42 protein-coding genes and 1 tRNA gene are annotated in these 52,356 nt (G+C 65.0%); 30 read left to right on the top strand and 13 right to left on the bottom strand.

Translation table 11 applies throughout. The features are described 5' to 3' along the window. Positions 1-74 precede the first annotated feature (74 nt). Together TVC13_RS08410 and TVC13_RS08405 are read right to left on the bottom strand one after the other, a co-directional pair. The gene (locus TVC13_RS08410) at positions 75-674 is read right to left on the bottom strand and encodes a GDSL-type esterase/lipase family protein (protein WP_152226931.1); all 600 of its coding nucleotides are present in this window, start codon (positions 672-674) and stop codon (positions 75-77) included. Positions 675-775: 101 nt separating this feature from the next. Next, a complete protein-coding gene (locus TVC13_RS08405; RefSeq protein WP_422400765.1) occupies positions 776-4,606 on the bottom strand; it encodes a multifunctional oxoglutarate decarboxylase/oxoglutarate dehydrogenase thiamine pyrophosphate-binding subunit/dihydrolipoyllysine-residue succinyltransferase subunit in 3,831 nt (1,276 codons plus the stop codon). Between the two features lie 490 nt (positions 4,607-5,096). On the opposite strand from TVC13_RS08405, the gene TVC13_RS08400 reads away from it, so the two are divergent. From TVC13_RS08400 to TVC13_RS08380, 5 genes are all read left to right on the top strand, one after another. Continuing rightward, on the top strand, positions 5,097-6,605 hold the full coding sequence (locus TVC13_RS08400; RefSeq protein ID WP_422400764.1) for a hemolysin family protein: 1,509 nt from the start codon (positions 5,097-5,099) through the stop codon (positions 6,603-6,605). Beyond that, positions 6,602-7,672 (top strand): hemolysin family protein, encoded by a 1,071-nt coding sequence (locus TVC13_RS08395; protein WP_422400763.1) that lies wholly within the window; start codon positions 6,602-6,604, stop codon positions 7,670-7,672. Before TVC13_RS08400 ends, TVC13_RS08395 begins: the two co-directional genes overlap by 4 nt. Before the next feature lie 110 nt (positions 7,673-7,782). After that, complete coding sequence (locus TVC13_RS08390) at positions 7,783-8,757, top strand: metal ABC transporter solute-binding protein, Zn/Mn family (protein ID WP_422400762.1); 975 nt, start codon at positions 7,783-7,785, stop codon at positions 8,755-8,757. 32 nt (positions 8,758-8,789) lie between these two features. Further along, a complete protein-coding gene (locus TVC13_RS08385; protein ID WP_422400766.1) occupies positions 8,790-9,569 on the top strand; it encodes a metal ABC transporter ATP-binding protein in 780 nt (259 codons plus the stop codon). Beyond that, positions 9,556-10,422 carry a metal ABC transporter permease gene (locus TVC13_RS08380; protein WP_422400761.1) on the top strand — a complete coding sequence of 289 codons (867 nt, stop codon included), beginning with the start codon at positions 9,556-9,558 and terminating at the stop codon, positions 10,420-10,422. Before TVC13_RS08385 ends, TVC13_RS08380 begins: the two co-directional genes overlap by 14 nt. 757 nt (positions 10,423-11,179) lie before the next feature. Here TVC13_RS08380 and TVC13_RS08375 read toward each other — a convergent pair. Together TVC13_RS08375 and TVC13_RS08370 are read right to left on the bottom strand one after the other, a co-directional pair. Beyond that, a complete protein-coding gene (locus tag TVC13_RS08375) occupies positions 11,180-13,093 on the bottom strand; it encodes a DUF222 domain-containing protein (RefSeq protein WP_422400760.1) in 1,914 nt (637 codons plus the stop codon). Positions 13,094-13,919: 826 nt separating this feature from the next. Then, positions 13,920-14,339: a Fur family transcriptional regulator gene (locus TVC13_RS08370; protein WP_422400759.1), complete on the bottom strand. Its 420-nt coding sequence runs from the start codon at positions 14,337-14,339 to the stop codon at positions 13,920-13,922. A gap of 105 nt (positions 14,340-14,444) precedes the next feature. Between TVC13_RS08370 and TVC13_RS08365 the strand changes: the two genes are divergently transcribed. From TVC13_RS08365 to TVC13_RS08355, 3 genes are all read left to right on the top strand, one after another. Continuing rightward, positions 14,445-15,104: an MBL fold metallo-hydrolase gene (locus TVC13_RS08365; protein ID WP_422400758.1), complete on the top strand. Its 660-nt coding sequence runs from the start codon at positions 14,445-14,447 to the stop codon at positions 15,102-15,104. Further along, on the top strand, positions 15,101-15,940 hold the full coding sequence (locus tag TVC13_RS08360; protein ID WP_422400757.1) for a sulfurtransferase: 840 nt from the start codon (positions 15,101-15,103) through the stop codon (positions 15,938-15,940). Before TVC13_RS08365 ends, TVC13_RS08360 begins: the two co-directional genes overlap by 4 nt. Positions 15,941-16,034: 94 nt before the next feature. Further along, on the top strand, positions 16,035-16,463 hold the full coding sequence (locus tag TVC13_RS08355) for an HIT family protein (protein WP_422400756.1): 429 nt from the start codon (positions 16,035-16,037) through the stop codon (positions 16,461-16,463). A gap of 55 nt (positions 16,464-16,518) precedes the next feature. Here TVC13_RS08355 and hrpA read toward each other — a convergent pair whose 3' ends face one another. Together hrpA and TVC13_RS08345 are read right to left on the bottom strand one after the other, a co-directional pair. After that, entirely contained in the window at positions 16,519-20,412 is a 3,894-nt protein-coding gene (hrpA, locus tag TVC13_RS08350; RefSeq protein WP_422400755.1) for an ATP-dependent RNA helicase HrpA, read from the bottom strand. 13 nt (positions 20,413-20,425) lie between these two features. Then, the gene (locus TVC13_RS08345; RefSeq protein WP_422400754.1) at positions 20,426-21,496 is read right to left on the bottom strand and encodes a helix-turn-helix transcriptional regulator; all 1,071 of its coding nucleotides are present in this window, start codon (positions 21,494-21,496) and stop codon (positions 20,426-20,428) included. 102 nt (positions 21,497-21,598) lie between these two features. Here TVC13_RS08345 and TVC13_RS08340 point away from each other — a divergent pair, with 102 nt between their 5' ends. The 4 genes from TVC13_RS08340 (at position 21,599) to TVC13_RS08325 (ending at position 25,652) form a co-directional block, all read left to right on the top strand. Next, a complete protein-coding gene (locus tag TVC13_RS08340) occupies positions 21,599-22,252 on the top strand; it encodes a DinB family protein (RefSeq protein WP_422400753.1) in 654 nt (217 codons plus the stop codon). 426 nt (positions 22,253-22,678) lie between these two features. Beyond that, positions 22,679-23,704, top strand: coding sequence for an efflux RND transporter periplasmic adaptor subunit (locus TVC13_RS08335; RefSeq protein WP_422400752.1), 1,026 nt, complete (start codon positions 22,679-22,681; stop codon positions 23,702-23,704). Then, positions 23,701-24,447, top strand: coding sequence for an ABC transporter ATP-binding protein (locus TVC13_RS08330; RefSeq protein WP_422400751.1), 747 nt, complete (start codon positions 23,701-23,703; stop codon positions 24,445-24,447). The genes TVC13_RS08335 and TVC13_RS08330 overlap by 4 nt, the downstream gene beginning before the upstream one ends. After that, positions 24,444-25,652 (top strand): ABC transporter permease, encoded by a 1,209-nt coding sequence (locus TVC13_RS08325; RefSeq protein WP_422400750.1) that lies wholly within the window; start codon positions 24,444-24,446, stop codon positions 25,650-25,652. The genes TVC13_RS08330 and TVC13_RS08325 overlap by 4 nt, the downstream gene beginning before the upstream one ends. 62 nt (positions 25,653-25,714) lie before the next feature. Here TVC13_RS08325 and TVC13_RS08320 read toward each other — a convergent pair. The 4 genes from TVC13_RS08320 to TVC13_RS08305 all read right to left on the bottom strand — a co-directional run bounded on the left by TVC13_RS08320 (position 25,715) and on the right by TVC13_RS08305 (position 28,796). Then, positions 25,715-25,790 (bottom strand) — tRNA-Arg (locus tag TVC13_RS08320). Between the two features lie 163 nt (positions 25,791-25,953). After that, complete coding sequence (locus TVC13_RS08315; protein WP_422400749.1) at positions 25,954-27,471, bottom strand: FAD-dependent oxidoreductase; 1,518 nt, start codon at positions 27,469-27,471, stop codon at positions 25,954-25,956. Then, entirely contained in the window at positions 27,468-28,340 is an 873-nt protein-coding gene (locus TVC13_RS08310; RefSeq protein ID WP_422400748.1) for an FAD:protein FMN transferase, read from the bottom strand. The genes TVC13_RS08315 and TVC13_RS08310 overlap by 4 nt, the downstream gene beginning before the upstream one ends. Positions 28,341-28,349: 9 nt before the next feature. Further along, positions 28,350-28,796 (bottom strand): hypothetical protein, encoded by a 447-nt coding sequence (locus tag TVC13_RS08305; protein ID WP_422400747.1) that lies wholly within the window; start codon positions 28,794-28,796, stop codon positions 28,350-28,352. Positions 28,797-28,970: 174 nt separating this feature from the next. On the opposite strand from TVC13_RS08305, the gene argS reads away from it, so the two are divergent. From argS to TVC13_RS08260, 9 genes are all read left to right on the top strand, one after another. Continuing rightward, positions 28,971-30,620 (top strand): arginine--tRNA ligase, encoded by a 1,650-nt coding sequence (gene argS / locus TVC13_RS08300; RefSeq protein WP_422400746.1) that lies wholly within the window; start codon positions 28,971-28,973, stop codon positions 30,618-30,620. A 6-nt stretch (positions 30,621-30,626) separates the two neighbouring features. Then, positions 30,627-32,048 carry a diaminopimelate decarboxylase gene (gene lysA, locus TVC13_RS08295; RefSeq protein ID WP_422400745.1) on the top strand — a complete coding sequence of 474 codons (1,422 nt, stop codon included), beginning with the start codon at positions 30,627-30,629 and terminating at the stop codon, positions 32,046-32,048. A 23-nt stretch (positions 32,049-32,071) separates the two neighbouring features. Next, positions 32,072-33,370 carry a homoserine dehydrogenase gene (locus TVC13_RS08290; RefSeq protein ID WP_422400744.1) on the top strand — a complete coding sequence of 433 codons (1,299 nt, stop codon included), beginning with the start codon at positions 32,072-32,074 and terminating at the stop codon, positions 33,368-33,370. 4 nt (positions 33,371-33,374) lie between these two features. After that, on the top strand, positions 33,375-34,499 hold the full coding sequence (gene thrC / locus TVC13_RS08285; RefSeq protein WP_422400743.1) for a threonine synthase: 1,125 nt from the start codon (positions 33,375-33,377) through the stop codon (positions 34,497-34,499). Positions 34,500-34,511: 12 nt separating this feature from the next. Then, positions 34,512-35,480, top strand: coding sequence for a homoserine kinase (thrB, locus tag TVC13_RS08280; protein ID WP_422400742.1), 969 nt, complete (start codon positions 34,512-34,514; stop codon positions 35,478-35,480). A 442-nt stretch (positions 35,481-35,922) separates the two neighbouring features. Further along, positions 35,923-38,100, top strand: coding sequence for a transcription termination factor Rho (rho, locus tag TVC13_RS08275; RefSeq protein WP_422400741.1), 2,178 nt, complete (start codon positions 35,923-35,925; stop codon positions 38,098-38,100). 209 nt (positions 38,101-38,309) lie between these two features. Beyond that, positions 38,310-39,389 carry a peptide chain release factor 1 gene (prfA, locus tag TVC13_RS08270; protein ID WP_422400740.1) on the top strand — a complete coding sequence of 360 codons (1,080 nt, stop codon included), beginning with the start codon at positions 38,310-38,312 and terminating at the stop codon, positions 39,387-39,389. Positions 39,390-39,396: 7 nt separating this feature from the next. Further along, positions 39,397-40,266 carry a peptide chain release factor N(5)-glutamine methyltransferase gene (prmC, locus tag TVC13_RS08265; RefSeq protein WP_422400739.1) on the top strand — a complete coding sequence of 290 codons (870 nt, stop codon included), beginning with the start codon at positions 39,397-39,399 and terminating at the stop codon, positions 40,264-40,266. 18 nt (positions 40,267-40,284) lie between these two features. Continuing rightward, positions 40,285-41,064: an L-threonylcarbamoyladenylate synthase gene (locus TVC13_RS08260; RefSeq protein WP_422400738.1), complete on the top strand. Its 780-nt coding sequence runs from the start codon at positions 40,285-40,287 to the stop codon at positions 41,062-41,064. Here TVC13_RS08260 and TVC13_RS08255 read toward each other — a convergent pair. Genes TVC13_RS08255 through TVC13_RS08245 form a run of 3 tightly spaced genes read right to left on the bottom strand, consistent with a single transcriptional unit; the run spans position 41,061 to position 43,953 of the window. After that, positions 41,061-42,032: an NAD-dependent epimerase/dehydratase family protein gene (locus TVC13_RS08255; protein WP_422400737.1), complete on the bottom strand. Its 972-nt coding sequence runs from the start codon at positions 42,030-42,032 to the stop codon at positions 41,061-41,063. The genes TVC13_RS08260 and TVC13_RS08255 overlap by 4 nt on opposite strands. Positions 42,033-42,044: 12 nt before the next feature. Next, the gene (locus TVC13_RS08250; protein WP_422400736.1) at positions 42,045-43,052 is read right to left on the bottom strand and encodes a glycosyltransferase; all 1,008 of its coding nucleotides are present in this window, start codon (positions 43,050-43,052) and stop codon (positions 42,045-42,047) included. Between the two features lies 1 nt (position 43,053). Continuing rightward, complete coding sequence (locus TVC13_RS08245; protein WP_422400735.1) at positions 43,054-43,953, bottom strand: glycosyltransferase; 900 nt, start codon at positions 43,951-43,953, stop codon at positions 43,054-43,056. A 179-nt stretch (positions 43,954-44,132) separates the two neighbouring features. Here TVC13_RS08245 and TVC13_RS08240 point away from each other — a divergent pair, with 179 nt between their 5' ends. The 9 genes from TVC13_RS08240 to atpA all read left to right on the top strand — a co-directional run bounded on the left by TVC13_RS08240 (position 44,133) and on the right by atpA (position 52,309). After that, positions 44,133-46,061 carry a polysaccharide biosynthesis protein gene (locus TVC13_RS08240; protein WP_422400734.1) on the top strand — a complete coding sequence of 643 codons (1,929 nt, stop codon included), beginning with the start codon at positions 44,133-44,135 and terminating at the stop codon, positions 46,059-46,061. Beyond that, entirely contained in the window at positions 46,061-47,065 is a 1,005-nt protein-coding gene (locus tag TVC13_RS08235; protein WP_422400733.1) for an MraY family glycosyltransferase, read from the top strand. The genes TVC13_RS08240 and TVC13_RS08235 overlap by 1 nt, the downstream gene beginning before the upstream one ends. A 146-nt stretch (positions 47,066-47,211) precedes the next feature. Next, positions 47,212-47,691, top strand: a complete 480-nt coding sequence (locus tag TVC13_RS08230) for a hypothetical protein (protein ID WP_422400732.1) — start codon at positions 47,212-47,214, stop codon at positions 47,689-47,691. 1 nt (position 47,692) lies between these two features. Beyond that, positions 47,693-47,971, top strand: coding sequence for a hypothetical protein (locus tag TVC13_RS08225; RefSeq protein ID WP_422400731.1), 279 nt, complete (start codon positions 47,693-47,695; stop codon positions 47,969-47,971). Between the two features lie 94 nt (positions 47,972-48,065). After that, positions 48,066-48,872: a F0F1 ATP synthase subunit A gene (gene atpB, locus TVC13_RS08220; RefSeq protein ID WP_422400730.1), complete on the top strand. Its 807-nt coding sequence runs from the start codon at positions 48,066-48,068 to the stop codon at positions 48,870-48,872. 70 nt (positions 48,873-48,942) lie between these two features. Next, positions 48,943-49,158 (top strand): ATP synthase F0 subunit C, encoded by a 216-nt coding sequence (gene atpE / locus TVC13_RS08215; RefSeq protein ID WP_191807777.1) that lies wholly within the window; start codon positions 48,943-48,945, stop codon positions 49,156-49,158. 45 nt (positions 49,159-49,203) lie between these two features. Further along, positions 49,204-49,755, top strand: coding sequence for a F0F1 ATP synthase subunit B (locus TVC13_RS08210; RefSeq protein ID WP_152226996.1), 552 nt, complete (start codon positions 49,204-49,206; stop codon positions 49,753-49,755). After that, the gene (locus tag TVC13_RS08205) at positions 49,755-50,570 is read left to right on the top strand and encodes a F0F1 ATP synthase subunit delta (protein ID WP_422400729.1); all 816 of its coding nucleotides are present in this window, start codon (positions 49,755-49,757) and stop codon (positions 50,568-50,570) included. Before TVC13_RS08210 ends, TVC13_RS08205 begins: the two co-directional genes overlap by 1 nt. 101 nt (positions 50,571-50,671) lie before the next feature. Further along, entirely contained in the window at positions 50,672-52,309 is a 1,638-nt protein-coding gene (gene atpA / locus TVC13_RS08200) for a F0F1 ATP synthase subunit alpha (RefSeq protein ID WP_422400728.1), read from the top strand. The last annotated feature ends 47 nt before the right edge of the window (positions 52,310-52,356 follow it).

Here is a 52,356-nt window from a genome sequence, read left to right as displayed (position 1 = left end):
GGGGGGGGCGCCCCCCCACCCCCCACCGGCCCCCCCCCCGCCGCCCCCCTTTTCTGTATTGGCAGGAGGAAGCTCTAGTTCATATCCGGCAGGTCCAGCCAGCGGAACCAGCCGCGGTGCAGGACCAGCCAGGCAATGAGGCCGTAACCGGCCTGGCCCGGGGTACCGCCGTTCGCCGCGAGGTCGGTGCGCCACTGCTCATGGTTCAGCAGCGGGGTCAGGGTGTCCACGTAGACGTGCTTGCGGCGGGTGGTGACGTCACCGAAGGCAGCGGAGAGGTCCGCGAGCCGGCGGTTGCGTTCGGCGTCGAGCCCGGGCGGGGGACCTACCACCAGGACCTTGATGCTCATCTGGGCAGCGCCGTCCAGGATGTTGGCCAGGTTGAGCCGGCTGCGGGCCGTGGAAAGCTCCAAGTCGAGATCGCGGTCGGAAAGGCCGATCACCAGCCTGTTCTCGCACGTCTCATCGAACCGCCGGCCTGCTTCCATAAGCCAGCGGTTGGCCAGGGCTTCCGTTCCCTCGCCCGGGGCCGCGAGGCTGTACGCCTCGAGAGTGGCGTTGTCCGGCGTGGTGCGGGCCAGCACGCGTCCAAGCCAGCCCAGGGCACGGGGATCGCCATGACCGGCGAGCAGTTCGTCACCGACCGCAGCGAGCCTGATTCTGCGTTGTTCCACGAGTTCCCTTTTCAGTTGCGGGTGTCGAAGGGTGGGTTAAGAGCAGTGGGTTAAAAGCCGGGGGGGGGCCCCCCCCCGGTGCCCCACCCAAACCTAACCTATTAGCGGCGTTCGAACGCCTTCTTGACCAGGATGTCCTGCTCAACGGCGTGGCGCTTGGCCGAGCCGGTGGCGGTGGAAGCCGATGCAGGACGGGAGACCAGCCGCAGCGGGCGGTCCAGTTCCGGCGGCAGGTTCAGGCCGATGAACGGCCACGGACCCTGGTTAGCCGGCTCGTCCTGTGCCCAGATGAGCTCCGCGTTCGGGTACTTGGCGACGGCTTCCTGGATTTCCTTGTACGGCAGCGGGTAAAGCTGCTCCACACGGATGATCGCAGTCTTCTCGTCTCCGGCCTTCTGGCGGTTGGCCAGCAGGTCGTAGTACAGGCGGCCGGAGACCAGCAGCACCTTGTCCACGGCGTTGCCGTCCAGCTCAGCGTGCTCGCCGATGACCGGCTGGAACGAACCCTGTGTGAAGTCATCCACCGAGGTCGCTGCTGCCTTCAGACGCAGCAGCTGCTTCGGGGTGAAGATCACCAGCGGCTTGCGCGGCCGGCTGTACGCCTGGCGGCGCAGCAGGTGGAAGTGCGAGGCACCGGTCGTGGGGTTGGCCACGATCATGTTGTCCTCGGCACACATCTGCAGGAAGCGTTCGATCCGGGCGGAGGAGTGGTCCGGTCCCTGGCCTTCGTAGCCGTGCGGCAGCATCATGACGAGCGAGGAGCGCTGGCCCCACTTCTGCTCAGCAGAGGAGATGAACTCGTCAATGATGGTCTGGGCGCCGTTGACGAAGTCACCGAACTGCGCTTCCCACAGGACCAGTGCATCCGGACGCTCCACCGAGTAGCCGTATTCGAAGCCGAGGGCAGCAAATTCGGACAGCAGGGAGTCGTAGATCCACAGCTTTGCCTGATTCGGATCCAGGTCGCTCAGCGGGGTCCACTCTGTGCCGGTGGCGCGGTCGTGGAACACGGCGTGGCGCTGCGTGAACGTGCCGCGGCGGGAGTCCTGGCCCGCAAGCCGGACGGGGACACCTTCCATAAGCAGCGAACCGAAGGCCGCAATCTCGGCGAAGCCCCAGTCGATGTTGCCCTCGCGGGACATCTGCTCGCGCTTCTCCAGCAGGGACTTCAGCTTCGGGTGGACCGTGAACCCTTCGGGAATGGTCACATGTGCCTTGCCGATCCGCGCCAGGGTGTCCGCGGAGATCGCGGTGCTGGCCGGCGCCACGATGGTGGAGCCTTCCTGCTGCGCGGCGGGGCGCTCCAGGTCGGAGACAGCCTCGGAGTCCTTGGTGATGACCGGGATCGGGGAAGTCTGGGCGGCATGCGTTTCCGCGAAGACCCGCTCAAGGCGGCTCTGGTAGTCGCGAAGTGCCTGCTCAGCTTCTTCCTGGCTGATGTCGCCGCGGCCGATCAGCGATTCGGTGTAGAGCTTGCGCACCGAACGCTTGGCCTCGATCAGGGAGTACATCATCGGCTGCGTCATCGAGGGATCGTCACCCTCATTGTGGCCGCGGCGGCGGTAGCACACCATGTCGATGACGACGTCCTTGTTGAACCGCTGGCGGTAGTCGAACGCCAGCTGGGCCATCCGGACAACCTGCTCGGGATCGTCGCCGTTCACGTGGAAGATCGGCGCCTGAACCATCTTGGCGACGTCGGTGGCGTAAACGGAGGAACGTGAAGACGTCGGTGCGGTGGTGAAGCCAACCTGGTTGTTCACGATCACGTGGATCGTGCCGCCGGTGCGGTAGCCGCGCAGCTGGGAGAGGTTCAGCGTTTCCGCGACCACACCCTGCCCTGCGAAGGCCGCATCACCGTGGATCAGGATCGGCAGGACGGGGAACTCGTCGCCGCGGTCCAGCCGGTCCTGCTTGGCGCGGACAATGCCTTCGAGGACGGAGTCGCCGGCCTCAAGGTGGGACGGGTTAGCGGCAAGGTAGACCTTGGTCTGGTTGCCGTTGTCCGAGGTGAAGGTGCCTTCGGTGCCGAGGTGGTACTTCACATCACCCGAGCCCTGGACCGAGCGCGGATCCTGGGTGCCTTCGAACTCGCGGAAGACCTGGGCATAGGTCTTGCCGGCAATGTTGGTGAGCACGTTCAGGCGGCCGCGGTGGGCCATGCCAATGCCCACTTCTTCCATGCCTTCGTCTGCGGCACCGGAAATGACGGCGTCCAGCAGCGGAATCAGGGACTCCCCGCCTTCCAGCGAGAAGCGCTTCTGGCCGACGAACTTCGTCTGCAGGAAGGTCTCGAAGGCTTCTGCGGCGTTGAGCTTGCTCAGGATACGGAGCTGCTCTTCGCGGGACGGCTTGCTGTACGGAGCCTCGAGGCGGTTCTGGAACCAGGAGCGTTCCTCCGGATCCTGGATGTGCATGTACTCGATGCCTGCGGTACGGCAGTAAGCATCACGCAGCACACCGAGGATCTTGCGCAGCTTGAGCATCGGCTTGCCGCCGAAGCCTCCGGTGGGCCATTCGCGGTCCAGGTCCCAGAGGGTCAGGCCGTGGTTCAGGATATCCAGGTCCGCATGGCGGCGCTGGACGTACTCCAGCGGGTTGGTGTCCGCCATCAGGTGGCCGCGCACGCGGTAAGCGTGGATCAGCTGCTGGATGCGGGCGACCTTGTTGATCTGCTCGTCCGGGTTGACCTGGATGTCCGGGCTCCAGCGAACCGGCTCGTACGGGATGCGCAGCGACTCAAAGATGTCATCGTAGAAGTTCTGCTCACCCAGCAGCAGCTGGTGGATGATGCGCAGGAACTCGCCGCTGCCGGCACCCTGGATGACACGGTGGTCATAGGTGGAGGTCAGGGTGATGATCTTGGAGATCGCGTTGCGGGCGAGGATCTTCTCATTCGCGCCCTGGAACTCTGCCGGGTACTCAAGGGCGCCGGCACCGATGATGCAGGCCTGGCCCTTGGACAGGCGCGGTACGGAGTGAACCGTTCCGATGCCGCCCGGATTGGTCAGGGAGATCGTGGTGCCCTTGTAGTCATCAGCGGTGAGCTTGCCGGCGCGGGTGCGCTTGACCAGGTCTTCGTAGGCGTGCCAGAACTCGGAGAAGTTCAGGGTTTCTGCCTTCTTGATGTTCGGGACCACCAGCAGGCGGGTTCCGTCCGGCTTGGGCATGTCGATGGCCAGGCCGAAGTTGATGTGCGCGGGCTGGACAGCAACGGGCTTGCCGTCAACCTCGTCGTAGTAAACGTTCTGGGACGGGAACTGGGCGGCCGCACGGATGATGGCGTAGCCGAGCAGGTGGGTGAAGGAAACTTTGCCGCCGCGTGCACGTTCCAGGTGGCTGTTGATGACAATGCGGTTGTCAATGAGCAGCTTGGCCGGAACTGCACGCACGGTGGTGGCCGTGGGCACGCTCAGGCTGAGGTCCATGTTGGTGGCGATTGCCTTGGCCGGACCGCGCAGCACCGTGACGGTGTCTTCTTCCGTCTCCGTGCTGGGCTTGGTCTTGGGCAGCTGGGCCGGGATGGGCGCGGGCTTGGTTTCGGGCTTGGTCTCCTGCTTCGCGGCGGCAGCAGCCGACTTCGGCTCGTCCTTGGCCGAATTTGCTTCCTTGGCCACGGGGGGCTTTCCGGACTGCTGGGTCGCTGCAGGGGACTCGGCGGAGGCCTTCGGGGCCTGGGCTTCGGTGTTCACAACGGGCAGCTGGCGGGTGGCCGGGTTGGCGCCGAGTTCGCTCGGGGGAGTCGAACCGTTACCGGAGGCTGAATTACCGGCGTCGGACTTTGCGTCCTCTGCCTTAAAGGAGTCGAAAATGCTCCACCACTTCTTGTCGACGGAATTCTTGTCCTTGAGGTACTGCTCGTACAATTCGTCGACAAGCCATTCGTTCCCGCCGAATTCCTCCGGCAGGCGGTGGTTGGGTTGGTCTGGCACTAGATATACGCCTCTTCCATGAGTTGCCGTTTGCCCTGATGGCACCATGATCTGAGCGCTTCCGCCTCAAGACTTGCTGGTGCGGCCCGGTGCGCAGTGACCGAGACTTGGTTGCAAGTCTAGTTACAGATCGGCGGAAGTGGCCAATCTCAGCGGTGTCCTCTTGTGGGATCCGACACACTTTGCTCAGCTTCCAGCGCGAGATTGCGCACGGTGGTGCCCTGCGGAAATTGTTCTGGTGCGCGGGAGCCAAAGCTGTAAACTGGAAGGTCTATGGACAGCAACTCTAGGCGCCGGCCTGCATCCACTGCGTTTACACCCGCACGGATGCACAGAGCCGGCAACGCCCGCACAAGATCCCCGCACTCTCCGGCAGCGTCATCGGAGCCTTCCAGTCCGGCTTCAGCCGATCCCCCTTCCGGAGGTAATCCGCCATTAGTCTCCCGGGGAACCCCGAGTCCGTGCCTGCGCGCCGAGGCTGGTTCCTGAGATGGAGTGGCTTTTCCTTCTGGCCGGGCTGCTGCTTATCTGCGGCACCGGCTTTTTCGTGGCCGTCGAATTCTCCCTGGTCGCCTTGGACCAGCCCACCGTGCGCCGTGCGGTGGAAGACGGAGATACCCGGGCGGAGCCGCTGCTCCGCTGCCTAACCACTCTTTCCACCCAGCTTTCAAGCTGCCAGCTGGGTATCACCCTGACCACCCTGCTGACCGGTTACGTGATGGAACCGTCCGTTGGCCGGCTGCTGCAGGGACCCCTTGCATCGCTGGGGCTTCCGCCAGCGGCGTCGCTTTCGGTGTCTGTTGTGGCGGCCATGGTGCTCGCCACCCTGCTATCAATGTTGCTTGGGGAACTGATTCCCAAGAACATGTCCATCGCCCTTCCCTTTAAAGTGGGACGCCTGCTGGCGCGCCCGCAGCTGGCTTTCACCTTCCTGTTCAAGCCGGCCATCCTTGTGCTGAACGGATTCTCCAACAAGGTGCTGAACCTCTTTGGCCTCGAAGCCAAGGAAGAGGTGTCCGGGGCCAGGACTCCTGCAGAGCTCTCCTCGATGGTGCGCCGCTCGGCTGAAATGGGGACGCTGGATGCCGGGACCGCCAACTTCCTTGCCCGGACACTCTCCTTCTCCGAACGGACCGCTGCGGATGTCATGACTCCGCGGATCCGGCTTGAAACGATCGACGCCGACCAGCCCGTTTCCGACGTCATCGAAGCAGCCCGCCGTACCGGCTATTCACGCTTTCCCATCCTTGGCGATTCCCCGGATGACATCCGCGGCGTCGTCCATGTGAAGAAGGCTGTTGCCGTTCCGCGGCGGAAGCGGGCCGAGCTGCCTGCAGCTGCGATCATGAGCGACATCCTGCGGGTGCCGGAGACCGTGCATCTGGATTCGCTGCTCTCGGAACTGCGCAGCGCGAACCTGCAGCTCGCCGTCGTGCTCGATGAATACGGCGGCACCGCCGGCGTCGCCACGCTGGAGGACCTTGTGGAAGAAATCGTCGGCGAGGTTTCCGATGAACATGACAAGCTCAAACCCGGCGTGCTGCAGAGCGCCTCGGGGTACTGGTACTTCCCGGGCATCATGCGTCCGGATGAAGTGTCCGATTTAATTCCGTCCCTGCACGTGCCGGACGACTCCGGTTATGAAACCGTGGGCGGCTACATCATGGCTGAACTTGGCCGTATTGCCGAGGTTGGTGACACCGTGCCGGTTCCGGGCGGAATGCTGGAAGTTGAACGCATGGACGGACGCAGGATTGACCGCGTCTGTTTTGTTCCCGGTGAACCGGATCAGGAAGCCGAAACCGAGGCTGAGTCGACGCCGTCGGGCCGGCAGGAGCGCGCTGCAGCGTTGGCTGGATCCGGTGCTTCCGGTGGTTCCGGTGGATCCGGTGCTTCGGGTGGCTTAGGTGGTTCAGACGCTGCGCCGGTTACCGCCCATGGCGCGCGGGCCGTGGACAGTGCAGTGGCCGCGCCTGCCCGCAGGAAGGAAACGCGATGAGCGACCTTGCAGGCATTTTCTGGCTAGTCGTCCTGCTGCTGGGCAACGCCTTCTTTGTGGGTGCGGAGTTCGCAGTCATGTCCGCTCGGCGCAGCCAGATCGAACCTCTGGCCGACGCCGGATCCAAGCGTGCCAAGACCACTCTCTGGGCCATGGAGCACGTCTCGCTGATGCTGGCGTGTGCCCAGTTGGGCATTACGGTGTGTTCGCTGCTCATCCTGTACGTCGCTGAGCCCGCGATCCACCATCTGCTGGCGGCCCCGCTTGAGGCAGTGGGCGTGCCTACCGAGATTGCGGACCTGTCCGGGTTCCTGGCGGCACTGCTGTTCGTGACCTTCCTTCACGTGACCGTCGGCGAAATGGTGCCGAAGAATATTTCGGTCTCCGTGGCTGACCGCGCTGCTCTGGCCCTGGCTCCGCCGCTGGTCATGATCTCGCGCGTGGTCCGACCCATCACTGCCAGCCTGAACTGGATCGCCAACCATGCGCTGCGCGTCGTCGGGATCACGCCCAAGGATGAGGTGACCTCGTCTTTCACCCTGCAGGAAGTGCAGTCGATCGTGCAGGAATCCACCCGGCACGGCCTGGTGGCGGATGATTCGGGGGTCATTTCGGGGGCGCTCGAGTTCTCCGGGCAGACTGCCGGGGAAGTCATGGTGCCCCTTGATGAGCTGGTTACCCTGCGCACGGACTGCACACCGGCAGAGTTCGAGAAGGCGGTTGGCCGTACCGGGTTCTCCCGTTTTGTGCTGATGGATGAAGCCGGCAATTTCACCGGCTACATGCATCTGAAAGACGTCATGGCGATCCCCGAGGAAGCCTACGAACGGCCGATCACGGAGAACAAGGTCCGCACACTGGCCAACCTGCGCCTTAGTGACGGAATCGAGGACGCGCTGGCTGTCATGCAGCGCACGGGCTCCCATGTGGCCCGTGTCCTCGGTGACGATGCCCAGACCCGCGGGGTGCTGTTCCTGGAAGACATCATCGAACAGCTGGTGGGAGAGATCCGGGATGCTACCCAGGCCCAGGGGCTGCGCCGGTCCGGTGAGAGCTTCACCGGCTAACAGCGCAGACAGTGTCTGCTTAGATGCGAATGATTCGCGTTTAGGTTATGCTGATCAAGCCCCGGTGCCGCCGGAGGCTGCACCAGACTCGAAACGGGGAAACTGACACTATGCGCCGCCTGCCCATCCGTGTGGCCGGAATTCTGACCGCCGCTGCACTTGCGCTGTCCGCCTGCTCAGGAAATTCCGGAGATGACAGCGGAGCAGTCGAGGATGGGGACACCATCCGGGTGGTAGCTTCCACGAACGTGTACGGGAACATCCTTGAATCAGTGGGCGGCGAGTTCGTCAGCGTCGAGTCGATCATCAACCGCCCGTCCCAGGATCCGCACTCCTATGAGGCGACTGCCCGGGACAAGCTGGCCGTCTCCGAAGCAGCTGTAGTTGTCCTGAACGGCGGGGGATACGACTCCTTTATGGAGACCCTGGTCCAGGAAGAGTCCGTTGCCTCAGAGAATGTGCTCAACGCCGTCGAAATCTCCGGGCTTGAGGATGAGGGGCACGAGGGGGAGGACCACGAGAGTGAGGAAGCGGGCGATGACCACGCTGGTCACTCGCACGGCGCGTTCAACGAACACGTCTGGTACGACCCGGAGGCCATGGGGCTGCTGGCCGAGGCCGCAGCCCAGCGCCTGGCCGAGCTGGATCCGGAGAATGAGCAGGCCTTCCGGGACAACGCGGCCAGCTTCGCTTCAGGCATCCAGGACCTCGAGGACCGGCTCGCCGAGCTTCGTACGGCAGCTGAAGGCCGCGACGTCGCAATGACCGAGCCGGTCCCTGCCTACCTTTTGGAAGATGCCGGACTGCACAACGTCACCCCGGACGATTTCACCGAGGCTGTGGAGGAAGGCCAGGATGTTCCGCCGGCTGTGCTCAAGGAGATGAATGACCTTGTGGCTTCCGGAGACATTGCCTTCCTGGCCTACAACGAACAGACCTCAACCTCGCAGACTGAAGCTGTCCGCGGCACTGCCGAAAACGCGGGTGTTCCCGTCGTCGACTTCTCTGAGACGCTGCCTGAGGGCGAGGACTTCCTTGCCTGGATGGACCGCAACGTGACGGCTATTCAGGACGTCCTGAAGTGAGCCGCGCCGTCGTACAGCTGCGCGGGGCCTCCATGGCCTTTGGCAGCCGTACGCTCTGGCAGGGACTGGACCTGGATATCCATGCTGGGGAGTTCCTTGCTGTCCTGGGGCCCAACGGCACCGGGAAGACCACGCTTTTGAAGGTGCTTCTCGGGCTGCAGCCGCTCAGTGCCGGTACCGTCACTGTCAACGGGCACAGGGTTGAGCGCGGCAGCAAGGATATCGGCTACATTCCCCAGCAGAAGACCTTTGCACCCGGAACGCCGCTGCGTGCGCGGGATCTTGTGGGTATGGGGGTCGACGGCGACAAGTGGGGTATCCGCCTGCGCCGCGGTCCCGTCCGTGCCCGGGTTGATGAGCTTCTGGCGCAGGTTGGTGCCACGAGCTATGCCGATGCTCCGGTGGGCAAGCTGTCCGGCGGTGAGCTCCAGCGGCTGCGTGCTGCCCAGGCCCTGGCCACGGATCCTGACCTGCTGCTTTGCGATGAACCACTTCTCTCTCTCGACTTGCACCACCAGCAGGCCATCAGTGCTCTCATTGACGCGCGTGCGCATGTGAACGACTCTGCCGTTGTTTTTGTGACTCACGAGATCAATCCGATCATCGACTATGTTGACCGGGTTCTGTACCTGGCCGGTGGCCAGTTCCGAACCGGTACGCCGTCGGAAGTCCTGCGCTCTGATGTCCTTTCGGATATGTACGGCTCACATGTTGAGGTGCTGCGCAGCCACGGCCGGATTGTGGTGCTTGGCGTTCCTGATGCAACTACGCACCACCACGGTGAAAGTGAGGCCGATCTTGGACCTTTCTGAGTTCGTCTCTTCAGTGTTTGACTTCAGCGACTACGGTCAGCTGCTTCCCCTGGTGACCAATTCGCTTTGGGCTGCTGCCATTCTGGGTCTGGTTGGCGGGCTTATTGGCGTTTTTGTGATGATGCGGGATCTGGCGTTTGCTGTTCACGGTATTGCCGAACTGTCCTTTGCCGGTGCTGCTCTTGCTCTGCTTCTGGGAGCCAACGTTGTTCTTGGCTCTCTGGCCGGTTCCATCGCTGCTGCCCTGATTCTTGCGCTGCTGGGTTTGAAGGCCCGTGACCGGAACTCGATTACCGGCGTCATCATGCCGTTTGGCCTTGGCTTGGGGATCTTGTTCCTTGCTCTCTATGAGGGGCGTTCTGCGAACAAGTTTGGTCTGCTTACCGGGCAGATTGTTGCTGTGGACAGTGTGCAGCTGGATCTTCTGGCTATTTGTGCCGCCGTCGTTGTTGTGGGTCTTGTTGTTGTGTGGCGTCCGTTGACGTTTGCCAGTGCTGATCCGGAGCTTGCGCAGGCCCGTGGTGTTCCGGTGGGTGTGCTTTCCATCGTGTTTATGTTCCTTTTGGGGCTTTCGGTTGCCCTCTCCATTCAGGTTGTGGGTGCCCTTCTGGTGCTTTCGCTTCTGATTACTCCTGCGGCTGCTGCTCTGCTTGTGACCTCTTCGCCGCGTCTGGTCGTCGGCCTGAGTGTCATCTTTGCCCTGGTTTCTGCTGTGGGCGGCATTCTTTTGGCTCTGGGCGGGCGTATTCCCATCAGTCCCTACGTCACTACGATTTCGTTTGCCATTTATGTGGTGTGCCGCATCATTATGGCTGTCCGTGGCCGGACCCGCCGGTTGGTTACTGCTGCGTGAGTTGACCGGCCCAGCTTGCCCACGAGGGGTGAGGATTCGCTGGGGCAGCGCGAGGTTTGTCCTGGTGGGGTGGAGTGCTGAAACCTGAGTTCCTTCCACAGGCCAGGCCTGCCGTTCCCGGCGCTGTCCTGGCTCGGTGTGCCACCTGTGACCCGTTGCGCCATCTGCCGTTCGGATCGAATGATTCGGGACCCTACTCGGGACCCCATTCGGGACCCTATTCGGGATGCTAGCTGCCAAGGCGTTCTGCCGGGTTTTTTGCCGGGGCCTTCTGCCGGGGCCAGGTGTCAGGGCCTCGACCGTCCTCCCACCGACCTCCGCCGCGGCAGTCATGGCTGCTGGCCCAGGCCGTGGGGTATCGGGTTCACCGTCCACCGCTGCCAGAGCCTTTGAGCGGGGCCAGCTGGTCAGCGCCTCGACCGTCCACCGCCGGGGCAGCAAAGGCCTCCGGCCCAGGCGTCTGCTATGGGGTTCACCGTCCACCGCTGCCAGAGCCTTTGAGCGGGGCAAGCTGGTCAGCGCCTCGACCGTCCACCGCCGGGGCAGCAAAGGCCTCCGGCCCAGGCGTCTGCTATGGGGTTCACCGTCCTCCGCTGCCAGAGCCTTTGAGCGGGGCCAGCTGGTCAGCGCCTCAATCGTCCATCGCCGCCACAGGCAGGGCCTCCGGCCGGGCCCTCTGGTATCGGGTTCACTGTCCACCGCTGCCAGCAGTCAGAGCCTCCGGCCCATACCCTCGAGTTTGAGACCATTTGAGGGGCTAGAACGGTGGAGGATCGTCATCCGGGCCCGGCGTTTCCTGTCCCAGAGACGAAGACCCGGCTGGTGCCCGTTTCGACTGGTAGTCCAGCGTGGCGCCGGTGGCGTACGAGCGTCCCGTCGGTGACTCCCATTCGATGGTTCCGGGTTCGGGTTGGCGGGCTTTCCAATGGCCGAGGGTTTTGAAGCGGTGGTGTTTGGGGCAGAGGTGTTCCAGGTTCGTATGGTCTGTTGGTCCGCCATGGGAGAAGGGCGTGGTGTGGTCGATCTCGGCATGGGTGACGCTGACTGAGCAGCCGGGGAATCGGCAGGTTCCGTCCCGGGCTTGGAGCCAGCGTTTGAGTCCTGCGGGGATACGCCGTGTTCGACCCACATTGAGGATTTCGCCGGTGGCCGGGTCTTGGATCAGTGGTGTCCAGTGCAGGGCCTCGAGGATCATGGCTCGTGCTGTGTCTGCGCTGATTGGTCCGTAACCGTTGAGTTCAGCGGGGTTCTCGTCGAGTCCTGCCAGTGTGTCAGCGTTGATCAGGACCATGACTTCGGTGCGGACTTTGGACCGGTTCCGGTTCCGGTGCCGTTCGGCCCGACGGGGCCGTTTCGGTCCCGGGTTCGTACGAGGGGTGGAGGCCAGCGGTCCACTGGAATCGGGAACGGGACCGGTCTCGGTCTCGGTCTCGCTTCCGATCTCGGTAGGAGTGCCTAGGGGCTTCACCTGTGCAGTGCCGCCAGCGGTACCAATACCAACACCAGTACCGGGGCCGGGGCCGGAGCCGGGGAAAGTGGCAGTGCCGTTGCCCGTGCTGGGGCCGGCGAAAGTTGCAGTGTCAGTGCCAACACCAACACCAGTGCCTGTGCCTGTGCCAGGGAAAGCGGCAGTGCCGGGGGAGCCGGGGAAAGTGGCAGTGCCGGTGCCGGTGGAAGTGGCTCCGCGGCAGCCGCAGCCATCGCTGGCGGGAGTGCCGGTGCCAGACTCGTCCTGACTGCTCGCTGCAGTACCCGGACCAGAACCAGGGCCCGTGGTTGTGGGTACTGGTTCGCCTTCGAGGAGCAGTTCGGTGAGGGTGTCGGCGCGGAGCTGGTCCATGGTTCGCGGGTCTCCGGCTCGTTTGCCGGCTTTGGCGGCACCGGTGAGGGCTGCGAACATGGCCTGGCCTTTCTCCGCGGCGATGATCGCGCTGAGGCAGGACATCCCGTCGGGCAGGGGCTGGAACATCACCCGGCGTTTGTCCTTCGCCTCACGGTGCCGGACCGGAATCAGATCCGGGAACCGGGACTCCCGGAGCCTTCGGGCCCGCCGGCCGAACCCGGCAGCAGTCCTGCCTTCAGCCGCTGCAAGCAGATCGCGTTCGAACGCAGCACGCACGGTGAGCCCCTCGGTCTTGGCGGGGGCGGTGGCGTCGGCGCTGTCCCCACCTGTCTGCGCGACATTAGGAGATTCAGGGCCAGATCCCTCATCCCCGGACTGCGTGCCCTCGCCATCAAGTCCGAGGTCCAGTTGGCCGGAGTCTTCAGCCGAGGCGTTTTCAGCCTCGTTGGTCGGCGCTGGATCGGCACCGGCACCGTCCACTGTCGGGGCTTCCACGTCCGGGACGTGGGCAGGGAGGTTATGGGTCTCCTCAAGGATGATGCGGGCATGCTGGAGTGCGATCTTCCCCTCGGAAAGACGCGTAAGGGTCTCCGGCGCATCAGCACACAACCTCGAGGATTCACTGATGAGCTGCATCGCGGTCATGTGCGGGATGTTCAGGACCGTGGACGCCTCGGCGGCGGCAAGGCTCATGGCCAGTGCTGGTTCTTCGCGTCCGGAGGCATCAGCAATGTCCCGGGCGAAAAGGACCTCCAAACGGGCGGCAACACGTGCCTGCTGAGCCTGCGCCCAGGAGACCAGCATCCCCAGACGATGGAGTGCGGACACGGTTTCGTCATAGCCCAAGGACTCGGCTCCACGGAACGACAAACTGCCAGCAAATCCCTCGGGAAGCACTTCCACCGGAGTGTCATCGGCCAAGGCAGGATCGGCACAGAACACTGCACTGGAGGGAGCAACAAACCTGGGATGCGAACCCGATGAAGTCTCAGGCCCAGGGCTGGCCGAGGGTCCGGAGCCCGGACGAAACCCGGTACGTGCGCCCGACGAAGTCCCTGGAGCCGGGTGGACCGAGGGTCCGGAGCCCGACGAGGGTGACGACGAGGTCGAGGATCCTTCATCCGGTTCTACACCCGGCGCACCGTTCGGATCCCGGTCAGTTGACCGGGAGAACGCAGTGTCCGAGGAGCGGTTCATACCCCTAACTCTTTCAGCTGCCACTGACATTCCGAGGCCAAAATCGGCCCCTTTGGACACCCCCGATTACCGGTGATTTACCCGCTTTTCACGGGATACGGAGCCGATGGTTACGGGGGACAAGGACGCCGAACTCCTGAGGATCACAAAGCTCGAGAAGACGCTGCTCAGTAGGAGAAACAAGGTGGAGGGCACCTGTAGGTGACGCCGAGGATGGGCGCCGTCCACATGGTGCGGGCGCGCTTAGCCCGGTCGGCCATCATCGAGTCAGGCCGGCAGTAAGTCCGGGCGGATCAGGAGTCTAGAGCGCGGTCAATCGCGGCGGTTGCCACGCGCCGGTTGCCACGGTTCGGTCGCCACGCAACGGACCCCGGAAGCCGCCAACCCCGGAAGCCGCCAACCCCTGAAGCAAACCAGCCCCGGAAGCACACCGGCTCCAGAATCACGAGACCAGCAGCTACCGCGAACACTCCGGACAAAGACCAAAGACCTCAACAGTGTGCGCAACATCAGTGAAACCATGCTCACGGCCCAAACGGGCAGCCCAGCTCTCAACAGCAGGAGCTTCCACCTCAACAGCCTTGCCGCAGTTACGGCAAACCAGATGGTGGTGGTGATGCTCAGCCTCGCACCGGCGGTACAGAACCTCACCATCAGCACCACGGAGAACATCAACCTGCTTCTCATCAGCCATGGACTGCAGAATCCGGTAGGCAGTAGCCAGTGAGACCTTCTCACCACGGTCCTGAAGCAGACGGTGGAGTTCCTGGGTACTCACAAAGTCATCCAGAGAGTCCAAAGTGCGGCCCACAGCGAGCCGCTGGCGGGTAACCCGGGGCTCGGCAGTCCGCCGCGAGGACGATGGCTGCGCTGACATGGAAGCCTCCTGGGCTAACGGGAATCGGACCTGACCCCAGATTATCAGCGTTGGCACACCGTGGCCTGCCCGAAGGCGGCAGCAGTCCCGGAGTATCGTGACCCTATGAAAATGACCAAGTACACGCATTCCTGTGTCCGTTTCGAAAAAGAGGGATCAGTCCTGGTACTGGATCCGGGAAACTTTTCCGAGGTCGAAGAAGCCCTGCGGGACGCAAACGCAATCCTGCTGACACATGAGCACGCAGACCATATCGACACGGAACAGGTACTGCCCATCCTGGCCGAGCGCGCAGACCTGCATCTCTACGCACCCGCAGCACTGGCAGCATCACTGCGCAACGAGGCAGCAGAAAATGCACAGGACCGCATCCATGACGTCGAACCCAACACTGTGCAGGAAATCGCCGGAATCTCGGTACGCTCCTTCGGTGGACAGCACGCACTGATCCATCCGCTGATTCCGATGGTTGAAAACCTCGCCTACCTGATCGAAGAGCGTATCTACCACCCCGGAGACTCGTTCACGGTACCGAACGGCCTCAAAGCAGAGGTGCTGCTGGTACCGATTCACGCGCCCTGGTCCAAGGTGGGTGAGGTCATCGACTTCCTCATCGCAGTGGGAGCCGCAACCGCACACCCGATCCATGACGCACTGCTGAACGGAAAGGGCCGCGGGGTGGTGGAAAAACACCTGGAACGGTTCGGAGCCATGTACGGAACGAGCTACCAGCGGCTGGCACCGGGAGACGTGGTGGATCTGTGACTGAAATCCTCGTCAGCGCAGCTGAACTCCGCGAAGCACTCACCGCCGGAGAGCCGGTACGGGTACTGGACGTGCGCTGGGAACTGGGCCGCAGCGACGGACACCGCAGGTACCTCGAGGGACATCTTCCCGGGGCGGTCTACGTGGACCTGGACACCGAGCTCTCCGCACCCCCGGGGCCGGGAGGGAGGCATCCGCTGCCCTCACCCTCGGTCTTTGCCGCACTGGCACAGGGCTGGGGAATTCACGACGGCGACACGGTAGTCGCCTACGACGCCTCCGGAGGCGCCGCAGCAGCACGCGCCTGGTGGCTGCTGCGCCATGCCGGCTTCGAGACCGTCAGGCTGCTCGACGGCGGCGTGCAGGCCTGGCAGGCCGCTGGAGGAGCGCTGGAGAAGGGGCAGGTCGTCGCTAAGCCCGGTTCGGTAAACCTGTCCTGGGGGCACATGCCCGTCGTTGATATGGACGGCGTACCCGCACTGGCAGCCAACGGCGTGCTCGTCGATGCACGGGCACCCGAACGATTCCGCGGCGAGAGCGAACCCATCGACCCGCAGGCAGGGCACATTCCGGGAGCGATCAACGTTCCCGCGGCCGGGAACCTGGACGCCAAGGGTCACTACCTGCTGGTTCCTGAACTCAAACAGCGCTTTGAGGCAGCCGGAGTGGACAGCTCAAAACCAGTGGGAGCCTACTGCGGCTCAGGGATCTACGCGTCGGCGCAGGTCGCGGCCCTGGCCATGGCCGGCGTCGAGGCTGCACTGTATCCCGGCTCGTGGTCGCAATGGTCCTCCACACCCGGACAGCCGGTGGCAAGCGGCGCCGCAGACGGGTAGCGTCAAAGCTATGTTTACCGGCCGTCCCGTTCCGCCCCCGCTGCGTGTGCAGCTGCCCGGCGGGGACCGCCAGCAGCCCGAGCAAGGAGAACGTATGAGCACGCTTTTCACCAGGATCATTGAGGGTGAAATCCCCGGCCGCTTTGTCTGGAAGGACGACGACGTCGTTGCCTTCCTGAGCATCGGCCCCCTCGCCGACGGGCACACCCTGGTGGTCCCGCGGCAGGAGATCGACAAGTGGACCGACGCTCCGGCAGACCTCCTGGCCAAGATGACCGCCGTTGCCCAGGCTATCGGCCAGGTCCAGGTGGACGTCTTCGGCGCTGAGCGTGCCGGACTGACGATCGCGGGCTTCGAAATCGACCACCTGCACATCCACGTCTGGCCCGCGAACTCGCTGCAGGACTTCGACTTCAGCCGGGCAGAAACCAACCCCGACCAGGACAGGATGGCAGAGAACGCCGAAAAGCTCCGCGAAGGACTGCGCGCAGCCGGCCACGGCGAGTTCGTCCCGGAGGCCTAGACCCGGGCTGGAACAACCTGAGACCCTGGCTCAGCCCCGGCAGCCCCGGCAGCGCCTACGCCGGAGCCAGCGCCTGGTTCAGAGCGGTCCGGATCCGTTTCTCAGAAACGGACCGGGCCGTTCCCAGTTCCTGGGCAAAGAAGCTGATCCGCAGCTCCTCGATCATCCAGCGCACCTCGGCCAGCGCCGGAGGAGTCCCGCGCCCGGGCACCAGGGCCGCCACCGCGTCGTCGTAATCATCTTCCAGCCCCTGCACCACCGCCATGCTCAGGGAATCCCGCTGCACGTTGGTGGGCAGTTTCCCCAGCCGCCGCTCAATGCCGGCCAGGTAGCGCGGCAGCTGCGCCAGCTGCGCGTAGCCGGTGCGCGCCACAAAACCGGGGTAGACCAGCTGCTCCAGCTGGGCACGGATATCATTGAGCGCCGAAATCAGCGCCAGCGACGTGGTGCCTTTCAGCTGCTTCTGGATCCGGCGGGTAGCGGAAAGAACCTTCTCCACAATTGCCGTCACGGTGAACACGGTGTCGATCAGGTCGGCGCGCACCCGCTCGTACAGCGCGTCAAACTCCTCGCGTGTCCAGGGCAGTTCCTCCGGGGTGAGCTTGTCGATCGCAGCAAGCGTGCAGTCCTGGATAAGCGCCGACACAGAACCGTGCGGGTTCTGGCTGAAGGTCAGCTTCTCGGCATTGCTGAGGTGCTCCAGCACGTACTTCGCCGGGCTCGGAACCCGCAGGGCAAGCAGCCGGATCACTCCGCCGCGCATGGCAGCTTCCTGCTCGGCAGCACTCTGGAAGACCCGCAGGCCGGCGGTGGATCCTTCATCAACCAGGGCGGGATAACCGGTGACGGTATGCCCGGCAACGAGCGTGTCAATCCGCCGTTCAACAGCGCCCACACTCCACTGCGTGAGGCCGGTTTCTTCACGGAACGACGGCGATGCCTTCTGGTTGGCGGCAGCGCCGGCACGCGCCGGATTGCCGTTGGCAGCCTTCGGCGCGGGCTTTACCGTTCCGGGTGTGGCGCCGAGCGAATCGGCGATGGCCCGCCGCGTGGCAGGGGCAAGCGACTCCTGCAGGGCGGCCAGGTCCTTGCCTTCATCGAGGACGCGGCCGGAGGAGTCCACCACGGAGAACCGCATGCGCAGGTGTTCCGGGATCGTGTCCCAGTTCCAGGAACCGGGCGGAATGATGTGCCCCTTCAGCCGCCGCAGGGCCAGTTCAAGCGACGGCTCCAGGGGGTCCGACGCCGGATCGAAGTCGGCTGCCAGCGCTGCCGCAGCGGCACGCGCCACGTCCGGTGCCGGAATGAAGTTCTTGCGCACGGCCTTGGGCAGCGACTTGATCAGCGCAGTGATGAGCTCGGCGCGCAGGCCCGGAATCTGCCAGCGGAACGGCTCGGGATCCAGCTGGTTCAGGAACAGGACCGGCACCTCGACCGTCACGCCGTCGTTGGCACCCGGAACACCGGGGGTGAACTCATAGGAGAGCGGCAGGTCGAAGTCCGCATACCGGAAAGTCTTGGGGAACTCGTTCTCGTCCAGTCCCGCGGCGTCATCTGTGCGCAGGGCATCCGGATCGAAGTCCAGCAGCGCGGGGTTTTCGTGCCGCGCGTGCTTCCACCACTTGTCGAAGTGCCGTTCGGAGACCACCTCGGAGCCAACACGTTCGTCATAGAACTCGAAGAGGGTCTCATCGTCCACCCGCAGGCCGCGGCGTCGCACACGGGTCTCGAGTTCTTCGACCTCAGCGAGAAGCGCCTGGTTGCGGTGGAAGAACTTGTGGTGGGTGCGCCAGTCGCCCTCCACCAGGGCATGCCGGATGAACATTTCGCGGGAGAGCGCAGGGTCAATGCGGCCGTAGTTCACGCTGCGGCGCGGAATGACCGGCACACCGTAGAGCGTGACCTTTTCATAGGCCATCACGGACCCGTTGCGCTTGGACCAGTGCGGTTCGCTGTAGGTGCGCTTGATCAGGTGCGGGGCGACTTCCTCCACCCACAGCGGATCAAACCGGGCCGCGATCCGCGCCCAGAGCCGGGAGGTTTCCACCAGCTCGGCTGCCATGACCCAGTCCGGGGACTTCTTGAACAGGGCCGATCCGGGGAAGACGGCAAAGCGGGTGCCGCGTGCACCGGCGTACTCACGCTTGCGCTGGTCATAGAGGCCAATGTGGCTCAGCAGGCCCGCGAGCAGGGAAATGTGGACGTCCTTCTCCTTGCCGACCGGATCCACTTCGCCGGGGGAGAGCGTGATGCCCAGCGGCTTGGCGAGCTGGCGAAGCTGGGCGAAGAGGTCCTGCCATTCGCGGATGCGCAGGAAATTCAGGAACTCGTTCTTGCACAGCTTGCGGAACTGGGAGGAGGAAAGCTCCTTCTGCTTCTCCTGCACGTAACGCCACAGGTTCAGGAAGCCGGTGAAGTCCGAGTTCTCGTCCACGAAACGTTTGTGCAGCTCAGCGGCCTTCTGCGCACGGGCCGGATCGTCCTTGGAGGGCCGCTCACGCGGATCCTGGATGGTCAGCGCCGCGGCCAGGACCATAACCTCACGGACGCAGCCGCGCTGCCCGGCCTCCACGATCATCCGGCCGAGACGGGGATCGACGGGCAGCTGGGCAAGCTTGCGTCCGACGGCGGTGATCCCGCCCTTGGGCGCCAGCGCACCAAGCTCGCGGAGCAGCAGGGCGCCGTCGTTCACTGCCTTGGGATCCGGCGGCTGTACAAAGGGGAAATCCGCTACGTCCTTGGGCCCCTGGGCCACACCCATGGCGGCCATCTGGAGGATCACGGCCGCGAGGTTGGTGCGCAGGATTTCCGGATCGGTGAATTCCGGACGGGCTTCGAAGTCCTCCTCGGAGTAGAGCCGGATGGCGATGCCGTCCGAGACGCGGCCGCAGCGGCCGGAGCGCTGGTTGGCCGATGCCTGGGAGATGCGCTCAATCGGCAGGCGCTGCACCTTGGTGCGGTGCGAGTAGCGCGAGATGCGCGCAGTACCGGTATCGATCACGTACTTGATGCCCGGCACCGTCAGCGAGGTCTCGGCAACGTTGGTCGCCAGCACAATCCGGCGGTGCTTGCCGGGGGAGAAGACCCGGTGCTGTTCAGCCAGGGAAAGCCGGGCGTACAGGGGCAGGATCTCGGTATTGGCCAGGCGCGGGTTGCGGGTGACTGTCCCGCGGAGGGCATCTGCGGCGTCGCGGATCTCCCGTTCGCCGGAGAAGAAGATCAGGATGTCCCCGGGAGCCTCGCGGGAGAGTTCGTCGACGGCGTCGCAGACAGCGTCCAGCGGGTCGCGGTCCTCCTCGAGCTCGTCGTCCTCATCCTCCTGGGCGCCCAGGGCCGGCTGGTTCAGCGGACGGTAGCGGATTTCCACCGGGAAGGTGCGGCCCGAAACCTCAATCACCGGAGCAGGGGTGCCGTCCGGCGCCGCGAAGTGGCGGGCAAACCGCTCCGGATCGATCGTGGCGGAGGTGATGATGATCTTCAGGTCCGGGCGTTCGGGCAGCAGGCGCTTGAGGTAGCCGAGGATGAAGTCGATGTTCAGGCTGCGTTCGTGCGCCTCGTCGATGATGATGGTGCTGTATTTCTTCAGCTTGCGGTCGTGCTGGATTTCCGCGAGCAGGATGCCGTCGGTCATCAGCTTGACCTTGGTGTCCCGGCTGGTCTCCCCGGTAAAGCGGACCTGGAAGCCCACCTCCGCGCCGATCTCGACGTCGAGCTCCTCGGCAATCCGTTCCGCGACCGTACGGGCTGCCAGCCGGCGGGGCTGGGTGTGGCCGATCAGGCCCTTCTCCGCCAGGCCCAGCTCCAGGCACATCTTCGGTATCTGGGTGGTCTTGCCCGAACCGGTGGCACCGGCAATGACGGTGACCTGGTTGGCGGCAATGGCGGCCATGATGTCTTCGCGGCGTTCCGAGACAGGGAGCTGCGGGGGATAGGAGATTGTCAGTGCCATAGTTGGCACCAGTCTAGTGCGTGGGCGGAAGCGCCTGCTTGCGGTGAACAGCGGGGGCAGGCTGCAGTGGAGGTGTGCGCTGGGCTGGGGCTGTAAACAGTGCGCTCTGCGCTGGCGGAACAGCACCGGCGGCGCGGGCCAGCCGTCCCGCCGCGGTGCGGGCACGCTCACGCATTTCTTCCGGCGCGAGGATTTCGAACTCGACTCCCATGCCCGCCATGCGGACCAGCGGCTGGTCCAGGGAGTCCCAGCCGCTGCGCAGCACGGTGTGCCCGGGACCGTCGGCCTCCAGCACGGCAACTTCGGCAGGAACCTGTTCGGCCACCGAGGCCAGCGGGGCCGCAATGCGGATTACGACGTCGTACTGGTAGGGACTGCGGGTAATGGCCGCCTGTACGTAGGCGGCGAGGTCCTTGGCCGGCAGCGGGCGGGGAGTGAAGCGCTCGCGGAGCACCGGTACAGACTGGCAGCGGTCTACCCGGAAGGTACGCCAGTCCTGGCGTTCGGTGCACCACGCCACCAGGTACCAGCGTCTTCCGGTGCTGACCAGTTTGTAAGGCTCGACGATGCGCCGCCCCTCGGCAGCTTCGAGTGCCTGATAGCGGAAGGCGGCGGTGCGCCGCTCTGAGATAGCTGTAGAGAAGGCAGTGAGGATCTCCGGATTGACGGCAGATGCTGCCGCTGACGGACCTGCCAGTACGCTCACGGACTGCCGCAGGGCGGAGAACTTGGGCCTCAGCCTGCCGGGGAGAACCTGCTCCAGCTTGACCAGGGCGCGGATGGACGCTTCGCCGATCCCGGACACGGGACCGGAAGCCACGGCAGTTAGGCCCAGGGCGACGGCGAGCGCTTCCTCGTCGTCCAGGAGAAGGGGAGGCAGCCGGGCCCCGGCGCCCAGCTGGTATCCGCCGGCAATCCCGGGGGATGCGGAGATGGGATAACCCAGGCTGCGGAGCTTGCCGATGTCCCGGCGCACGGTGCGTTCCGTGACGGACATGCGCTCGGCCAGAGCCGCCCCGGTCCATTCCCGGCGCAGCTGCAGCAGTGAGAGCAGGTGCAGCAGCCTTGCTGAGGTCTCGAGCATGTTCCCAAAGCTACTCCGGGATGCGGACAGAAGCTGTCCTGGATGAAAACTATTCTGGGGGCACTTACGTAACGAAGCAGCACTGGCCCCGTAGGAGCAGCCATGACGGAGAACACCGAGTCCCACGTCCATCACGGTCCCCCGCAGCCGGAGCTGAACTGGGGGACAGAACTGTCCGGCCAGCTTCGGTGGCATTGGGAGAACCAGGCCAGGCCGCGGCTGGAGGGTCTCACTGATGAAGAGTACTTCTGGGAACCGGTGCAGGGGTGCTGGAGTGTCCGGCCCCGGGGAGCCGGAGATGCGCCAGTCCAGGCCGGGTCCGGGGAGTACACCTGCGACTGGGCGTACCCAGAGCCGGATCCCCCTCCGGTTACCACCATTGCCTGGCGGCTGTCCCACATCCTGTCCGGCATCCTGGGGCAGCGGAATGCCTCCCACTTTGATGGTCCGCCCGCAGACTATGAGAGCTTTGACTATCCCGGGAGTGCCTCCGCGGCCCTTGCCCTTCTGGATGAGTACTACGAGAGGTGGATCAGCCACGTTTCTGCCCTGTCTGAGGAAGACCTCGCCAGGCCCGTGGGCCCCGCTGAAGGGGGATGGGCGGAGGCACCGATGGCCACGCTGGTCCTTCATATCCACCGGGAACTGATCCACCACCTGGCAGAAGTGGCCCTGCTCCGGGACCTGTATGCGCGCCGGGACCGAATGGCAGAGAGCGTGCAGGGCGCTGCCGCGAATGAGGACGCCGGGGACTAGCGGCGGGGCCGGCAGCTCTGGTCCCGGGACAGATCCCTGGGACCGGTCACGTCCCAGAGAGCATTGCCGTGCCAGAGGCGGCCCGAGGACACCGGTGGGAGATAGCCATGGCCGCATGCTGGACGGGCTCGACGCCGCCGCTGACGCGGACCTGGTAGTCATGGCGCCCTACGGCCGATGGCCGGACGGTCCGGACCCTTCCGGACCGGGAAGCAGCGGTCCGGATTTAGCCGCGGGGATGAACCGGCTCCACCCCCGGGATGGATTTGGCGCGGCGCGGGGCAATTCGCCGTCGTCGGAGGTTTGGCGCTGGTAGCGTCCATCCAAATCAACCGGAACCGGCCAGCGCACACCCGCTGTTCCCGGAAACCGGACCATATACGCTCCCGGCCAACGCCGGCAGCGGAATGCATTTGGGGGATCTGCATGGGTGCTGCCCGGCGTCTGGTATTTCCAATTCTCTGGCTGGTGGTGTTTGGCGTCATTGCGGCAGCACTGTTCAAGCTGGCTTTTCTTGACGGTCTTTCCACGGAGGCGGAAACGCCTGTGCCGTCCGCTGCGCTGCAAACGGCGACGGTCGAAGCTACCCGCGCGAGTGTGACCAACCTGGTCCAGGCACAGGGGTCCGTGGTTGCAGATCCTGCGGCCAAGGTGCGCAGCACCAGCGACGGGACCGTGGTGTACATCGATGTGGAAGCGGGGCAGGCAGTTGCCAAGGGTGACCGCCTCTTCCAGGTCCGCAAGCCGGTGGAGACTCCGCCGGCTGCGCTTCCCCAGCAGGACGATGACGATGCTCCGCCGCCGGCACCCGTCCAGCTCTACGCCTATGCAGACATTGTGGCGACGGCGTCGGGAACCTTGACGGATTTCCCGGTCCTGCTGAACCAGCAGGTCACCGTCGGGACTGATGTCGCATCGGTTGCTCCCGGAACGTTCTCGGTGCAGGGAACCCTCAGCACCGAGCAGCAGTTCCGCATCTTGGACCGTCCGCAGACCGCCACGGTCTCCCTGAACGGCGGCCCGGCACCGTTTGAATGCGGCAGCATCACTACCGGCGGGACAGCCGACGGTGCAGCGGGCCAGGAACCCGGTTCTCCTGAAGGGCAGCCGGCCGGCGGAGCAACGGGAACGTTCAGCTGCGCCGTGCCTGCCGGGGTTTCCGTCTTCGCGGGACTCGGGGCGAGCGTGGACATCACCGCGGGCGAGGCGGAGAACGTAGTCACGGTGCCCGCCACAGCCGTCCGCGGAGCGGTGCAGAACGGAGTGGTCTGGGTAATCCAGGATGCTTCCGGAGCGCCGGAAGAGCGGGCAGTGAGCCTGGGACTCAACGACGGACAGCAGGTCGAAATCACCGAAGGGCTTGCCGAGGGCGAGCAGGTTCTGCAGTTTGTCCCCGGCTCCCCGGCACAGGACGACGGGCAGTTCGCCATGACAGGGGCGATGGGCGGATGACCCAGTCCATTCTCCCCGGACCTTCGCTGACCGCTGCCGGGGAAGACCAGCCCCTGGTGCGGCTGCGCGGTGTCACGCGGACCGTCCGGCTGCCGGACAACGAGGAGCTGCATATCCTCGGCGGTGTGGACCTGGACGTCCGTCAGGGGGACCACATCTCGATCGTGGGCCGCTCCGGTTCCGGGAAATCCACGCTCCTGAACATTCTCGGCATGCTGGACCTCCCCACCACCGGAACCATTGAATTCGACGGGGTTCCGGTGGAGAGCATGCGAGGCAACCAGCGCGCTGTCCTGCGCGGCGCCGCCGTCGGCTTCATCTTCCAGCAGTTCAATCTCCTGGCTGAACGCACCGCCCTTGAAAATGTCATGACGCCCCTGCTGTACGCGAAGGGACGCGCCTTCTGGCGGCGGGAAAAGCTGGCCGCCGAAATGCTTGAACGGGTAGGACTGGGCAACCGCCTGCAGGAGAAACCGCAGCGGCTCTCCGGGGGCGAGCAGCAGCGCGTCGCGATCGCCCGTGCGCTGGTCCGCGGCCCGCAGCTTATCCTCGCGGACGAGCCCACCGGTGCACTGGATATAGTCACCGGCCAGTCCGTCATGGCGCTGCTGGCTGAGGTGGCAGGGGAGTCCGGTGCAGCGCTCATTACGATCACCCACGACCCGAACGTCGCTGCCCTTGCGCACCGCCACTACCTACTGGATCGCGGGCACCTGCGAACGGGCGCGGAGGTGCCGGCATGAGTCTCTCCGGCATCGCAGGCTCCCTGGTTGAGGCGTGGGCGGAACTGCGCACCCACAAGACCCGTGTTCTGCTGGCCCTCATCGGTGTTGCCCTGTCCGTGGCCTCCCTGACTACCGTCGTCGCGCTGGCGGACATGTCCCGGGAAGCGATGGAGCAGGGGGAGGAGGTCAGCAGCGGACGTCCGGCCACACTGAACGTGAGCGCGTACCCAATGGACGGGAACTTCTCGGATCCGGCGCCGCTGCGTCAGGCCTACGGTTCTTTGGTGGACCGGTATTCAGTCGAATACGCGTCCCTGAACCTCCGGACGACGGTTCCCTTCCAGTTCCCGGACGGTGTGCTGCAGGCCGAAACCTCTGTGGTCGACGCCGACTACGGCGTGATGCGCCGGGTGAACCTCACCGCCGGGTCATGGTTCAGCGAGACAGACGCCCAGCGGCTGGCGCCGGCTGTCATCGTGAACGAGGCGTTCTACGCCCGGCTGGGTTCCCCGGACCTGGCGGTTGATCCCGTGGTTCAGATATCGACCGGGGCGCCGCTGGACGCTGTGGTTACCGGTGTCCGCCGGAATCTCTGGCCGGATGAACCCCCCTCGGCCTACATGCTTTCGGACGCCTACGATCGGGCGGTGGCCGGCTCCGGACCGGATACGAACACCGTGCCGATGCTGGAGCTGTGGGTGCCGGAGGGAATCGCCGAGCCGTTGCAGGCAGCTATCGTTTCGGATCTGTCCGCGCAGTTCCCTGCCATGCAGGTTGACGTCTACCGCGCAGATTATGCGGCCTATGGCGACCCATTTGGCGGAATCCAGCTGGTTGTCGGCGGCATCGCCGGACTGGTGCTGCTCCTGGGAGCCGTAGGGCTGCTGAACATCTCCATGGTCACGGTGAAATACCGGGTGCGTGAGATAGGAATCCGGCGCAGCTTCGGTGCTACGTCGGGCAGGATCTTCTTCGGGGTCATGCTCGAATCCGTGGTCGCGACCTTCGTTGCGGGACTGGTCGGCGTCATGGCCGCCATTGCCGTGGCCAAACTGCCGGTGGTCCAGCGCCAGATCGCGTTCGGTATCGCCGAGCTGCCGCCTTTCCCGATCGAGGCGGCCCTGCTGGGGCTGGGCGCGGCTACTGCCGTGGGAGCGCTGGCCGGGCTGATCCCGGCGCTGGTGGCAGTGCGGGTGAAGGTCATTGACGCAATCCGCTTCTAGGTCTGGAAAAGGACACAAAAAACCCCGCTGCCGTTACGGCAGCGGGGTTTTCCCTGCAGGTTTGGTGCCCTCGATAGGATTCGAACCTACGGCCTGTTGCTCCGGAGGCAACCGCTCTATCCCCTGAGCTACGAGGGCGGGACACCGGTAAACCGGTGTGTCCTGCAGGGACTAAAGAAGCTTAGCAGGTTCTGGCCGGTGCCCGGAAACCATTTACGTTTCCCGCCCGCCGAGAGGGCACTTACGGCTCGTTTCAGCCTTCAAAAGAGCCGTAACTGGCCTCTCGGCGGAAAGGAAGAGGTTAGTACCCCAGGAACGGATCGGTGTGGACGCGGCGCACACCGGCACCCTTGAGGGCGCTGCGGGCAGCAGCAACGGCCGACGGCGAACCGGCCACAAAGGCGATGCGTTCAGCGGCGTCGGGCACGGCCTTGGCCAGGGCAGCGGCATCCGGCAGGCCCGCGCCCAGCCAGGTCCATCCAGCAATCAGCGGATCGGCAGGAGTGCACACCAGCACGCGGGCTCCAAGCTCGGAAAGCTCCACTGCAAAGGCCAGTTCCTCCACCGACGAGGCGGCATAGACCAGCACAATGTCCCGGCCTGCTGCGTCCGGGGACCGCAGCTGGCTGAGGAACGGGGTGATGCCGATTCCCGAGGCCACCATCAGAACCTTGCGTGAAGCGTCTCGGGGGAGCTGGAAATCGCCGCCCACGGAGGTCGCTGAGATGCGTGCCCCCGGCTTAAGGCCCAGAAGCTTCGTCTTGAAGGAACTGCCCGGCTCTGAGACACGCAGGGCCACGGACACGGTGTTCGGATCCGCCGGATCAGAGGTGAGGCTGAAGATCCGCCGCAGACCCCGGCCGTCCGGGCTGGGGTGCGGCAGGCTCAGTTCAAGGTACTGCCCGGCGGTGTAGCGCAGCGGCCGCTCGGGTTCGAACACCAGCTCGCGTGAACTCGGCGTCAGCTCCCGCGAAGAGCGCAGCCGCAGCGCAATACCGCCGCGCTGCCCCGCCGCGAACGCCAGCAGGTTGCCGATCAGCAGGGCCAGTTCCGGGGACATAAAGACCGGTCCCACCGAGAGCGGAGCCGAGAACAGGACACCAACGACGGCGGCTTCCGCCAGCCGCTGCCAGCGCAGCGGCGGCAGGGTGAGCGGTTCGGACAGCATAAAGCCTGCGAAGAAGAGCACCGGGTAGGAGGTGAAGGCAGTCGCGAGGCCTTCCAGGACCGGCTCTCCCGCGGCAGCGAAACGTGCCATCGTAATCCCGGCGGCCACGGCGGTGAAAACTCCGGCCATTGGCAGCAGCCGGCTCCGGTAGAGCACCAGTAATGCCGCCGGCACCACTGCCACCAGCATCAGCGGAGCAGCAACCCACCAGACGGGAGCGGTCAGTCCGGTGAGGCCCATAACGAAGGCACCTACCGCCGCAGGGTTGAAAATGTGGCGCTTCCGCCACACCAGCAGGTACTTGGAGGCCGTGGCAGCCAGCGCGGCCAGTGCGATCCAGCCCAGCTGGGCGCCTTCCGTGGTGGGCCAGAACAGGAAGAACAGCAGCAGGCCGGTAATCAGCGCCGAGTCTGTCTGGGGGAAGGTCCGGAACAGCAGCCCCATGACCCGGCTGGCCATCAGCGTGGAGACCACGGCAGTGGCAAGCGTTGCCGCCAGCTCAGCCGGCGTGTAGAACAATGCGCCAGTGAAGGAGAGCACAAAGGACCACGCCGCCATGGCCAGCAGCAGCACTAGGAGCATGCGGTACATGCTCATCTTGCCGAGCAGGCGCTGCAGCCGTGCGGAGGGAGTGCTCAGGGATACGGTCATGAAAAAAGGACTCCAGCCATTGCGGATGAGAATTCTGCCCTGCCGTCGGAAAACATCCGCACATAGTCGAAATCGAACTCGGCAGCGAGGGAGGAAGGATCAGTAAGGAAAAGTGCTGTGGCCAGGCCGTCTGCCGTCATGGCATCCTGCGCCAGCACCCAGGTTGCAGCTACGGCCCGGACCGGAGTGCCCGTGGAAGCATCCAGGACGTGGTGCAGGCCCTCGCCCCACGCCCGGCGGTTGGTCGCGGAGGCGCACAGGGCACGTCCCTGAAGGCTGACGACGCCGATTGCCCGGGTGGAGTCGTACGGGTGCCCGAGGGCGACGCGGAGGCCGGCCGGCCCCGAATGACGCATGTCGGAACCGGCATCAACCACAACCGAAGCATAGCCGCGTCCGGTGATCAGCTCCCAGACGAGATCCACCAGCTGGCCTTTCCCTGCCGCGCCAACATCCACGGTCGCGGCGCGGTCCAGGGTCAGCCGAACGTCCCCGGAACCTGCGGCTGCCCACCGCGCTGCCTCCCGCCAGGCAGGGGCGCCGGAGGGTTGCCCCTGGGGCGTCAGGCGGTAGCCGGGGCCGTAGCCCAAAAGCTCAAGCGAACCCCCAACCAGCGGGTTCATCCGCCCGCCGGTCAGCCGGTCCAGGGAATCAAAGAGCGAGAACAACTCCGCCGTGTAGCCGGGCAGGGTTACTGTGCCTTCACCGCGTGAGAGCCCGGACAGGACCGAATCGGTGCGGAAACGGGAGAGCGCCTGGTCGTAATCGGAGACAAGCACGCTAACGGCCGCACGGGTATCGGCGTCGAGGGGTGCCTCGGCGCTGATTTCCCACTGCGTGCCAATCGCTTCGAATGCCCAGGACTCCACGGTTGGCCTCTAGCGGGCAGCCTCGTTCATGATGGCGTCCAGCGCCTTGTTGAAGCCCGAGCTGGTCAGTGAGGAAGTACCGATTTTGTCTACGTTCAGTTCATCGATCGGTTTTCCGACCACTTCGTCCTGCACGCCGCCGGTGAACTCGCGCTGGTACGCCTTGGACGTTGGATGGTTTCCCGAAGTGGAGACTTCGAGTTCAGTGACAATTCCGTCCTGCAGGGACAGGGTGACCTTGACCTCTTCCCGGCTGGTCGACGGCGGGATGTAGGTACCGGTGGCGGTGTACTCGCCATCCTGGAACTCGCGGCTTCCCGCAGCAGGGGCGGCGGACGGGGTGCCGGAAGCCTCATCGACAGCGCTGTCCTGGGCCGTCCCGGCGGATCCGCAGCCGGCGGTTCCCAGCAGTGCGAGACCGGCGGCAGCAGCCAGCAGCGGTTTCTTGGAATTCACGGATGCTCCTTCATTGCAGGCGGGTCTTCCCCTCTTATTACAACCCATCAACGCCGCTGTGTGCCGTTCGGTGCCCTGCTGTGCGCCAGGACACATTCGCGCCCGGGGTGGCAATCCGGGTGACGCAAACGGCGGGAATAAGGCCCGGGTGTGCCGCCCCGCTATGCTTAACCGGTGACTCCTGAAGAACTTTCCTCTGCCGTAACTGCCCGCCTCAAAGACGCCATCGATGCGGGTGAATTCAGCATCGAGCTTCCCTCCGAGGTCCGCGTGGAGCGGCCGCGGAACCGGGACCACGGTGACTGGGCCACCAACATTGCACTGCAGCTCTCCAAGCAGGCGGGCATGAACCCCCGCCAGTTCGCACAAATCCTCTCCTCACGGCTGGAGAAGATCGACGGCGTTGCCAAGGTGGACATTGCCGGACCGGGCTTCCTGAACATCACGCTTGACGCCGGTGCCGCCGGCGAACTGGCCAAGGCAATCGTTGAAGCGGGCCCCGCCTACGGCCGCTCGGACGCGCTTTCCGGTACCCGGATCAACCTTGAGTTCGTTTCCGCCAACCCCACCGGTCCGATCCACCTGGGCGGAACCCGCTGGGCCGCCGTCGGCGATGCCCTGGCCCGCGTCTTCGAATCCCAGGGCGCAGAGGTCACCCGTGAGTACTACTTCAATGACCACGGTGCGCAGATCGACCGTTTTGCCCGCTCCCTGCTGGCCTCCGCCAAGGGCGAGCCGGCTCCCGAGGACGGCTACGCCGGTGCGTACATCGAGGACATCGCCGCACGCGTGCTCGCGGTTGAACCCGACATCCTGGAACTGCCGGAGGCCGAGGCGCAGGAGCGTTTCCGTGCGATCGGCGTGGACCTGATGTTCGGTGACATCAAGGAGTCCCTGCACAACTTCGGCGTGGACTTCGACGTGTACTTCCACGAGGACTCCCTGCATGAGAACGGGCAGGTTGAAATGCTGCTCGAGAAGCTCAAGGGATCCAAGAACCTGTACGAAAAGGACGGCGCCTGGTGGCTGAACTCCACCGAGTTCGGCGACGACAAGGACCGGGTTGTCATCAAGTCGGACGGCAACGCCGCCTACATTGCCGGTGACATCGCCTACATCCAGAACAAGCGCGAGCGCGGGTTCGACCTGAACATCTACATGCTCGGCGCAGACCACCACGGCTACGTTGCCCGGCTGAAGGCCGCCGCCGCAGCACTGGGCCACGACCCTGAGTGCGTTGAGGTCCTGATCGGCCAGATGGTGAACCTGGTTAAGGACGGCAAGCCCGTACGCATGTCCAAGCGAGCAGGAACCGTGGTCACGCTCGAAGACCTGGTTGATGCCGTCGGCGTGGACGCTGCCCGCTATACCCTGGCCCGCTTCTCTGCCGACTCGAACATCGACATTGACCTGGACCTGCTGACCAAGCGCAGCAACGAGAACCCGGTCTTCTACGTCCAGTACGCCCACGCCCGGACCTACGCCCTGGCCCGCAATGCCGAGGCCGCCGGGGTGGATGATTCAGCGTTCGATGCCTCCCTGCTTTCCCACCCGACCGAGAGCGCCCTGCTGGCTGCGCTGGGCCAGTACCCCGGCGTGGTGGCCCAGGCGAGCACGTTCCGCGAGCCGCACCGCGTTGCACGCCACCTGGAAGTTATTGCCGGCACCTACCACCGCTGGTACGACGCCTGCCGCATCGCACCGCAGAACGGCGAAGAGGTCACAGATGTGAACCGCACGCGCCTGTGGCTGAACTCTGCCGCGCGGCAGGTCCTTGCCAACGGACTGGACCTGCTGGGCGTCTCCGCACCGGAACGGATGTAGGAATTCATGAGCGTTTCCCTGCTGGCTCCTGAGTGGCTCAGCTTCCCCGAAGACCCCAACGCGCTGCACCCTGGCATGTGGGCGCGCGACGTGCAGCGCAGCGAGGACGGCGAGCTGGAGATTTCCGGCATTCCGGTCTCAGCCCTCGCCGCTGAGTTCGGCACGCCGCTGTTCGTTGTCTCCGAAGCCGATTTCCGGGCCCGCGCCCGCGACTTCAAGGACTCTTTTGACGCGGCCTTCGCCGATGCCTGCGGGGGAGTGGATGTCTACTACGCCGGCAAGGCTTTCCTCTGCACTGAAATTGCCCGCTGGGTGGCACAGGAAGGGCTGCGGCTGGACACCTGCTCCGGCGGTGAACTGGCTGTTGCCGCCCGCGCGGGAATTCCCGGTGCCATGCTGGGCCTGCACGGGAACAACAAGTCCGACGCCGAGCTGAACCGTGCGCTGGACATGGAACTGGGCCGCATTGTGGTGGACTCCCTGCCGGAACTGCACCGGCTGGGCGCCATTGCACAGGACCGCGGCGTCCAGGCCAACGTGATGCTGCGGCTGACTCCCGGAGTACATGCCCATACGCATGAGTTCATCGCCACCGCGCACGAAGACCAGAAGTTCGGCCTGTCCATGGCCGCCGACCCGGAAACCGGCACCTCCCCGGCTGCCGCTGCCGTGGCAGCAGCACTGCAGAACCCGGGCATCCGGCTGCTGGGCCTGCACAGCCACATCGGCTCGCAGATCTTCGACCCCGCAGGATTCGAGGAAGCCGCGCGCCGCCTGCTCGGTTTTCTGGCGGAGGTCAAGGCGCAGCACGGCGTCGAACTTCCTGAGCTGGATCTGGGCGGCGGCTACGGGATCGCCTACACCGAAGCGGATACTCCGCGCCCGGCCGCGGAGATCGCTGCCGCAATGGCTGCGGTTGTCTCCGGTACCTGCGCGGACCTCGGCATTGCCGTCCCGCGGATCTCGATCGAACCCGGACGCGCGATCGTGGGACCGACCACGTTCACGCTCTACCGTGCCGGGACCGTCAAAACCGTTCGCGTGGACACCGCCGACGGCGGCACCGCGGAGCGCCGCTACGTTTCAGTTGACGGCGGCATGAGCGACAACGCCCGCCCGGTGCTTTACGACGCCGACTACTCCGCCGTCCTGGCCTCCCGCAGCTCCGAACATGACGCGGTTATGTCGCGCGTGGTTGGCAAACACTGCGAGAGCGGGGACATAGTGGTGAGGGATGTTTATCTGCCCTCGGACGTTGACCACTCAGATCTGGTGGCCGTTCCCGGCACCGGCGCCTACTGCTGGGCGCTGTCGAGCAACTACAACTACATCGCCCGTCCGCCCGTCGTGGCTGTCCGGGACGGCGCTGCGCGGCTGATCATTCGCGGCGAAACCGAAGAAGACCTGCTGGCGCGGGACGTTTCATGACCGGTATAGGAGAACGCAAAGCAATGAAGACCCTCAAGGTGGCCCTGCTGGGCTGCGGCAACGTGGGATCCCAGGTAGCCCGGATTCTCCTGAATGACGCCGCTGACCTCACGGCGCGCACCGGTGCGCAGCTCGAACTGGCCGGCATTGCGGTACGCAATCCCGACGCCCCGCGCGACGTTGACCTTCCCCGTGAACTTTTCACCACCGACGCTGAAGCGCTGGTCGAATCCGCGGACATCGTCATCGAGCTGATGGGCGGCCTGGAGCCGGCCCGCACGCTGATCCTGCACGCGATCGGCCACGGCGCCTCAGTGGTAACCGGCAACAAGGCGCTGCTTGCCGCCGACGGGGCTGCGCTGTACGAAAAGGCCGACGCCGCCGGTGTCCGCCTGGCCTACGAGGCTGCAGTTGCCGGAGCCATCCCGATCCTCGGCCCGATCCGCGACAGTCTCTCCGGAGACCGGATCACCCGGGTCCTGGGCATTGTCAACGGCACCACCAACTACATCCTCGACGCCATGGACTCCACCGGCGCGCAGTTCGCCGACGCCCTGGCCGAGGCACAGCGCCTCGGATACGCCGAAGCCGACCCGACCGCGGATGTCGAAGGGCACGACGCCGCGGCCAAGGGCGCGATCCTGGCTTCCCTTGCCTTCCACACCACCTTCGAAATGGCCAACGTGTCCTGCGAGGGCATCACATCCGTTACGGCGGCAGACATCGCCGCCGCCAAAGACGCGGGATTTGTCATCAAGCTGCTGGCGATCGCCGAAAAGCTGGAGGCCGACGGCGCCGAGGGCGTCAGCGTGCGGGTCCACCCCACGCTGCTCCCGCGCACGCACCCGCTCGCAGCGGTGCACGGGGCGTTCAACGCTGTCTTCGTTGAAGCCGAAAATGCCGGCGAGCTGATGTTCTACGGCCAGGGAGCCGGCGGAACGCCCACTGCTTCGGCCGTGATGGGCGACGTCGTAACTGTCGCCCGCCGCCTGGTCCTGGGCGGGCACATGGGAGTGGAAGCGGCTTCCGGGCACGTTCGGCCCCTGCCGCTGGAGAAGGTCACCACCAGCTACAGCATTGGGCTGGACGTGGCAGACGCACCCGGGGTCCTCTCCGCCGTCGCCCGGGTCTTCGCCGAAAACGGCGTCTCGATCGAGACCATGCGCCAGAAGAGCCACAGCGACGCAGCCGGCGCCAGCGCCGAACTGCGCTTTGTCACCCACCGGGCGTCCGAGGCCGCACTGGCGGCCACCGTCGAGGCCATCAAGGGCCTGGACGTCATCAATTCAGTTACATCCGTCCTGCGGGTAGAAGGGGTCTAGAACCTTGGCTCATCAATGGCGCGGCGTTATCCGCGAATATGCCGAACGTCTGCCGGTAACCGAGAACACCGAAGTCATCACCCTCGGTGAAGGCGGAACGCCGCTGGTTCATGCGAAGGCACTCTCCGAGCTGACCGGCAACGAGGTCTACCTCAAGGTCGAAGGAATGAACCCCACCGGTTCGTTCAAGGACCGCGGCATGACCATGGCCATCACCGCCGCAGTGGAAGCCGGTGCAAAGGCCGTTGTCTGCGCTTCGACGGGCAACACCAGTGCATCTGCCGCTGCCTACGCCACCCAGGCCGGGCTCACCTGCGCCGTGCTGGTGCCGGACGGCAAGATCTCCATGGGCAAGCTCAGCCAGGCAATCGCCCACGGTGCCCAGCTGCTCCAGGTCAACGGCAACTTCGACAACTGCCTGGAAGTGGCCCGCAAGCTCGCCGAGGCCTACCCGGTGTTCCTGGTCAACTCCGTGAACCCGGCCCGCATCGAAGGCCAGAAGACCGCTTCCTTCGAGGTTGTGGACTACCTGGGCGACGCTCCGGACTACCACCTGCTCCCGGTCGGCAACGCCGGCAACATCACCGCGTACTGGCGCGGCTACCAGGAGTATGCGCAGGCGTGGACCAACCAGGCCGGCACCGAGCTGGCACCGGTAGCGACCAAGACCCCCGTCATGTGGGGTTTCCAGGCCGAAGGCGCATCCCCGCTGGTCAAGGGCCACCCGGTCACGGATCCGGACACCATCGCCACTGCCATCCGCATCGGCAACCCGGCGTCCTGGGACCAGGCAATCGCCGCCCGCGACGAATCCGGCGGGCTCATCGAAGCCGTCTCGGACACCGAGATTCTCGAAGCGCACCGCTGGCTCTCCTCCCGTGAGGGCGTCTTCGTGGAGCCGGCCTCCGCAGCCGGCGTCGCAGGCCTGCTGAAGAAGCACGCAGCGGGTGAGGCACCCACCGGCAAGAAGATCGTCATCACTGTCACCGGCCACGGCCTGAAGGACCCGCAGTGGGCCCTTCGCACCGCAGACGGATCCGATGTTGAACCTACCAAGGTGGACTTCGACGTCGTCAGCGTCGCCGCTGCCCTGGGGCTGGAAGAGTCCGCCCCCGCTGAAGCCCGCTAGCCGGGTATGCAGGTGGAAATCCAAACAGATGCGGCTCCGGGCACACTGGTAGTTGCCGGGCAGGAGCTGAGCGTCCGGGTTCCGGCAACCAGCGCCAACCTGGGCCCGGGCTTTGATTCCCTGGGCCTGGCCGTCACCCTGTACGACACCGTGCGCGTGCGCACCACGGACTCTGACGGGGTCCGGGTGCGCGTGAGCGGCGAAGGCGAAGCGGTGCTGCCCACGGATGAAACCCATCTGGTGGCCCGGACCATCATGGATACCGTGCGCGGTGCGGGGTACAACGTCCGCGGGCTTGAGCTGGACTGCGAGAACATCATTCCGCACGGCCGCGGGCTGGGATCCTCGGCCTCCGCGATCGTCTCCGGGGTTCTGGCGGGCAACGCACTGCTGCCTGAATCCGCACGCCTGGACGCGGCCGGACTGCTGCACGCGTGCTCCGCGCTGGAAGGCCATCCGGACAACGTGGCTCCGGCTCTTGCCGGGGCGCTGGCTGTCTCCTGGGAACAGGACGGCGTGTTCCGCTCCGTCAAGGCCGAAGTGCATCCGGACATCATTCCGGTTGCCGCCGTTCCCGCGACGGAACTTTCCACCGAGAGCGCCCGAGGGCTGCTGCCCGCCATGGTTCCGCACCGCGACGCCGCCGCGAACTCCGGGCGGGCAGCGCTGCTGATGCAGGCCCTGACCTCGGACCCGTCGCTGCTGCGCGAAGGAACAGAGGATTTCCTGCACCAGGGTTACCGTGCGCCGGCCATGGCGCCCAGTGCTGAGCTGATCGCGGCGCTGCGCGCGGCCGGCTTTGCCGCCGTCGTCTCCGGTGCCGGACCCACAGTGATGACACTGGCGGCCGGTGCTGAGCAGGCCGAAGCTGCGGAAGCGTTCATTACTGCGCACCTCAGCGGGCAAACCGCCGGGAATTGGCGTGTGCTGCGGCTTGGCGTGGACCGAGATGGTGCTAGAGTGGTACTGCACCAGCGGTAAATACCCGTAACTCGGTAAATAACCGTAATTGTGCTTCCACCGGCAGGTCGTCCCGTTCTGTGGACCACCGTGGCTCGCTCCAATGACCGGATTCGTAGACTGTTCTGCACAGCTTCCAGCCCAGGTGCTGGCAGCAAAGCAGCCTTCATAACGATTCGGACGGCAGGGCCAAGTCCACCCGCGGAAATGCAAGCATCGGTGTAGCCTTCCGGAGACTGCCAAGAAACGGTCAGTCGAACGATTATCTGATCCGCGCGTTTTCCGGCAGCGAAGCTGCCGTAGCTCCCGTGGACTCTCCAATCAAGGCACCAGCAGATTCACCGTTGCCGGGAATCCCCCGCAACAGGTGAACCCTGGACCGCATGTCAGATCATCGGTCCCAGGGCCATTCAACGCGGCCGGCACCCACGCCGGACCGCCCGACGAGGGGGAAGGATCCTTCGTGACAGATACCACCGACCTGACTGCAGGTGTGGACTCATCAGCATCCGCCGGTTCCAACGGTGAATCGAATTCCAAGAGCTCCGGACTTGCCGGCCTGAAGCTTGCACAGCTGCAGGCACTGGCTGGCCAGCTGGGCATCACCGGCGGGTCCCGCATGCGCAAGGGCGACCTGGTTACCGCCATCTCGAACCACCAGCGCGGCGGAGCAGTGGCAGACCGTGCCGCAGCAGACCGTCCGGTCCGCGGCTCCAAGGCCGAGGCTCCGCAGGCGGACAAGGCCGTAGCCGAGCGGAAGGAAGCCGCACCGGCTGCCGCCGCTCCGGCCGAGGCCCCTGCTGAAGGTGAGAAGGCGGCCGAGCGCCCGTCCCGCACCCGCAACCGCAACCGCCGTGCAGCGAGCGACGGCGTCGTCACTCCGGCCGACAGCGAAGCTGCGGAAGCCGCTCCCGCCGAAGCCCCTGCAGCAGCACCGGCCCAGGACAAGGAAAACGGCCGCGAGGAAGGCCAGCGTGAGCGCGGCCGCAACCGCCGCAACCGCCGCAGCGACGCCGAGACCACCGGTGAGGAAACCGGCTCCGAGTCAGCTTCCACGGAGGCCACGGACAAGGGCGAATCCACCCGGGAACCCCGTGACTCCCGTGAATCCCGCGAGGACGACCGGAACGAGCGCTCCGGCCGCAGCCGCAGCCGCGGCGACCGGAATGACCGGAGCGAAAAGAACGACCGCGAGAGCAGCCGGAACGAGCGCGATAACAACCGCGACAACAACCGGAACGAGCGGGAGAACAACCGGAACGAGCGGGAGAATTCCCGCGAGAACAACCGGGACAACAACCGCAGCGACCGCGACAACCGCGACTCCGACGGCGATGACAACAGCCGCAGCGGACGCAACCGCCGCAACCGCAACCGGAACGACCGCAACGACCGCGGCGACCGCAACGACCGGTTCCGCGACCGCAACGAGCGCCGCCGCAACCGCGACCGCAACCCCGAGGTTGACGACGTCGAGGTCACCGAAGACGATGTCCTGCTGCCTGTTGCCGGCATCCTGGACGTCCTGGAGAACTACGCGTTCGTCCGTACTTCCGGCTACCTACCGGGCCCGAACGACGTCTACGTCTCCCTGGCCCAGGTAAAGAAGTACAACCTGCGCAAGGGCGACGCCGTGGTTGGCGCCATCCGCGCCCCGCGTGAAGGCGAGAACCAGGGCAGCAGCCAGCGCCAGAAGTTCAACGCACTCGTCCGCCTGACTTCCGTCAACGGCAAGCCGGCAGAGGACAACAAGGACCGCGTTGAATTCAACAAGCTGGTTCCGCTCTACCCCTCCGAGCGCCTGCGCCTGGAGACCTCGCCCAAGGTGATCGGCCCCCGTGTCATTGACCTGGTTGCCCCGATCGGCAAGGGCCAGCGCGGCCTGATCGTCTCCCCGCCGAAGGCCGGCAAGACGCTGATCCTGCAGGCGATTGCCAACGCGATCTCCATCAACAACCCCGAAGTGCACCTGATGATGGTCCTCGTGGACGAACGTCCCGAAGAAGTCACCGACATGCAGCGCACCGTCAAGGGCGAGGTCATTGCCTCTACCTTCGACCGCCCGGCCGATGACCACACCACGGTTGCCGAACTCGCCATTGAGCGGGCCAAGCGCCTCGTGGAAATGGGCAACGACGTCGTGGTCCTGCTGGACTCCATGACCCGTCTGGGCCGTGCCTACAACCTGGCCGCTCCGGCGTCGGGCCGTATCCTCTCCGGCGGTGTGGATTCCTCCGCACTGTACCCGCCGAAGCGTTTCTTCGGCGCAGCCCGGAACATCGAAAACGGCGGCTCGCTGACCATCCTGGCCACCGCTCTCGTCGAGACCGGATCCAAGATGGACGAGGTCATCTTCGAAGAGTTCAAGGGCACCGGCAACATGGAACTGCGTCTCTCCCGCAACCTTGCGGACAAGCGCATCTTCCCGGCCGTGGATGTCAACGCCTCCGGTACCCGGCGCGAGGAGAACCTGCTCTCCGCCGAAGAGGTCAAGATCATGTGGCGCCTGCGTCGTGTCCTCTCCGGTCTGGACACCCAGCAGGCACTGGAACTGCTCACCGGCAAGATCAAGGAAACCCAGTCCAACGTTGAGTTCCTGATGCAGGTGCAGAAGACCACCCTGGGCTCTAAGAACGATTAGCTGCCCCACCGAGCCGCTCATGCCCCCGGTCCTCCCAGTGAGGACCCGGGGGCCTGGGCGGCTTGGCAGTTAACTTGGCAGTTAACCTGCCTTCAACCGGGCAATGCAATTATCCCCAGCTGCCGCTCAGGGCGAGAATGGTGCTAAGACAGCAGCGGGATCCGCGTACAACAGGCGCATCCCACGGTGCGAAGAAGGAATGGAAAACAATGTTTGAGTCCATACAGGGACTGCTGGATGAGCACGCCGAACTCCAGATGCGGCTCTCCGACCCCGCCGTGCACGCGGACCAGGGCCTGGCCCGCCGCCTGGGCCGGCGCTACGCCGAACTGAGCCGGATCGTTGATGCCTACAACACCTGGCACGGACTGGAAGACGACCTCGCCGCGGCCCAGGAAATGGCCGACGAGGATCCCGAGTTCGCTGCTGAGGTCCCCGTGCTCAAGGACCAGCTGGCCGAAGCGCAGGAAAAGCTGCGCCGCCTGCTGATTCCGCGTGACCCCAACGACGGCCGTGACGTCATCATCGAGGTCAAGGGCGGTGAAGGCGGCGACGAAGCAGCCCTGTTCGCCGGCGACCTGCTGCGTATGTACACCCGGTATGCGGAGTCCCGCGGCTGGCGGACGGAGATCATCTCCGCCACGGAATCGGACCTCGGCGGCTACAAGGACGTCTCCATGGCCATCAAGGGTTCCTCCAACGACCCGGCCGAAGGCGTCTACGCCCGGCTGAAGTACGAAGGCGGCGTGCACCGCGTGCAGCGTGTCCCGGTCACCGAATCGCAGGGCCGGATCCACACTTCCGCCGCCGGCGTGCTGGTGCTGCCGGAAGTCGACGAGCCCGAAGAAGTCGAGATCAGCCAGAACGACCTCAAGATCGACGTCTACCGGTCCTCCGGCCCGGGCGGCCAGTCAGTGAACACCACCGACTCCGCCGTGCGCATCACCCACCTGCCCACCGGCATTGTGGTTGCCATGCAGAACGAGAAGTCCCAGCTGCAGAACCGTGAAGCGGCCATGCGCGTGCTGCGTTCGCGGATCCTGGCACACGAGCAGGAGAAGATCGACGCCGCGAACTCGGACATCCGCAAGTCCCAGATCCGCACCATGGACCGTTCCGAGCGCATCCGCACCTACAACTACCCGGAAAACCGGATTGTGGACCACCGCACCGGCTACAAGGCCTACAACCTGGACACCGTTATGAACGGTGACCTGGAAGCCGTAGTCCAGGCTGCCATCGAAATGGATGAGCAGGCCCGCCTGGACGCAATCGGCGACGAAGCCTAGGCAAGGCATGCCCGCACTGACCCTGGAGCAGGCGCTGCGGCAGGCCGCGGCGGAACTGGCCGCTGCCGGTGTGCCCAGCCCGCGGGTCGACGCCGAATTGCTCGCAGCGCACCTGCTGGGAGAAAGCGTGGGCCGGGTGAAGGCACTGGCCTTCACCGATGCCGCCGCACCGGAAGGCTACGCGGAGCTGGTTGCCGAACGCGCCCGCCGCATTCCGCTGCAGCACCTGACGGGGAAAGCGTATTTCCGCCGGCTGGAACTCGCCGTGGGACCCGGGGTTTTTGTGCCGCGGCCGGAAACTGAAACCGTGGCGCAGCTGGCCATTGACAAGGCACTTCTGGTGCCGGCCCCGGCCAAGGTCGCAGACCTTGGTACCGGGTCCGGCGCGATCGCCGGATCAGTCGCAGCAGAGGTCCCGGAATCGCAGGTCTACGCGGTGGAACTCAGCCCGCTGGCCCTGGCCTGGGCGCGGAAAAACCTTGAACCGCTGGGCGTGCACGTGTTCGAAGGTGACCTGCGGACCGCTTTGGCCGGGCACGAGGGAACGTTCGACGTCGTTGCCTCCAACCCGCCCTACATCCCCTCAGGCGCTGTGCCCAATGAACCCGAGGCCGCGGAACACGACCCTGCCATGGCTCTGTACGGCGGGGGAGAGGACGGCATGGAGCTTCCCGACGCCGCGGCACGGACAGCAGCGCGGCTGCTGCGCCCGGGGGGCTACTTTGTGATGGAACACGCCGAGGTCCAGGCCGGCACCATTGCTGAACGGCTGGCGGCCGATCCTGCCTGGCAGGATGTTGCCTCCCACAAGGACCTGAACGACCGTCCGCGTGCCACATCCGCGGTTAGGTCCGAAGCCGCTATACCCACCCACTGAAGTGAAAGAATAATCCCCGTGACCACCAGCTTTGACTGCTCAGATCCGAATGCCCGCAGCGCCGGCCTGGCTGCCGCACAGCAGGCCATCGCCAACCGGCAGTGCATCGTGCTGCCCACCGACACCGTGTACGGGATCGGCGCCGATGCCTTCTCACCCCAGGCTGTGGCGACCCTGCTTGCCGCCAAGGGACGGGGACGGTCCATGCCGCCGCCCGTACTGGTGCCGCGGCTGCAGACCATGGACGGACTGGCGGTGGATGTCTCCGCTGAAGCACGTGCCCTGGCGGAGGCCTTCTGGCCCGGCGGACTCACCCTGATTTTCCACGCCCAGCCGTCACTGACCTGGGACCTGGGGGATACCAGGGGCACGGTGGCGCTGCGGATGCCGGATGACGAGATTGCCCTGGACCTGCTGGCCCTGACCGGTCCGATGGCCGTCTCCTCCGCTAACCGCACGGGACAGGCCGCAGCGCAGACCGCCGCCCAGGCGCAGGCACAGCTGGCCGAATCGGTGGAAGTCTATCTGGAGGCTGGCCCCCGACCGGCCGAAGGCAGCGAGGGAATTCCGTCCACGATCGTGGATGCCACGGATTTCCCGCTGCGGGTTGTGCGCGACGGTGCGGTCAGTTTGGAAGAACTCCGGGCCGTCGTGCCCACTGTCCTGGGCCTGGGCGAAGAGCCCGCTCCCGCACAGGACACTCCGGCTGAGGAAGCTCCGGCTGACGGCCCCGCCGGGTCAGCGGACGAAGAAGCAGCCGAAGAAGCCGCGGATACCGCTGCTCCCAGGCAGTCCTAGCGCTGCTGCCGGGCCGCGCGGAGGACCTGCTCCACGCGCGGCTCGGGCACATTTGCCGTGGCTTCGGCCCAGCCTGGTTCCTGCCGCTGGCCAAACCACATCATTTCAACCCGGCGCAGCGTGCCGTGCAGCCGTTCACCGAGCAGCCCGGAGAGCGCATAACCGGCTTTGAGCCCGGCACGGCACAGCCATCCCGGCAGCCGCAGGGGTTTCCGGCCCCCGGCGGCGAGCAGGACCGAAGCCACCGTCGCGCCTTCCCACGGCTGCAGGATGACCGCAGGGACTTCGCCGGGATAACGTCCAGCGGCCAGCACAAAGGCGCACAGGGCATCCACCGAGCTGACCGCGCTGGGGGAATCCCCGCGGCCGGCCACGGAGGCCAGGGGAGTGGATGCTATCCGCACCAGGGACGCCGTGGTCTGGCGTGCTGCGCCCTGCACCGAGGTGGCGCGAAGGCAGGTTACCGGGCATGCCCCCGCCTTTCGGGCGCCGAGGGCTGCCTCGCCGAGTGCCTTGGAGCGCGAGTATGCGGAGAACGGCTCCACATCGGTGCTCTCGTCCAGCACAGGCCGGTGGCCCTGCACCGCGGCACTGCTTAGATGCAGGAAACGCCGTGCACCCGCTGCGTCCGCGGCGTCGGCCACCACTACCGGCAGCAGTGCGTTGGCGCCCCGCAGCTCAGGGGAGTCGGCGCCCGCGGGAGTTGCGAGGCCCGCTGCGTTGATAACGACGTCGGCGCCCGCCAGGTCACCGGCAAGATCCTGCCGAATGTCATGGAGTTCCGCTGCCTCGGCCAGGATGCCGGCCGGGTCCGTGGACCGTGCGCTGAGCCGGGGTGCCTTCACAAAACGAACGGTGATTCCGGCGCGCGCCAGGACGGCCTGCAGGGAACTGCCAATGAAGCCGCTGGCGCCCAGGACAGCCCAGATGGGCTCGGGGGCAGAGCTGGAGGATGTACTGCTGGTCAAGTTCTGTCGGTCCTACTCGGGAGACTGTGCGGGCTGACCGGCTGCAGGGTCAGTGGCCGCCGGTGGGTTGGGCAGGGGCGGCATGGGCTGCCAGCCGGTGTCCTTGAGGATGGCGCGGGATTCACGCCAGCCGCGCCAGAGACTGCCGGCGCCGCTGAACCGGCGTTCGACGGCAGCCAGGCGAAGCAGTTCCTTGGCTGCGGTGAGCGCTGTTCCCGCGGCGAAGCCTGCGCGGTTGAAGCGTCCGTGCGCGCGCAGGTATCCGGCGGTGTGGCCGCGGTTGCGCATGGCGCAGAAGCGGCTGAGGTCGCTGGAATCATTGAGGTGCCGGATACCCAGGTCGATCTGTTTCTGCGGGCGGACTTTCCTAAGGACAAAGTCGTTGACGTACGCCACCCGGTTCTCCAGCGAAGCAAGCCAGCCGTAGATTTCGTCATCGCCGTTGATGAAGAACCGGGGGTCCGGCAGGCCGATTTTCCGCACTGTGTCCGAGCTGATGAGCATGCCTTCGAAGCAGCCGACGTTAGTGTCAAACACCGGCCGGTCGCGGAAGACGTTGCCGCGGACCGGCAGGTGCACACCCAGCAGCGGAATGAACCGGTGCTGCCAGAAGAACGGCCGGCCGGCTTCATCGAACCGGCGCCCGTGGATGCAGTCATACTCCCCGGTCCACTTGCCCAGCGCGGCCACCGCACCCGGCAGGGCCACGACGTCGTCGTCCATCAGCCAGAGCCACTGCGCATTCTTCTGAAGCGCGGCGCTGATGCCGGCGGCAAATCCGCCTGAACCGCCGGTGTTTTCAGTGAGCGTGCACACCGTCAGCGGCAGGGGGAACGTATCGGCCAGAGCCTTGAGATAGCTGGCGGTGTCATCAGTGCTGGCGTTGTCCACCACCACAACCCGCTCGGGTGCCGGGTCCAGCGCCGCTACAGATTCCAGCAGGCCCCGCAGGTAGCTGGACCTGTTGAAGGTCACAATGACCAGGGCCAGGCCTTCGATTCCCGAGGCCGTCCCGGACATGCTAGAACCCCTGGTCCGACGGGGGACCGTACATATTGCCGCGGACGCCGCCCGCGTAGGCGCGCAGCCAGTTCCGGAAACCGCGAAGGTCCCTGGTCCGGGCGAAGTGGATCGGGTAGCCCGCCGCGTCCGCGGCAAGGGAACGCAGGCGCTTGTATTTCCAGGTGAGGTGGCCGCGGTTGCGGTAGAAGTAGAAGCGCTTGAACTCCGTGTCCGGAACCAGCACATGAAGGCGTCCGCCCAGGATCTCCTGGACTTCGGACCAGGCCGCCGGATGGCTCAGCGCCACCGACGTCAGGGTGCCGAACGGGATGCCGGCGCGGCGCAGCCGGATCATAAAGTCTGTTTCGTCGCCTCGGATGAACAGGCGGAGGTCCGGCAGGCCCACCCGGAAGAAAACATCGCGGCGGATCAGCGCGCCGTTGAAGAAATGCCCGACGCCGGGCAGGAACCCTGCTTTGGCAACTTCGGCACGGTCATGGGTCAGGCGGCCGTCCACACGGAAATGGAAGGAGAGGGTATCGGGTTTGCCGGGTGCGACCACCAGCGGAAGGATAACGTCCAGGCCGCGTTCGTTGGCGGCGTCGAGCAGTGCCTGCAGGCAGCCCGGATCCTCCGGATGGGCGTCGTCATCCATGATCCAGATCCAGTCCGCACCGGAGGCCATAGCAGTGAGGATAGCCAGGGAGAAACCGCCGGCCCCGCCCAAGTTGGTCTCCGAGCGCACATACGTGACGTTCGCCGCAGACGACTCGGCGATATCCTGAACCGGGGTCTTGCCGGAGTCCACCAGCGCCACCGAAGAGATGGGTGCGGACTGCGCGGCCAGGGCTCCCAGGAGGGTCTTGACGTCATCGGGGCGGTCAAACGTCACCGCGGCCACGGCCACTGATTCCGGCAAGACGATCCTTTCAGGGCTCCGCCCCGATACGCGGGCATTGCCGGACGTTCAGGAGGGTGCAGTTAGTATGCTGAATAGAATTCAGTCTATTACACCGGATTGGACGCTCTGCCGTGCCTGCGGCACGGCAGCACCGCTTACAACCTAGACACGAACCGGGCGCAGGCCCGCTGAGGACTATGAACGATTCAAGCAGGGACAGAACCACCCCGGCCAGGGAAGAGAAGCCGGCCCTCTGGCTCTGGTCCCAATACGTGCTGGACTCTCTGGCCTGGGTGGTGGCCATTGGCCTGGCACTGATCCTGCGCTACGAGCTTTCCGTCGACGAGATCAACGTTGCCGGCCTGGCCGCCTTCTGCGGCGTGGCAGTGGTGACGCAGCTGGCCGTGGGGTATTCCTTTGCGCTGTACCGCGGACGTTACAGCTTCGGCAGTTTCCATGAGATGCGGCTGCTGGCCGTGGTCACCATTGTGGTCTCTGCCATCCTGGTCCTGGTCAGTGCCCTGTTTGGCCTGGCGATCGACATTCCCCGAAGCACGGGCGTGCTGGCTTTCCCCTTCGCCTGCCTGTTCATGGCCGCCATCCGGTACATGAAGCGGATGTACGTGGAGAGCAAGGTGCGTCCCGGCGACGAAGCCCAGCGGACCCTGATCTACGGTGCCGGTTTCCTGGGCAACTCCCTGGTGACCCGGATGATGAACGATCCGGATTCCCCGTACTTCCCGGTTGGCCTGATCGACGATGATCCCGCCAAGAAGCACCTGCGGCTGGGCACCGTCCCCGTGGTTGGCACGCTCACGGACCTGCCCGAGGTTGTCCAGCGCACCCGGGCACGTGTGCTGATCATTGCCATAGCCGACGTCGACGCCGCCCAGGTCCGGCAGGTGACGGACCGTGCCGAAGGACTGGACCTGCGGGTCATGGTGCTTCCGCCGCTGCGTGACATGCTGGCCAAGGGCTCCGGCGCCGGGCTCACGGACTTCCGTGAAGTAGCCGTCGAAGACCTGATCGGCCGCCGGCCGGTGGACATCCATGTGGACGAAGTGGCCGGGTATCTCACCGGCAAGAAGGTGCTGGTCACGGGCGCGGGCGGATCCATCGGTTCCGAGCTCTGCCGGCAGATCACCGCGTTTGAACCGAGCGAACTGATCATGGTGGACCGGGACGAGACAGGCCTGCAGCTGACGCAGCTCTCCATCACCGGCCAGGGCCTGCTCAACGGCAGGGATACCGTCCTGGCTGACATCCGCGACGCACGGGCACTGGATGAGATCTTTGCCCAGCGCCAGCCCGACGTCGTTTTCCACGCCGCTGCGCTCAAGCACGTTTCTCTGCTGGAGCAGTACCCGCTGGAAGCCTGGAAGACAAATGTGCTGGGCACCGCGAACGTGCTCCGTTCGGCGCAGAAAGCAGGCGTCAGCCACTTCGTGAACATCTCCACGGACAAGGCGGCCAACCCCACCACCGTCCTGGGCCACTCCAAGCGCGTGGCGGAGAAGCTAACCGCCTGGATGGCCGGACGCAGCGGGCGCCGTTTTGTCTCCGTGCGCTTCGGCAACGTGATCGGCAGCCGCGGCTCCATGCTGCCGCTCTTCACTGAGCAGATCCGCCAGGGCGGGCCGCTAACGGTTACCGACCCGGAGGTCACCCGCTTCTTCATGACAATCCCCGAGGCCTGCCAGCTGGTGATCCAGGCCGGCGCCATTGGCCGCGGGGGAGAGGTGCTCATCCTGGACATGGGAGAGCCGGTCAAGATCCTGGACGTTGCACAGCGCATGATCGCCATGTCCGGCAAGGACATCGAGATTGTCTTCACCGGTCTGCGCAAGGGCGAAAAGCTGCACGAGATCCTGGTGGGCACCGGAGAAGACGATTCGCGTCCGCTGCATCCAAAGATCTCGCATACCTCCGTGGCAGTGCTGGATCCTGATGAACTGGACGCAGAAGACTGGCTGCGCCGGTGCGGGTTCGGTGCGTCGAGCGCCGTAGAGCCTGCCGGCGGCGCCGCTGCAGCCCTTTTCCCGCTGCCCGATACAGCTGCCCTGCGGCTGGCTGACATCCAGGACCCCAGCTCCTCAACCGGGCAGGGCGAGCGGCGGACCGGCTAATGGCGCTTGCAGCCTCGGCGGCGGTGGCGTTCCTGGCCAGCCTGCTGCTGCCCTTCGCATTCATTCCGCTGCTGCGCCGGCTGGGCGTGGTGGATGTTCCCAACGAACGCTCGTCCCATACCAAGACCGTTATCCGCGGAGTGGGCGCCACGATCGCAGCCGGTGTGCTGCTGGGCCTGGGCACGTCGCTGGTGACCGGTTATGTGGCCGTTGACCGTTCGCTGGTGCTGCTGCTGGTCGGCATCATTGCCTCGGCGTCGCTGCTGGGCTGGGTGGAGGATTTCCGCGGGCTGTCCGTGAAAGTACGCTTTGGCCTTCAGCTGGTGATCGGAGCTGCCGGGACCACGGCGCTGGCCGCTGCCCTGGGGCAAAGCTTCTGGTGGGTTCCGGTGGGAACCCTGGTGATTGCCGGTTACATCAACGTGGCCAACTTCATGGACGGAGTCAACGGCATATCCGGCCTGCATGGCCTGGCCGTCGGCGTCCTGTATGCGGTAGCCGGGGTTTTCTCCGACCAGGTGTGGCTAATCGCAGCCGGAACCGTCATCGCTGCTGCCTTCGCCGCCTTCCTGCCGTGGAACCTGGGCCGGGGCTCGGTCTTTATGGGCGACGTCGGCAGCTACCTGCTGGGTGCCGCGATCGCAGGCACTGCGGTTGCCGCGTTCCTGGCAGGGGTCTACGTGGAGTACCTGCTGTTCCCGATCCTGATTTACCTGCTAGATTCCTTCACCACCCTGGTACGCCGGATCTGGCGGGGGGAGCGGTGGTATGCCGCGCACCGGCAGCATGTCTACCAGCGGCTTACGGACGCCGGTCTCTCCCACCTGCAGTCAGCCTCCGTGGCCACTGTGGCCACCGTGCTCATTGGCTGCACCGGGCTGGTCACGGGCGGCTCAGGATGGGGCACTACTGCCGCCGGCACCCTGTTCGTGGCTGCAGTAGCCGCCCTCTATCTCGCATCACCGCGGATCATTGCCCGGCTGCGTCACCGGTCCCGCACCTGATGCGTCTGCCGGAATATGCTCCGCTGTCACGCTTGGACGCCGATGTCACAGACCAGTTCTATGTACTGTAGAATTCAAGCGTTGCGGCGTATAAAGACGCGTCCGCACTATCTTTTCCCCCACAGCACAAGGATGATCCTGCAGCCATGAGCCAAGCCAACGGCGCACGCGGTATGCGGATTAGTGTTTCCGGGCCCACGGACGCACCTTGGCTTCGTATTCTGAAGACTTCCCTGCTCTGGACCGCCATACCGGCAGCCGTGGCCGCCGGGGCCGCGCTGCCGGGTCCGGGCATCAGCGGAGCAGCCAGCGTGGCAGCCGGCTGGGCGCTCATAGCGCTCTTCTTTGGCATCAGTCTTCTGGTGGGCCACATCATGGGCCGCAGGAACCCGTCCGGAGCCATTGGGATGTTCGCCGTGACATATGCCGTCAAAGTCGTCGGCTTCGCGGTGGCGCTCTGGAGTGTTGGGGTTCCCGAATGGCTTGAACGTCCCTGGTTCGCCTTCGCTGCTCTTGGCACCGTGGTGATTTGGCAGGTCGCGGAAATCCGTGCATTTTCGCGTACCCGCCAGCTGATTTATTCCGATGCGCCCGCAGGTGCGGACAATGAAGTGAAAGGAGCCTGAGGTGGCAGCCAAATCAAAGAAGAATGCAGCCGGCCAGGTTCCAGCAGCCTTTGAAGCACCGCTGAGCAAGCGCCGCGCAATCCTCCAATATGTCCTGTCCGGAATCATTGCCCTTGGTTTGATAGGGTGGGGGCTGGACAGTCTTCTGGGGACCCGCTGGATTCTTTTTGCAGGTATCGCCCTGGGCGGGCTGAGCGGATTTTACGTAGCCGCCGCCCACGGGCTCACTTCCACTAAGCCAAAACCGCCCGCGGGCGGAGAACGGCCGGATGAGGGTTAGACGAAGCAATGTCACACAACTTAGTAAACGGATGCATGCCACATGCCCCCGCCAATGAAATGCCCAACGATGGACAAAGCAGAGAGGAAACGCGTTGATCGCGCTTGCGCTTCCCGCCGCCAATGAAGAGGGGTTTGTTGCACCAACCCTCGATGAAATGCACCTCCCTGAGATCCTTCCCTGGGGCGCCGAGTACGGCGAGGGCTTTGGAAAGCAGATGCTGCTTATCCTGCTGTCCGTTGCCCTGATCAGCTGGTTCTTTATTGCTGCCGCACGCAAGCGGCAGCTTGTTCCGGGCCGGCTGCAGTTCCTGGGCGAGTTCAGCTACAACCTGGTCCGCAACTCGATCGGACGCGACATCATCGGTGAGAAGGACTTCCGTCCGTTCATCCCGCTGCTGTTCTCACTCTTCTTCTTCATTCTGATCAACAACCTGTGGGGCAGCATCCCGCTGGCACAGCTGCCCACGACTTCACACGTAGGCACGGCGTACGCCCTTGCCGCCATCGTGTACTTCACCTGGATCATCCTGGGCATCAAGCGGCACGGCATCAAGTACTTCAAGTACGCCACCGTTCCGTCCGGTGTTCCCGCTGCGATCCTCCCGCTGGTTGTCCTGATCGAAATCATCTCGACCTTCCTGGTCCGCCCGATCACCCACAGCCTCCGACTCTTCGCCACCATGCTCTCCGGTCACCTGATCATCATGCTGGCTGCCTCGGGCACCGAATTCCTGCTCCTGGAGGCCGAAGGCCTGCTGAAGCCGCTCGGTGCGCTGACCCTGGTTGGCGGCGTCGGAATGTTCCTGTTCGAAGTTTTGATCCAGTGCCTGCAGGCATACGTCTTCACCCTGCTGACTGCGATCTACATCCAAGGCTCAGTCGCAGCCGCGGAGCACTAAACCTCCCCTTAGGGGGAACCCCCTGAACCAAACAACCTGCCTGCGGGCATCTTGAAAGGAAAAAGCCATCATGATTGGTGAAATCAACGGCAACATCAACCTCGTCGGCTACGGTCTCTCCGCAATCGGCGGTGCAATTGGTGTGGGCCTCGTCTTCGCCGCTTACATCAACGGTGTTGCACGCCAGCCCGAAGCACAGCGTGTGCTCCAGCCGATCGCCTTCCTGGGCCTGGCCCTGACCGAAGCCCTCGCCATCCTTGGTCTGGTTTTCGCGTTCGTCCTCTAACGTCAGCGCGTATTTCCCACACCAAGTAGATAGGACGGATGAGAAATGAACGAGGCAGTAATCCTCGCCGCCGCTGAAGGCGCTAATCCTCTGATCCCAAACATCTGGGAGATCCTGGTAACACTGCTTGGCTTCGCCGTGCTGATGTTCATCGTCGTCAAGTTCGTCGTCCCGATGTTCGAGAAGACGTATGCAGAACGTACCGAGGCCATCGAAGGCGGACTTGCCAAGGCCGAGGCAGCACAGGCTGAAGCCAGCGCTGCCCTCGACGAGTACAAGCAGCAGCTGATTGACGCACGCACCGAAGCCAACCGGATCCGTGAGGAAGCGCGCGCTGAAGGCGCTCAGATTCTCGCCGACCTGAAGGCAAAGGCTGCTGCCGAATCGGCACGCATCATGGAACAGTCCCAGGTGACCATCGAAGCAGAGCGCCAGGCAGCAGTTGTCTCGCTCCGCGCCGAGGTCGGATCCCTGGCCACCGAGCTGGCAAGCAAGATTGTTGGCGAGTCCCTCGCTGACGATGCACGCTCCGCCCGCGTGGTTGACCGTTTCCTGGATGAGCTGGAAACCTCGCAGAACGCAGGTGCGGTTCAGTAATGGCAGGTATATCGAGCGAGTCACTGGCAGCGGCCCAGGGTCAGTTGGAAGCACGCCTTCCCAACGCGACCCTTGGCCTTGCCGAGGAACTCTTTGGAATCCTGGGCCTCCTGGACGGCCAGACCGGCCTGCTGCGGGCCCTGACTGATCCGGCTCGTGACGGCCATGAGAAGGCAGCCCTGGTCTCCAAACTGGTTGGCGGCAAGGTTTCGGCCGACGCCGAGCAGATTGTTGCTTCTTTGGTTGAATCCCGGTGGCGCACACCGCGCGACCTCGGGGATGCTCTGGAAACCCTGGCTGCAACGGTTGTCTCCGCGGTCGCGGAAAACAAGGGTCCCGGCGCTGCCGGCCTTGAGGAACTTGAGGGTGACCTCTTCCGTTTCAACGAGACCGTGGCGTCCAGCCATGAGGTGCAGCGAGCACTGTCCAACCCGCAGGCAACCCTGGCGGCACGGGCAGAGCTGGCAGAGAAACTGGTACCCGGCAGCTCTGACGCTGCCAGGGTCCTGATCCGTCAGGCTGTTACCGCTCCGCGCGGACTCCGCCCGACCGCCCTGGTAACCCGGTTCCTTGAACTGGTTGCCGGACGGCAGCAGCGGTGGATCGCAGAAGTGCGGACCAGCCGGCCCCTGACCGAGGAGCAGCGCGCCCGGCTGCAGTCGTCTTTGAACGCACTGTACGGCCGTGAGCTGAAGATCAACGCCACTGTTGATCCCTCGATCGTCGGTGGTATCCGGGTTACGGTGGGCGATGAAGTCGTCGATTCCACCGTGGTAACCCGGTTGTCGGAACTGCGCCGGAAGCTCGCGGTTTAGCCACCTTCGTGGCTTTACCGGGCCATGAGAAACATTTGAGAACCAATCGAAGGTCATCGGCACGAAGCGATGATCACAACATAGGAGAGCAGGGACTGCAGATGGCCGAATTGACCATCAACGCCGACGACGTCCGTAATGCGTTGAATGAATTTGCGGCGTCCTACGAACCCGGAAACGCAGAGCGCGTTGAAGTTGGCCGCGTAACCACCGCCAGCGACGGCATTGCCCGTGTGGAGGGCCTGCCCTCCGTGATGGCGAACGAGCTGCTTCGGTTTGAGGACGGCACGCTGGGCCTGGCCCAGAACCTCGACACCCGTGAAATCGGTGTCGTTGTCCTCGGCGACTTTGCCGGCATCGAAGAAGGCCAGGAAGTTCACCGCACCGGTGAAGTCCTGTCCGTCCCCGTTGGGGATGCCTTCCTGGGCCGCGTCGTCGATCCCCTGGGCGAGCCCATGGATGACATGGGTCCGATCCAGGCTGAGGCACGCCGTGCACTGGAACTCCAGGCACCGGGTGTTACCCAGCGTAAGTCGGTTCACGAGCCGCTTCAGACCGGCCTGAAGGCCATCGACGCGATGATCCCGATCGGCCGCGGCCAGCGCCAGCTGATCATTGGTGACCGCAAGACCGGCAAGACGGCAATCGCCGTCGACACCATCCTGAACCAGAAGGCCAACTGGGCCTCGGGCGACACCGAAAAGCAGGTGCGCTGCATCTACGTGGCCATCGGCCAGAAGGCTTCGACGATCGCCGAGATCAAGCGGACCCTCGAAGACGCAGGCGCCATGGAGTACACCACCATCGTGGCCTCCCCGGCATCTGACCCCGCAGGCTTCAAGTACCTGGCACCGTACGCCGGCTCGGCCATTGGCCAGCACTGGATGTACGGCGGCAAGCACGTCCTGATCATCTTTGATGATCTCTCGAAGCAGGCTGAAGCCTACCGTGCCGTGTCGCTGCTGCTGCGCCGTCCGCCGGGACGCGAAGCCTACCCGGGCGACGTCTTCTACCTGCACTCCCGCCTGCTGGAGCGTTGCGCAAAGCTCTCCGACGAGCTCGGCGCAGGCTCGATGACCGGTCTGCCGATCATCGAAACCAAGGCGAACGACGTGTCGGCCTACATCCCGACCAACGTCATCTCCATCACCGACGGCCAGATCTTCCTGCAGTCGGACCTCTTCAACGCCAACCAGCGCCCCGCCGTGGACGTCGGTATCTCTGTCTCCCGCGTTGGCGGTGCTGCACAGCAGAAGGCCATGAAGAAGGTCTCCGGTACTTTGAAGCTGGAACTGGCCCAGTACCGCGACATGCAGGCATTCGCCATGTTCGCCTCGGACCTGGATGCGGCTTCACGCCAGCAGCTGACCCGCGGCGCACGCCTGATGGAACTGCTCAAGCAGGGCCAGTACGCACCGTTCCCGGTGGAAGACCAGGTTGTCTCCATCTGGGCCGGCACGAACGGCTTCCTCGACGACGTTCCGGTGGAAGATGTCCGCCGTTTCGAAACCGAGTTCCTTGACCACGTCCGCCACTCTTCGAAGGTCATGACCGTTCTGGCCGAGACCAACAAGCTCGAAGACTCCACGGTGGATGAACTCAAGACCCTCATCACCAACTTCAAGCAGGGTTTCTTCGGTGAAGGTGACAACCGCATGGTTGCTGCCGGCCACGAAGAGGCATCGGCTCTGGACGAGGATGCAGTCGACCAGGAAAAGATCGTCAAGCAGAAGCGCTAGCGGCTTAGAGTTCCCCGGGGGGGGGGCGGGGGGCGGGGGCCGGGCCG

The organism is Arthrobacter sp. 3Tela_A (assembly GCF_049311025.1).
Taxonomy (GTDB): domain Bacteria; phylum Actinomycetota; class Actinomycetes; order Actinomycetales; family Micrococcaceae; genus Arthrobacter_B.
This window is presented reverse-complemented; position numbering and strand designations above follow the sequence as displayed.

Coding starts and splice junctions, on each gene's coding strand:
- TVC13_RS08400 (WP_422400764.1), top strand. CDS start 5,097: ATGGAGTGGCTTTTCCTTCTGGCCGGGCTGCTGCTTATCTGCGGCACC.
- TVC13_RS08395 (WP_422400763.1), top strand. CDS start 6,602: ATGAGCGACCTTGCAGGCATTTTCTGGCTAGTCGTCCTGCTGCTGGGC.
- TVC13_RS08390 (WP_422400762.1), top strand. CDS start 7,783: ATGCGCCGCCTGCCCATCCGTGTGGCCGGAATTCTGACCGCCGCTGCA.
- TVC13_RS08385 (WP_422400766.1), top strand. CDS start 8,790: ATGGCCTTTGGCAGCCGTACGCTCTGGCAGGGACTGGACCTGGATATC.
- TVC13_RS08370 (WP_422400759.1), bottom strand. CDS start 14,339: ATGTCAGCGCAGCCATCGTCCTCGCGGCGGACTGCCGAGCCCCGGGTT.
- TVC13_RS08365 (WP_422400758.1), top strand. CDS start 14,445: ATGAAAATGACCAAGTACACGCATTCCTGTGTCCGTTTCGAAAAAGAG.
- TVC13_RS08355 (WP_422400756.1), top strand. CDS start 16,035: ATGAGCACGCTTTTCACCAGGATCATTGAGGGTGAAATCCCCGGCCGC.
- hrpA (WP_422400755.1), bottom strand. CDS start 20,412: ATGGCACTGACAATCTCCTATCCCCCGCAGCTCCCTGTCTCGGAACGC.
- TVC13_RS08345 (WP_422400754.1), bottom strand. CDS start 21,496: ATGCTCGAGACCTCAGCAAGGCTGCTGCACCTGCTCTCACTGCTGCAG.
- TVC13_RS08340 (WP_422400753.1), top strand. CDS start 21,599: ATGACGGAGAACACCGAGTCCCACGTCCATCACGGTCCCCCGCAGCCG.
- TVC13_RS08335 (WP_422400752.1), top strand. CDS start 22,679: ATGGGTGCTGCCCGGCGTCTGGTATTTCCAATTCTCTGGCTGGTGGTG.
- TVC13_RS08330 (WP_422400751.1), top strand. CDS start 23,701: ATGACCCAGTCCATTCTCCCCGGACCTTCGCTGACCGCTGCCGGGGAA.
- TVC13_RS08325 (WP_422400750.1), top strand. CDS start 24,444: ATGAGTCTCTCCGGCATCGCAGGCTCCCTGGTTGAGGCGTGGGCGGAA.
- TVC13_RS08315 (WP_422400749.1), bottom strand. CDS start 27,471: ATGACCGTATCCCTGAGCACTCCCTCCGCACGGCTGCAGCGCCTGCTC.
- lysA (WP_422400745.1), top strand. CDS start 30,627: ATGAGCGTTTCCCTGCTGGCTCCTGAGTGGCTCAGCTTCCCCGAAGAC.
- TVC13_RS08290 (WP_422400744.1), top strand. CDS start 32,072: ATGAAGACCCTCAAGGTGGCCCTGCTGGGCTGCGGCAACGTGGGATCC.
- prfA (WP_422400740.1), top strand. CDS start 38,310: ATGTTTGAGTCCATACAGGGACTGCTGGATGAGCACGCCGAACTCCAG.
- prmC (WP_422400739.1), top strand. CDS start 39,397: ATGCCCGCACTGACCCTGGAGCAGGCGCTGCGGCAGGCCGCGGCGGAA.
- TVC13_RS08250 (WP_422400736.1), bottom strand. CDS start 43,052: ATGTCCGGGACGGCCTCGGGAATCGAAGGCCTGGCCCTGGTCATTGTG.
- TVC13_RS08240 (WP_422400734.1), top strand. CDS start 44,133: ATGAACGATTCAAGCAGGGACAGAACCACCCCGGCCAGGGAAGAGAAG.
- TVC13_RS08235 (WP_422400733.1), top strand. CDS start 46,061: ATGGCGCTTGCAGCCTCGGCGGCGGTGGCGTTCCTGGCCAGCCTGCTG.
- TVC13_RS08230 (WP_422400732.1), top strand. CDS start 47,212: ATGAGCCAAGCCAACGGCGCACGCGGTATGCGGATTAGTGTTTCCGGG.
- atpE (WP_191807777.1), top strand. CDS start 48,943: ATGATTGGTGAAATCAACGGCAACATCAACCTCGTCGGCTACGGTCTC.
- TVC13_RS08210 (WP_152226996.1), top strand. CDS start 49,204: ATGAACGAGGCAGTAATCCTCGCCGCCGCTGAAGGCGCTAATCCTCTG.
- TVC13_RS08205 (WP_422400729.1), top strand. CDS start 49,755: ATGGCAGGTATATCGAGCGAGTCACTGGCAGCGGCCCAGGGTCAGTTG.
- atpA (WP_422400728.1), top strand. CDS start 50,672: ATGGCCGAATTGACCATCAACGCCGACGACGTCCGTAATGCGTTGAAT.